At 63.8% G+C, this 54,936-nt stretch carries 62 protein-coding genes, 1 tRNA gene and 1 other RNA gene (2 of these 64 only partly in view); 26 read left to right on the top strand and 38 right to left on the bottom strand.

The genetic code is table 11. The features are described from left to right. The 7 genes from ROH8110_RS02755 to ROH8110_RS02725 all read left to right on the top strand — a co-directional run. A protein-coding gene (locus ROH8110_RS02755; RefSeq protein WP_085816236.1) for a branched-chain amino acid ABC transporter permease crosses the window boundary here: on the top strand, positions 1–54 show its 3' portion. 1,152 nt of this gene lie to the left of the window's left edge; the window shows 54 of its 1,206 coding nt (coding positions 1,153–1,206); the start codon falls outside the window, past its left edge; the stop codon is at positions 52–54. Positions 55–66: 12 nt separating this feature from the next. Next, positions 67–822 (top strand): ABC transporter ATP-binding protein, encoded by a 756-nt coding sequence (locus ROH8110_RS02750; protein ID WP_085816235.1) that lies wholly within the window; start codon positions 67–69, stop codon positions 820–822. 15 nt (positions 823–837) lie between these two features. Continuing rightward, positions 838–1,593 carry an ABC transporter ATP-binding protein gene (locus ROH8110_RS02745; protein ID WP_085816234.1) on the top strand — a complete coding sequence of 252 codons (756 nt, stop codon included), beginning with the start codon at positions 838–840 and terminating at the stop codon, positions 1,591–1,593. An 86-nt stretch (positions 1,594–1,679) separates the two neighbouring features. After that, positions 1,680–3,626 carry an acetate--CoA ligase gene (gene acs, locus ROH8110_RS02740; RefSeq protein ID WP_085816233.1) on the top strand — a complete coding sequence of 649 codons (1,947 nt, stop codon included), beginning with the start codon at positions 1,680–1,682 and terminating at the stop codon, positions 3,624–3,626. Between the two features lie 163 nt (positions 3,627–3,789). Then, positions 3,790–4,818: a DMT family transporter gene (locus ROH8110_RS02735; RefSeq protein ID WP_085816232.1), complete on the top strand. Its 1,029-nt coding sequence runs from the start codon at positions 3,790–3,792 to the stop codon at positions 4,816–4,818. Positions 4,819–4,865: 47 nt separating this feature from the next. Further along, positions 4,866–5,723 (top strand): DMT family transporter, encoded by an 858-nt coding sequence (locus ROH8110_RS02730; protein ID WP_085816960.1) that lies wholly within the window; start codon positions 4,866–4,868, stop codon positions 5,721–5,723. Positions 5,724–5,806: 83 nt separating this feature from the next. Beyond that, positions 5,807–6,079 (top strand): YMGG-like glycine zipper-containing protein, encoded by a 273-nt coding sequence (locus ROH8110_RS02725; RefSeq protein ID WP_085816231.1) that lies wholly within the window; start codon positions 5,807–5,809, stop codon positions 6,077–6,079. Positions 6,080–6,134: 55 nt separating this feature from the next. On the opposite strand, the gene queF is transcribed toward ROH8110_RS02725, so the two are convergent. From queF to queC, 4 genes are read right to left on the bottom strand one after another with little or no spacing between them, the layout of a single operon-like run. Then, on the bottom strand, positions 6,135–6,599 hold the full coding sequence (gene queF, locus ROH8110_RS02720) for a preQ(1) synthase (RefSeq protein WP_085816230.1): 465 nt from the start codon (positions 6,597–6,599) through the stop codon (positions 6,135–6,137). 13 nt (positions 6,600–6,612) lie between these two features. After that, positions 6,613–7,359 (bottom strand): 7-carboxy-7-deazaguanine synthase QueE, encoded by a 747-nt coding sequence (gene queE, locus ROH8110_RS02715; protein WP_085816229.1) that lies wholly within the window; start codon positions 7,357–7,359, stop codon positions 6,613–6,615. Next, positions 7,338–7,694 (bottom strand): 6-carboxytetrahydropterin synthase QueD, encoded by a 357-nt coding sequence (gene queD, locus ROH8110_RS02710; protein ID WP_085816228.1) that lies wholly within the window; start codon positions 7,692–7,694, stop codon positions 7,338–7,340. Before queD ends, queE begins: the two co-directional genes overlap by 22 nt. After that, positions 7,694–8,386, bottom strand: a complete 693-nt coding sequence (gene queC / locus ROH8110_RS02705; protein ID WP_085816959.1) for a 7-cyano-7-deazaguanine synthase QueC — start codon at positions 8,384–8,386, stop codon at positions 7,694–7,696. Before queC ends, queD begins: the two co-directional genes overlap by 1 nt. A 155-nt stretch (positions 8,387–8,541) precedes the next feature. On the opposite strand from queC, the gene ROH8110_RS02700 reads away from it, so the two are divergent. The 4 genes from ROH8110_RS02700 (at position 8,542) to aat (ending at position 12,084) form a co-directional block, all read left to right on the top strand. Further along, positions 8,542–9,084, top strand: coding sequence for a helix-turn-helix domain-containing protein (locus tag ROH8110_RS02700; RefSeq protein ID WP_085816958.1), 543 nt, complete (start codon positions 8,542–8,544; stop codon positions 9,082–9,084). Between the two features lie 169 nt (positions 9,085–9,253). Further along, on the top strand, positions 9,254–9,766 hold the full coding sequence (gene accB, locus ROH8110_RS02695) for an acetyl-CoA carboxylase biotin carboxyl carrier protein (RefSeq protein WP_085816227.1): 513 nt from the start codon (positions 9,254–9,256) through the stop codon (positions 9,764–9,766). Positions 9,767–9,778: 12 nt separating this feature from the next. After that, the gene (gene accC, locus ROH8110_RS02690; RefSeq protein WP_085816226.1) at positions 9,779–11,128 is read left to right on the top strand and encodes an acetyl-CoA carboxylase biotin carboxylase subunit; all 1,350 of its coding nucleotides are present in this window, start codon (positions 9,779–9,781) and stop codon (positions 11,126–11,128) included. Positions 11,129–11,433: 305 nt separating this feature from the next. Further along, the gene (aat, locus tag ROH8110_RS02685) at positions 11,434–12,084 is read left to right on the top strand and encodes a leucyl/phenylalanyl-tRNA--protein transferase (RefSeq protein WP_085816225.1); all 651 of its coding nucleotides are present in this window, start codon (positions 11,434–11,436) and stop codon (positions 12,082–12,084) included. Here the strand turns inward: aat and ROH8110_RS02680 are convergent. The 18 genes from ROH8110_RS02680 to ROH8110_RS02595 form a co-directional block, all read right to left on the bottom strand. Continuing rightward, positions 12,048–12,416: a DUF2155 domain-containing protein gene (locus tag ROH8110_RS02680; RefSeq protein ID WP_085816224.1), complete on the bottom strand. Its 369-nt coding sequence runs from the start codon at positions 12,414–12,416 to the stop codon at positions 12,048–12,050. The two genes, aat and ROH8110_RS02680, sit on opposite strands and share 37 nt — an antisense overlap. Beyond that, positions 12,413–12,877 (bottom strand): outer membrane lipid asymmetry maintenance protein MlaD, encoded by a 465-nt coding sequence (gene mlaD, locus ROH8110_RS02675; protein ID WP_085816223.1) that lies wholly within the window; start codon positions 12,875–12,877, stop codon positions 12,413–12,415. Before mlaD ends, ROH8110_RS02680 begins: the two co-directional genes overlap by 4 nt. A gap of 13 nt (positions 12,878–12,890) precedes the next feature. Beyond that, positions 12,891–13,274: an NADH:ubiquinone oxidoreductase subunit NDUFA12 gene (locus tag ROH8110_RS02670; protein ID WP_085816222.1), complete on the bottom strand. Its 384-nt coding sequence runs from the start codon at positions 13,272–13,274 to the stop codon at positions 12,891–12,893. 104 nt (positions 13,275–13,378) lie between these two features. After that, a complete protein-coding gene (locus tag ROH8110_RS02665) occupies positions 13,379–13,918 on the bottom strand; it encodes a GNAT family N-acetyltransferase (RefSeq protein ID WP_085816221.1) in 540 nt (179 codons plus the stop codon). A gap of 127 nt (positions 13,919–14,045) precedes the next feature. Then, the gene (clpX, locus tag ROH8110_RS02660; protein ID WP_085816220.1) at positions 14,046–15,308 is read right to left on the bottom strand and encodes an ATP-dependent Clp protease ATP-binding subunit ClpX; all 1,263 of its coding nucleotides are present in this window, start codon (positions 15,306–15,308) and stop codon (positions 14,046–14,048) included. A 144-nt stretch (positions 15,309–15,452) separates the two neighbouring features. Next, positions 15,453–16,085 carry an ATP-dependent Clp protease proteolytic subunit gene (locus ROH8110_RS02655; protein ID WP_085816219.1) on the bottom strand — a complete coding sequence of 211 codons (633 nt, stop codon included), beginning with the start codon at positions 16,083–16,085 and terminating at the stop codon, positions 15,453–15,455. Positions 16,086–16,283: 198 nt separating this feature from the next. After that, positions 16,284–17,546 (bottom strand): NAD(P)/FAD-dependent oxidoreductase, encoded by a 1,263-nt coding sequence (locus tag ROH8110_RS02650; RefSeq protein WP_085816218.1) that lies wholly within the window; start codon positions 17,544–17,546, stop codon positions 16,284–16,286. Positions 17,547–17,583: 37 nt separating this feature from the next. After that, positions 17,584–18,294 (bottom strand): c-type cytochrome, encoded by a 711-nt coding sequence (locus ROH8110_RS02645; RefSeq protein WP_370738112.1) that lies wholly within the window; start codon positions 18,292–18,294, stop codon positions 17,584–17,586. Next, positions 18,278–18,871, bottom strand: coding sequence for a thioredoxin family protein (locus ROH8110_RS02640; RefSeq protein WP_170156449.1), 594 nt, complete (start codon positions 18,869–18,871; stop codon positions 18,278–18,280). The genes ROH8110_RS02645 and ROH8110_RS02640 overlap by 17 nt, the downstream gene beginning before the upstream one ends. A 101-nt stretch (positions 18,872–18,972) precedes the next feature. Next, positions 18,973–20,211 carry a c-type cytochrome gene (locus tag ROH8110_RS02635; protein WP_085816216.1) on the bottom strand — a complete coding sequence of 413 codons (1,239 nt, stop codon included), beginning with the start codon at positions 20,209–20,211 and terminating at the stop codon, positions 18,973–18,975. Next, complete coding sequence (soxC, locus tag ROH8110_RS02630; RefSeq protein ID WP_085816215.1) at positions 20,195–21,478, bottom strand: sulfite dehydrogenase; 1,284 nt, start codon at positions 21,476–21,478, stop codon at positions 20,195–20,197. The genes ROH8110_RS02635 and soxC overlap by 17 nt, the downstream gene beginning before the upstream one ends. Positions 21,479–21,574: 96 nt before the next feature. Next, on the bottom strand, positions 21,575–23,272 hold the full coding sequence (gene soxB, locus ROH8110_RS02625) for a thiosulfohydrolase SoxB (RefSeq protein ID WP_085816214.1): 1,698 nt from the start codon (positions 23,270–23,272) through the stop codon (positions 21,575–21,577). A gap of 140 nt (positions 23,273–23,412) precedes the next feature. Beyond that, positions 23,413–24,267 carry a sulfur oxidation c-type cytochrome SoxA gene (gene soxA / locus ROH8110_RS02620; protein WP_085816956.1) on the bottom strand — a complete coding sequence of 285 codons (855 nt, stop codon included), beginning with the start codon at positions 24,265–24,267 and terminating at the stop codon, positions 23,413–23,415. A 72-nt stretch (positions 24,268–24,339) separates the two neighbouring features. After that, positions 24,340–24,669, bottom strand: coding sequence for a thiosulfate oxidation carrier complex protein SoxZ (gene soxZ / locus ROH8110_RS02615; RefSeq protein WP_085816213.1), 330 nt, complete (start codon positions 24,667–24,669; stop codon positions 24,340–24,342). Between the two features lie 20 nt (positions 24,670–24,689). Further along, positions 24,690–25,109, bottom strand: a complete 420-nt coding sequence (soxY, locus tag ROH8110_RS02610) for a thiosulfate oxidation carrier protein SoxY (protein WP_085816955.1) — start codon at positions 25,107–25,109, stop codon at positions 24,690–24,692. Positions 25,110–25,137: 28 nt separating this feature from the next. Then, positions 25,138–25,617 (bottom strand): sulfur oxidation c-type cytochrome SoxX, encoded by a 480-nt coding sequence (gene soxX, locus ROH8110_RS02605; protein ID WP_085816212.1) that lies wholly within the window; start codon positions 25,615–25,617, stop codon positions 25,138–25,140. Positions 25,618–25,751: 134 nt separating this feature from the next. Beyond that, complete coding sequence (locus ROH8110_RS02600; RefSeq protein WP_085816211.1) at positions 25,752–26,333, bottom strand: thioredoxin family protein; 582 nt, start codon at positions 26,331–26,333, stop codon at positions 25,752–25,754. A gap of 27 nt (positions 26,334–26,360) precedes the next feature. After that, entirely contained in the window at positions 26,361–27,098 is a 738-nt protein-coding gene (locus ROH8110_RS02595) for a cytochrome c biogenesis CcdA family protein (protein ID WP_085816210.1), read from the bottom strand. A 72-nt stretch (positions 27,099–27,170) separates the two neighbouring features. On the opposite strand from ROH8110_RS02595, the gene ROH8110_RS02590 reads away from it, so the two are divergent. The 4 genes from ROH8110_RS02590 (at position 27,171) to ROH8110_RS02575 (ending at position 30,537) form a co-directional block, all read left to right on the top strand. Continuing rightward, positions 27,171–27,551 carry a thioredoxin domain-containing protein gene (locus ROH8110_RS02590; RefSeq protein WP_085816209.1) on the top strand — a complete coding sequence of 127 codons (381 nt, stop codon included), beginning with the start codon at positions 27,171–27,173 and terminating at the stop codon, positions 27,549–27,551. 66 nt (positions 27,552–27,617) lie between these two features. Beyond that, complete coding sequence (locus ROH8110_RS02585; protein WP_085816208.1) at positions 27,618–27,971, top strand: ArsR/SmtB family transcription factor; 354 nt, start codon at positions 27,618–27,620, stop codon at positions 27,969–27,971. Positions 27,972–28,004: 33 nt separating this feature from the next. Further along, the gene (locus tag ROH8110_RS02580) at positions 28,005–29,063 is read left to right on the top strand and encodes a YeeE/YedE family protein (RefSeq protein WP_085816207.1); all 1,059 of its coding nucleotides are present in this window, start codon (positions 28,005–28,007) and stop codon (positions 29,061–29,063) included. 64 nt (positions 29,064–29,127) lie between these two features. Further along, positions 29,128–30,537, top strand: coding sequence for a pyridoxal phosphate-dependent decarboxylase family protein (locus ROH8110_RS02575; RefSeq protein ID WP_085816206.1), 1,410 nt, complete (start codon positions 29,128–29,130; stop codon positions 30,535–30,537). 540 nt (positions 30,538–31,077) lie between these two features. Here ROH8110_RS02575 and ROH8110_RS02570 read toward each other — a convergent pair. Together ROH8110_RS02570 and ROH8110_RS02565 are read right to left on the bottom strand one after the other, a co-directional pair. Further along, positions 31,078–31,164: transfer RNA gene (locus ROH8110_RS02570), tRNA-Leu, on the bottom strand. A 167-nt stretch (positions 31,165–31,331) separates the two neighbouring features. Then, positions 31,332–32,933 carry a peptidoglycan-binding domain-containing protein gene (locus ROH8110_RS02565; RefSeq protein ID WP_085816205.1) on the bottom strand — a complete coding sequence of 534 codons (1,602 nt, stop codon included), beginning with the start codon at positions 32,931–32,933 and terminating at the stop codon, positions 31,332–31,334. A gap of 83 nt (positions 32,934–33,016) precedes the next feature. Here ROH8110_RS02565 and lipB point away from each other — a divergent pair, with 83 nt between their 5' ends. From lipB to folP, 5 genes are all read left to right on the top strand, one after another. Further along, positions 33,017–33,730 (top strand): lipoyl(octanoyl) transferase LipB, encoded by a 714-nt coding sequence (lipB, locus tag ROH8110_RS02560; protein WP_085816954.1) that lies wholly within the window; start codon positions 33,017–33,019, stop codon positions 33,728–33,730. Between the two features lie 216 nt (positions 33,731–33,946). Beyond that, a complete protein-coding gene (locus tag ROH8110_RS02550; protein WP_085816203.1) occupies positions 33,947–34,363 on the top strand; it encodes a c-type cytochrome in 417 nt (138 codons plus the stop codon). A gap of 228 nt (positions 34,364–34,591) precedes the next feature. Continuing rightward, positions 34,592–36,265, top strand: a complete 1,674-nt coding sequence (ctaD, locus tag ROH8110_RS02545) for a cytochrome c oxidase subunit I (RefSeq protein WP_085816202.1) — start codon at positions 34,592–34,594, stop codon at positions 36,263–36,265. A 151-nt stretch (positions 36,266–36,416) separates the two neighbouring features. Then, a complete protein-coding gene (locus ROH8110_RS02540; protein WP_085816201.1) occupies positions 36,417–37,346 on the top strand; it encodes a dihydroneopterin aldolase in 930 nt (309 codons plus the stop codon). Between the two features lie 58 nt (positions 37,347–37,404). Next, positions 37,405–38,421 (top strand): dihydropteroate synthase, encoded by a 1,017-nt coding sequence (gene folP / locus ROH8110_RS02535; protein WP_085816200.1) that lies wholly within the window; start codon positions 37,405–37,407, stop codon positions 38,419–38,421. 115 nt (positions 38,422–38,536) lie between these two features. Here folP and ROH8110_RS02530 read toward each other — a convergent pair whose 3' ends face one another. After that, positions 38,537–39,448, bottom strand: a complete 912-nt coding sequence (locus ROH8110_RS02530) for a DMT family transporter (RefSeq protein ID WP_245962764.1) — start codon at positions 39,446–39,448, stop codon at positions 38,537–38,539. An 82-nt stretch (positions 39,449–39,530) separates the two neighbouring features. Further along, complete coding sequence (gene ilvC, locus ROH8110_RS02525) at positions 39,531–40,553, bottom strand: ketol-acid reductoisomerase (protein WP_085816199.1); 1,023 nt, start codon at positions 40,551–40,553, stop codon at positions 39,531–39,533. Positions 40,554–40,687: 134 nt separating this feature from the next. On the opposite strand from ilvC, the gene ROH8110_RS02520 reads away from it, so the two are divergent. From ROH8110_RS02520 to ROH8110_RS02510, 3 genes are all read left to right on the top strand, one after another. Continuing rightward, on the top strand, positions 40,688–41,143 hold the full coding sequence (locus ROH8110_RS02520) for an Lrp/AsnC family transcriptional regulator (RefSeq protein ID WP_085816198.1): 456 nt from the start codon (positions 40,688–40,690) through the stop codon (positions 41,141–41,143). Next, the gene (locus ROH8110_RS02515) at positions 41,140–41,598 is read left to right on the top strand and encodes an Lrp/AsnC family transcriptional regulator (protein WP_085816197.1); all 459 of its coding nucleotides are present in this window, start codon (positions 41,140–41,142) and stop codon (positions 41,596–41,598) included. The genes ROH8110_RS02520 and ROH8110_RS02515 overlap by 4 nt, the downstream gene beginning before the upstream one ends. 89 nt (positions 41,599–41,687) lie before the next feature. Then, on the top strand, positions 41,688–42,815 hold the full coding sequence (locus ROH8110_RS02510) for an aminotransferase class V-fold PLP-dependent enzyme (protein ID WP_085816196.1): 1,128 nt from the start codon (positions 41,688–41,690) through the stop codon (positions 42,813–42,815). A gap of 6 nt (positions 42,816–42,821) precedes the next feature. Here ROH8110_RS02510 and ROH8110_RS02505 read toward each other — a convergent pair whose 3' ends face one another. From ROH8110_RS02505 to ROH8110_RS02495, 3 genes are all read right to left on the bottom strand, one after another. Beyond that, a complete protein-coding gene (locus tag ROH8110_RS02505; protein WP_085816195.1) occupies positions 42,822–44,024 on the bottom strand; it encodes a UbiH/UbiF family hydroxylase in 1,203 nt (400 codons plus the stop codon). Positions 44,025–44,073: 49 nt separating this feature from the next. Then, positions 44,074–44,349: a hypothetical protein gene (locus ROH8110_RS02500; protein WP_121143633.1), complete on the bottom strand. Its 276-nt coding sequence runs from the start codon at positions 44,347–44,349 to the stop codon at positions 44,074–44,076. Between the two features lie 68 nt (positions 44,350–44,417). Beyond that, positions 44,418–45,062 carry a pyrimidine 5'-nucleotidase gene (locus ROH8110_RS02495; protein ID WP_085816194.1) on the bottom strand — a complete coding sequence of 215 codons (645 nt, stop codon included), beginning with the start codon at positions 45,060–45,062 and terminating at the stop codon, positions 44,418–44,420. Between the two features lie 113 nt (positions 45,063–45,175). Here ROH8110_RS02495 and ROH8110_RS02490 point away from each other — a divergent pair, with 113 nt between their 5' ends. Next, on the top strand, positions 45,176–45,820 hold the full coding sequence (locus tag ROH8110_RS02490) for a GntR family transcriptional regulator (RefSeq protein WP_085816193.1): 645 nt from the start codon (positions 45,176–45,178) through the stop codon (positions 45,818–45,820). Here the strand turns inward: ROH8110_RS02490 and ROH8110_RS02485 are convergent. Then, positions 45,794–47,674, bottom strand: coding sequence for a glycosyltransferase (locus ROH8110_RS02485; protein WP_085816192.1), 1,881 nt, complete (start codon positions 47,672–47,674; stop codon positions 45,794–45,796). The genes ROH8110_RS02490 and ROH8110_RS02485 overlap by 27 nt on opposite strands. Before the next feature lie 95 nt (positions 47,675–47,769). Next, entirely contained in the window at positions 47,770–48,918 is a 1,149-nt protein-coding gene (gene carA / locus ROH8110_RS02480) for a glutamine-hydrolyzing carbamoyl-phosphate synthase small subunit (protein WP_085816191.1), read from the bottom strand. Between the two features lie 187 nt (positions 48,919–49,105). Between carA and ROH8110_RS02475 the strand changes: the two genes are divergently transcribed. After that, a complete protein-coding gene (locus tag ROH8110_RS02475) occupies positions 49,106–49,564 on the top strand; it encodes a GatB/YqeY domain-containing protein (protein ID WP_085816190.1) in 459 nt (152 codons plus the stop codon). 10 nt (positions 49,565–49,574) lie between these two features. Here ROH8110_RS02475 and ROH8110_RS02470 read toward each other — a convergent pair whose 3' ends face one another. The 7 genes from ROH8110_RS02470 to ROH8110_RS02440 form a co-directional block, all read right to left on the bottom strand. Beyond that, on the bottom strand, positions 49,575–50,087 hold the full coding sequence (locus ROH8110_RS02470) for a DUF2244 domain-containing protein (RefSeq protein WP_085816189.1): 513 nt from the start codon (positions 50,085–50,087) through the stop codon (positions 49,575–49,577). A gap of 76 nt (positions 50,088–50,163) precedes the next feature. Then, positions 50,164–50,557: RNase P RNA component class A (gene rnpB, locus ROH8110_RS02465), an RNA gene on the bottom strand. 11 nt (positions 50,558–50,568) lie between these two features. Next, positions 50,569–51,270: an N-acetylmuramoyl-L-alanine amidase gene (locus ROH8110_RS02460; RefSeq protein WP_245962765.1), complete on the bottom strand. Its 702-nt coding sequence runs from the start codon at positions 51,268–51,270 to the stop codon at positions 50,569–50,571. After that, entirely contained in the window at positions 51,263–51,988 is a 726-nt protein-coding gene (locus ROH8110_RS02455; RefSeq protein WP_085816951.1) for a hypothetical protein, read from the bottom strand. The genes ROH8110_RS02460 and ROH8110_RS02455 overlap by 8 nt, the downstream gene beginning before the upstream one ends. Before the next feature lie 37 nt (positions 51,989–52,025). Beyond that, the gene (gatA, locus tag ROH8110_RS02450) at positions 52,026–53,507 is read right to left on the bottom strand and encodes an Asp-tRNA(Asn)/Glu-tRNA(Gln) amidotransferase subunit GatA (protein ID WP_085816187.1); all 1,482 of its coding nucleotides are present in this window, start codon (positions 53,505–53,507) and stop codon (positions 52,026–52,028) included. Continuing rightward, complete coding sequence (gatC, locus tag ROH8110_RS02445) at positions 53,507–53,794, bottom strand: Asp-tRNA(Asn)/Glu-tRNA(Gln) amidotransferase subunit GatC (RefSeq protein ID WP_085816186.1); 288 nt, start codon at positions 53,792–53,794, stop codon at positions 53,507–53,509. Before gatC ends, gatA begins: the two co-directional genes overlap by 1 nt. 33 nt (positions 53,795–53,827) lie before the next feature. After that, positions 53,828–54,490, bottom strand: coding sequence for a ceramidase domain-containing protein (locus ROH8110_RS02440; protein WP_085816185.1), 663 nt, complete (start codon positions 54,488–54,490; stop codon positions 53,828–53,830). Positions 54,491–54,548: 58 nt separating this feature from the next. Between ROH8110_RS02440 and ROH8110_RS02435 the strand changes: the two genes are divergently transcribed. Then, positions 54,549–54,936, top strand: the 5' portion of a protein-coding gene (locus ROH8110_RS02435; protein WP_085816184.1) for a metal-dependent hydrolase. Its footprint extends 305 nt past the window's final position; the window shows 388 of its 693 coding nt (coding positions 1–388); it begins with the start codon at positions 54,549–54,551; its stop codon lies off the right edge, out of view.

The raw sequence follows: 54,936 nt of genomic DNA, 5'->3' as shown, positions 1-54,936 counted from the left end.
AAGAAAAGCGGCCAGGAGACCGACAAGTCCACCCAGTCCACGCCTGCGGAATAAGGAGAGGGATCAATGGGTATCCTCGAAGTCAAGAACGTCAACAAGCGTTTCGGCGGCCTTCAGGCCCTGGGCGATGTCAATCTCAGCGTGGCCGAGAACTCCTGCCACGCCATCATCGGCCCCAACGGCGCAGGCAAGTCCACCCTGCTCAACGTGCTGGTGGGCAAGCTGATCCCGGACACCGGCAGCGTCATGTTCGACGGCCAGTCGGTGCTGGGGCGCAAACCGTTCGAAATCAACCAGATGGGCATCTCGCGCGTGTTCCAGACCCCCGAGATCTTCGGCGATCTCAGCGTGCTGGAAAACATGATGATCCCGATCTTCGCCAAGCGCGACGGATCGTTCCGGATGCATGCGATCGAAAGCAGCGCCCAGGAGAAGGAGATCATCGAAAAGGCCGAGGCCATGCTTGAAGACCTCAACATGGCCGACAAGCGCCATTTCCATTCCGCCTCGATGAGCCGCGGCGACAAGCGCCGCCTCGAGATCGGCATGTGCCTGGCGCAGAACCCGCGACTCTTGTTGCTCGACGAGCCCACCGCTGGCATGGCGCGGGCCGACACCAACAACACCATCGACCTGCTCAAGCAGATCAAGGACGAGCGCGACATCACCATCGCCATCATCGAACATGACATGCATGTGGTGTTCTCGCTCGCCGAGCGGATCACCGTGCTGGCGCAGGGAACACCGCTGGTCGAAGACACGCCCGAAAAGATCAAGGGCCACCCGAAGGTGCGCGAAGCCTATCTCGGCGAAGCGGCCTAAGAAGGAGATCACGAGATGAACGTCAAACCGGACTTCTCCAAGGGCAAGAACTACGCCGAAACCGCCCCGGCCTTTCTCTCGGTCTGGGAAATGCAGGCCTATTACGGCGAAAGCTATATCGTCCAGGGGATCAGCTTCAACGTCCACGAGGGCGAGATCCTCGCGCTTCTGGGCCGCAACGGTGCGGGCAAGACAACCACCCTGCGCGCCATCGCGCGGATGGACAGCCCACAGATGAACCACGGCGAAGTCTGGCTGGATCACCAGGCGCTTCACAACATGAAGAGCCACGAGGCCGCGGCCGCCGGTATCGCGCTGGTGCCCGAGGATCGTTGCATCATCCCCGGCCTCACCGTCGAGGAAAACCTCGAGCTGGCTCAGATCGCACCGCCCGTCGGCTGGTCGATCGATCGCCTCTACGAACTGTTTCCCCGACTCGCCGAACGCCGCCGCCAGGAGGGTGTGACCCTGTCGGGCGGCGAACAGCAGATGCTGGCCGTGGCCCGCGCCCTGGCGCGCGACATCAAGGTGCTGCTGCTTGACGAACCCTATGAAGGGCTTGCCCCGGTGATCGTCGACGAGATCGAAAAGACCCTTCGCCTGATCAAGGAGCAGGGCATCACCACGATCCTCGTCGAACAGAACGCCGTGCGCGCGCTGGAACTCGCCGACCGTGCCGTGATCCTCGACACCGGCTCGATCGTTTTCGACGGTTCCGCCTCCGAAGTCCTCGAGAACGAGGAGCTGCGCGCCGAATACCTGGCGATCTGAACGCGCCTCATGGTCCTGGCGGCGCTTGCATAAGCGCTGGCAGGCCCCTACCCTTTCTGCGAAATTCAAGAACGTAAAGGTCCGACATGTCCGACAAGATTTATCCCCCCTCAAAAGAATTCGTCGCCGGGGCCCATGTGGACGCCGACCGTTATGAAGACCTCTACGCCGCCTCGATCAACGATCCCGAGGCCTTCTGGGCCGAGCACGGCAAGCGCGTCGACTGGATGAAACCCTTCACCAAGGTGAAGAACGTCGATTTCACATTCGGCAATGTCTCGATCAAATGGTTCGAGGACGGCACGCTCAACGTCGCGGCCAATTGCATCGACCGCCACCTCGAAACCCGTGGCGATCAGACCGCGATCATCTGGGAACCCGACGAACCCGGCGACGCGGCCCGCCACATCACCTATCGCGAATTGCACGAAAACGTCTGCAAGATGTCGAACGTGCTCAAGAATCTCGGCGTCAAGAAGGGCGACCGGGTGGTGATCTACCTTCCGATGATCCCCGAGGCCGCCTATGCGATGCTGGCCTGCGCGCGGATCGGCGCGATCCATTCCATCGTCTTTGCGGGCTTTTCTCCCGACGCTCTGGGTGCGCGGATCAACGGCTGCGATGCGCGGCTCGTGATCACGGCCGACTCAGCCCCGCGCGGCGGTCGCATGACCAAACTCAAGGATAACGTGAACCAGGCACTCCTGCATGACGTCAATGACGTGAAATGCCTTGTGGTGCAGCGCAGCGGCGACCAGATCGCGTGGCGCTCCGAAGGCGATTACTGGCTGCATGAGGAGCTCGAGAAGGTCGATTCCGACTGCCCGCCCGAGGAAATGAACGCCGAAGACCCGCTGTTCATCCTCTATACCAGCGGCTCCACCGGCCAGCCCAAGGGCGTCGTCCATACCCAGGGCGGTTACCTCGTCTGGGCGGCGATGACCCACGAGCTGACCTTCGACTATCACCGGGGCGACGTGTTCTGGTGTACCGCCGATGTCGGCTGGGTCACCGGCCACAGCTACATCGTCTATGGCCCGCTGGCCAATGGCGCGACCACACTGATGTTCGAGGGCGTGCCCACCTACCCCGATGCCGGGCGGTTCTGGGCGGTCTGCGAAAAGCACAAGGTCAACCAGTTCTACACCGCCCCCACCGCGATCCGCGCGCTGATGGGCCAGGGCAACGACTTCGTCGAGAAGTACGATCTCTCGGATATCAAGGTGCTGGGCACCGTCGGCGAACCGATCAACCCCGAAGCCTGGAACTGGTATAACGAGGTGGTCGGCAAGGGAAACTGCCCCATCGTCGACACCTTCTGGCAGACCGAGACCGGCGGCCACCTGATCACCCCGCTGCCCGGCGCCATCGCCACCAAACCCGGCTCGGCAACCAAGCCCTTCATCGGCGTGCAGCCGGTGGTGCTGGAAACCGAATCCGGCAAGGAGATCACCACGACCGAAGCCTCGGGCGTGCTAGCCCTCAAGGATAGCTGGCCGGGGCAGATGCGCACCGTTTGGGGCGATCACGATCGCTTCCAGGCCACGTATTTCCAGCAATACAAGGGCTATTACTTTACCGGCGATGGCTGCCGGCGCGATGCTGACGGCTATTACTGGATCACCGGGCGCGTCGATGACGTGATCAACGTCTCCGGGCACCGCATGGGCACCGCCGAGGTCGAATCTGCTCTCGTCGCGCATTCCAAGGTCGCCGAGGCCGCGGTCGTGGGCTATCCCCACGACATCAAGGGCCAGGGCATCTATGCCTATGTCACCCTGATGACCGGCGAAGAACCCAGCGACGAGCTGCGCAAGGAGCTCGAGGCATGGGTGCGCGCGGAAATCGGTCCGATCGCCAAGCCCGACCTGATCCAGTGGGCGCCCGGCCTGCCCAAGACCCGTTCGGGCAAGATCATGCGCCGCATCCTGCGCAAGATTGCCGAGAACGATTACGGCAGCCTCGGCGACACCTCGACCCTTGCCGATCCCAGCGTGGTCGACGATCTGATCGAGAACCGCCGCAACCGCTGATCCGCCCGCACATGGCGCGCATATCGCCCCCCGCACGGCCCCGGCCCTGCGGGGGTTTCTTTTTGTCGCTAACAAGCGAGACCAGCGTCGCTATCGTCCTATTGTAGGCGGCAGGGTGCCGACAGATCCGGCGCCACCACCTTTAACATCCGGACGAGACCCCATGTCGTTGCTGGCACCCGACAGCCCGAGACTGCCCTCCCGTGCGCTGCACGGCATTCTCTGCGTCGAAATCGGGATGCTGCTCTTCGTCGCCCAGGACGCGATGATGAAGACCATGCTTGAATCCTATCCGGTCTGGCAGTTGATCTTCGTGCGGGCGGTCGTGTCGGTGCTGTTGCTGCTGCCGCTGGTGGCGCTTCTGGGGGCGCCGCACCGGCTGCGCACGCCCCTCTGGCCGCTGCATCTTGCGCGGGCCATGCTGTTCTCGCTGGGGTTTTCGATGTTCTACGCGGCCTTCCCCTATATGGGGCTGGCCGAAGTGACCACGATCTTCTTCTCGGCGCCGCTGATCACCGCCCTGATGGCGACGGTGTTTCTCAAGGAAACCATCGGTATCCACCGGGCCTGGGCGCTGGCTGTGGGGTTTGTCGGCGTGATCATCGCGATGAACCCCGCAGGCGAGGCGTTTTCCTGGGTCGCCGCTCTGCCGCTGACCTGCGCCGTGACCTATGCCGCGTCGCAGATCATCGCCCGGCGCATCGGCGACCGCGAAAGCACGCTGACCGTGGGGCTATACACGCTTGGTTTCTCGGGGCTGATGATCCTGCCGATGGGCTGGGCCTTCAACCAGATCCTACCGCAGGGGGCGGGCTTCGCGCATCTTGCCTGGCCGCCCGTTTCGGTCTCTTTCGCGGACCTGCCCGGCCTCGCGCTTCTCGGCCTCCTGGGGATGGCGGGTTACATGCTGTTGTCGCGCGCCTATCAGGTCGCCAATGCCAGCCTCGTGGCGCCGTTCGATTATACCTATCTTCCGTTCGCGGCGCTGATGGCCTATGCCCTCTGGGATGAAATTCCACCAGCCAACACGCTGATCGGCATGGCGCTGATCGTGGGCAGCGGGCTCTACCTTGGCTATCGCGAATTGCGCGCCGGGCGCGACACGCCCGAGCCCGCCATCGTCGCCGAAGGGGTCTTCGTGCCCGGCAGCCCACTGCCCCAGCAGATCCCCGAGGAGGAAGACGCCCTTTGACTCATACCGCCTTGAACCTGCCACAGCGTGATCTGCGTGGCATCGTCATGGTGTTCTGCGCCGGGGTGCTGTGGTCTACCGTGGGGCTGGGCATTCGCCTGATGGAGGATGCGCTGGTCTGGCAGATCCTGTTCTATCGCTCGGTCAGCCTCTCGCTGCTGCTTTACGTGGTGATCCGCCTGCGCAGCGGGCGCAGCCCCTTCGCGCTGGCCCGCGCCACCGGGCTGCCCGGTGTGATCGCGGGGCTGTCGCTGGTTGGTGCCTATACCGGCGGGATCTACGCCGTTCAGACCACGTCGGTGGCCAACGCGATGCTGCTTTTCGCCAGCGCGCCCCTGCTGGCGGCGGTGCTTGGCCGGGTGATCCTGAGCGAATCCGTCCGCCCCCAGACCTGGGTGGCGATTGCCGTGGCCTGCGCAGGGATCGTGGTGATGGTCTGGGACAAGACAGGTGATTCGGCGCTCAGGGGAAATCTGGCCGCGCTCGGCTCGGCAACGGGCTTCGCGGTCTTCACCGTGGCCCTCCGATGGGGGCGCGCCGGCGAAATGATGCCGGCGGTTTTCCTCTCGGGTCTGTTCGCCGTTCCGATCATGGGCGCGATCTGCCTCGGGTCCGGCCTCTCGCTGGTGGTCTCGCCGCATGATACCGCGCTCTCGCTTGGCATGGGCGTGTTCCAGGTCGGCGCCGGACTCATCCTGTATACCATCGGCTCAAAGACCGTTCCGGCAGTGGAACTGACGCTGCTTTCGCTTGCCGAAGTGGTGCTTGGCCCGCTCTGGGTCTGGCTGGCTCTGGGCGAAACCGCCACCGCCAACACGCTCCTGGGCGGCGCGGTCCTGCTTGGCGCAATCGCCGGAAACGCGCTTTCCGGCGCCCGGCGCAAGCCGCCTCCGCCGATCGTGTGACCTCACGGGGCTGCATGAGCCGCGTCAGCATGTTAGTCTGATCCGGCCTTCGACCAACAGCATTTCAAAGAGAGGTCAAGACAATGCAGAAGACACTTATTGCCACCGCCTTCGCAGCAAGCCTGGCATTGACCGGCTGCATGACAGCAGAGCAGGAACGCCAGGCCGCAGGCGCGGCAATCGGCGGCAGCCTGGGGCTGATCACAGCCAAGGCGCTCGGCGCCAATGACAACTGGACGGTGGTCTCGACGCTGGCAGGGGCCGGCGCGGGCGTGCTCGTCGCGCGTAACCGCAACAACAATACCTGCGCCTATTCGCGCGGCGATGGCACCTATTACCGTGCCGCCTGCCCCTGACAAGGCATGATGACATCAGGGCGTCGCGCAGCAAAGCGCGGCGCCCTTTTTCATGTCAGCCCCGCCCGCGATAGGGCGCAACCCCCTGATCGGGAATCCAGACATCACTGGGCATTTCTCCGGTCTGGTAGAACACGTCGATCGGGATACCGCCGCGCGGATACCAATAGCCCCCGATCCGCAACCACCTGGGCTCAAGGAAATCGGCCAGGCGGCGCGCGATCGTCACGGTGCAATCCTCGTGAAAGGCGCCGTGATTGCGAAAGCTCCCCAGGAACAGCTTGAGCGACTTGCTTTCCACCAGCCATTCGCCCGGCACGTAATCGATCACCAGGTGCGCGAAATCCGGCTGCCCCGTCATCGGGCAGAGCGACGTGAACTCGGGTGCGGTGAAACGCACGTTATAGGCCACATCCGCCTGCGGGTTCCTGACCCGCTCCAGCTCGGCCTCATCGGGGCTCTGGGGCATCGCCGCCATGCCGCCCAATTGCTTGAGATCCTTGTAGATATCGTCGCTCATATCGTCTTTCCCGTCATACGCCGCGCTTGTTGCCCCACAGCATCACATGCAATTGCGGCAAGACCCGCGCCTGAAACCATCCATCCTGCGTGACCTTGTCCACAAGCCAGCGCATCCGCTCATCGACGCCCGCCTGATCGACCAGCGCATGATCGTCGTCGGGCGGCGGCGGCGTGTGGTTGCCCGGCTGCAAGAACAGCGGCAAATGCGGATAGCGCGCCGCCACGCCCTGCGCCCATTGGTAATCTGTCTCGTCGAAGATGACGATCTTCATCACCATATCCGCGCCCTGCCCCGCATCGACGCAGGCCTGGAACGCGGTCCAATCCACCTCCATCCCGCTCGAGGGCGGCTTGGGGCTGAGCACCAGCATGTCGAGATCGCGAAACCAGTCGCGCGCCACCGACCCCTGCGTCTCCAGCGCAAAGCAATAGCCCTTGTCGTGGCCCAGCCCGATCAGCCCCGCCAGGGGCTGGATCGCCGGGTTGCCACCTGACAGCGACACCAGCAAGGGCCGCCCGCCCGACAGGCGCGCAACCTCATCCATGACCGCCTCGGCGCTCATCGGGATCCAGCTCTCGCGATAGGCGCTTTCCACGGCATGCAGACTGTCGCACCACGAACAGCGGTAATCGCACCCGCCAAGGCGCACGAACACCGTCGGCACGCCGATCAGCGCGCCCTCGCCCTGGATCGTCGGGCCGAAGATCTCGGACACGCGAAGCGGGGTTTCGTCGCTCACGGCCGATACTCCGCCCATGTCTTCGGGGTCTCGCTCACGCGCACGGCCGTTACCTCGGGCCATTGCGCATGGCACCACTGAAAGAAATGCTTCGCCATGCGCTCGGCGGTGACGCAATCGTCGCCCAGCACATCGTTGAGGTGCCGGTGATCCAGTTCCTCGTCGATATAGCGCTTCAAACCCGCCAGATCGTGGTAATCGCGCACGAAACCGTGCTGGTTCAGCGTCTCGGAGCGCAGTTCCACGACGACAATGTAATTATGCCCGTGCAGGCGCGCGCATTGATGATCCTCGGGCAGGCCGAACAGCTGATGCGAGGCCGAGAAATGGAATTCCTTGGTGATCGTGTACATCACGCGACTCCCACGGTTTCGCGCCAGAAATCGGGATCGCCGTATTCGGTCGGGTCCGCGACCCCCGCAAGGTGAAACGCCTCTCGCCGCTCGACGCAGGTGCCACAGCGCCCGCAATGCACCTCGCCGCCCTTGTAGCAGGACCATGTCTGCGCAAACGGCGTGCCGTGGCGCGCGCCCTCGGTCACGATATCGGCCTTCGAGCCATTCACGAAAGGCGCATAGAGCGTGACATCCGCCACCCCCTCCAGCGCCCTCGCTTCCATCGCCTGAAAGGCGTCGATGAAACCGGGGCGGCAATCGGGATAGATGAAATGATCGCCGCCATGCACCGCCACGGCCACCGCATCCGCGCCCTCCGCCGCGGCCATGCCGAATCCCACAGCCAGCATGATCGCGTTGCGGTTGGGCACGACCGTCACCTTCATGGTTTCCTCTGCGTAATGCCCGTCCGGCACATCCACATCATCCGTCAGCGCCGACCCCGACAGCGCCGCACCGACGCCGCGCAGATCAACCACCCGATGCATCACACCCAGGCGCTCGGCGCAAAGCCGGGCGAAATCCAGCTCCTTGGCGTGGCGCTGTCCGTAGTCGAACGACAAAAGCCCCGCCAAATCCTGTTCGGCGGCGACCTTGTGGGCAAGCGAGACGGAATCCAGCCCGCCTGAGCAGATGACAATCGTCTTCATGATCTCGAGTCCTTGTTTTGAGCGGGTAGGCTGCGACCGCATGAAGCGCATCTAAGCGTTTCGGGTCTCGATGACAAGCATCGGCCTTGGCCCGTTGCGGTGCGGATTTCAACGCCGGTCTTGGATCGGTGCGTAGCAGCGGGCATACTCGCATGATGGAGATCGACGCCCTCGCCTTTGAACATGCCCCGGTCGGGCTGACGCTGCTGGAAAACCGCATCATTCGCCGCTGCAACCTCCAGTTCGCGGCGACCTTCGGCGGCGAAACGGCGGATTTCATCGATGTGCCGCTGGCGCGCTACTACCCTTCGATCGAGGATTACAGCCGCATCGGCGAACGCGCGCTGGCGATCATGCGCGACACCGGGCGCTATAGCGACGAGCGGGTGATGAAGCGCCGCGACGGCACGCTGTTCTGGTGCCGCGCGCGCGGGCAATCTGTCACGCCCGAAGACCCGTTTCGTCGCGGCGTCTGGTCCTTTACCGACCTCTCCGATGAACGCCCCGTTGTCGAACTGACCCGGCGCGAGCGCGAAGTCGCCATCCTCACCTGCCGGGGCATGACGTCCAAGGAAATCGGGCTGGAACTCGGGCTCAGCTACCGCACCATCGAAGTCTATCGCGCGCGTCTTCTCGACAAGTTCCAGGCGCGCAAACTCGCCGAACTCGTGGCCAAACTCTCGGGGATGCCGCTCTGAATTCGGCAAGAGGTCGCGTCTCACGGCTTTTCCCCTCGCAATCGCGGACAAACTGCCCCAGTTTGCGGGGAATTGACCGCTTTTCTAAGCCTCCCGCATGGCCTATAAGCGGCGAAAATCAAAAACACGATGGCGCGACGGCGTCCATCGCCAGCGTTCGAGGACCCCAATGTCGAACAAGACCCATGATTCAGACGTGACCTTCATCAAGGCCCTGGCCGAACTCCTGAACGAGAACGACCTCACCGAATTGCAGGTCAAGCGCGAATATGGCGATCATGACGCGCTCAGCGTGCGTGTCAGCCGCAAGCAGGAGGTCATCAACCACGTCACCGCCCCGGCACCCGGCCCCGCCGCACTGCCGTCGCCGACCGCACCCGCCTCCGGCCCGGTGGCAACGGGCGGCGCTTCGGGCGATGCGAGCGCGACCGACGACCCCGCCAGCCATCCCGGCGCCGTGACCTCGCCGATGGTCGGCACGATCTACATGCAGGCCGAACCCGGCGCGCCTTCCTTCGTCAGCGTCGGCGACAAGGTGGCCGAGGGCGACACCCTGCTGATCGTCGAGGCAATGAAAACCATGAACCACATCCCCGCCCCGCGCGGCGGCACCGTCAAGCGCATCCTCGTCGAGGACGGCGCAGCCGTGGAATACGGCGCACCCCTGATGATCATCGAATAAGGGCTCCTGCGCATGTTCGACAAGATCCTGGTAGCTAACCGCGGCGAGATCGCGCTGCGCGTCATCCGCGCCGCACGCGAGATGGGCATCCACACCGTCGCGGTGCATTCCACCGCCGACGCCGATGCGATGCATGTGCGCATGGCCGACGAATCCGTTTGTATTGGCCCGCCGTCCAGCTCCGAAAGCTACCTGTCGATCCCCGCGATCATTGCCGCCTGCGAGGTCACCGGCGCGCAGGCGATCCATCCGGGCTACGGCTTTCTGTCCGAGAACGCGAATTTCGTGCAGATCGTCGAGGATCACGGCCTTACCTTCATCGGCCCGACCGCCGAACATATCCGTGTCATGGGCGACAAGATCACCGCCAAGGACACCATGAAGGCGCTCGGCGTGCCGTGCGTGCCGGGCTCGGACGGCGGCGTCCCCACGCTCGACGAGGCCCGCCGCCTTGGCGGCGAAATCGGCTACCCGGTGATCATCAAGGCCACCGCAGGTGGTGGCGGGCGCGGCATGAAAGTCGCCGAAACCGCCGCCGACATGGAAAAGGCCTTCATGACCGCGCGTTCCGAATCCAAGGCGGCATTCGGCAATGACGAGGTCTATATAGAGAAATACCTCCAGAAGCCGCGTCATATCGAGATCCAGGTCTTCGGCGATGGCAAGGGCCGCGCCGTGCATCTGGGCGAACGCGACTGCTCGCTCCAGCGCCGCCACCAGAAGGTGCTCGAAGAGGCCCCCGGCCCCTGCATCACCGAAGAGGAGCGCGCACGCATCGGCAAGATCTGCGCCGAAGCCGTGGCCGCGATCAACTATACCGGGGCGGGTACCATCGAATTCCTCTACGAGGACGGCGAGTTCTATTTCATCGAAATGAACACCCGCCTGCAGGTGGAACATCCCGTGACCGAGGCGATCTTCGGCGTCGATCTTGTGCAGGAACAGATCCGCGTCGCCGAAGGCCACCCGATGTCCTTCACGCAAGAAGACCTGGTCATCAACGGCCACGCCATCGAAGTGCGCATCAATGCCGAGAAGCTGCCCGATTTCGCGCCCCGTCCGGGCCGGATCACGCAGTTCCACGCCCCCGGCGGGCTGGGCGTGCGGATAGATTCGGCGCTTTATGACGGCTACACGATCCCGCCCTATTACGACTCGCTGATCGGCAAGCTGATCGTGCATGGACGCGACCGCAACGCCGCCCTCACGCGCCTCAGCCGCGCACTGGGCGAACTGATCGTCGATGGGGTCGATACAACCGTGCCGCTGTTCCACGCCCTGTTGCAGGAACCCGATATCCAGTCGGGCAACTACAACATCCACTGGCTGGAAAAATGGCTCGCCACCAACCTTCAGGGCTGAGGCGCGCGCCTCAGCCACTTGGGATCAAGGTGAAGCCGCGGCATTGCGACCCAGCGGCCGCAAGGCTCTGGAACCAATGCCCATCCCCGGCCCCGGCACAAACATCGCCGAATCCGCGATCACATGGCGACATCCACCCGCCAGCACCGCATGGCGCGCCTGCGCCTGGTTGCCCCCACCGGTTCATGATCTTGAACAAGCATCATGTGGCGCCTTTGCCCTGACTCTCTTGCCGGTCCAACACCGCAAAGGGTAGTGAAGGATCAACTCCACCCCGCCGCCACCGGAAAAGCCTGCGAATTCTCATGAGTGATGCCACCGCCCCGCTGACCCCCGAGCTCCTGATTCAGGCCTATGGCGCCGGGCTGTTCCCGATGTCCGAGCATCGCGACGACCCCGAGATTTTCTGGGTCGACCCGCACTTTCGCGGCATCCTGCCGCTCGACGGGATTCACGTCTCGCGGTCGCTGGCGCGCCGGATCCGGCGGGGCGGCTACACGGTGACGCTCGATTCGGATTTCTCGGGCGTGCTCGATGCCTGCGCCGACCGCGCCGAAACCTGGATCAACGCCGAAATCCGCCGCCTCTACGTGGCACTGCACAGAATGGGGCGCGCGCATTCCCTCGAGATATGGCAGGACGGCGAACTGGCGGGCGGGGTTTACGGCGTGGTCCTGGGCAGCGCCTTCTTTGGCGAAAGCATGTTCTCGCGCCGGCGGGATGGCTCGAAACTTGCGCTGGTCCATCTTTGCGATCACCTGCGCAGCTGCGGGTTCACCCTGTTTGACACACAGTTCATCACGCCGCATCTGGCCAGCATGGGCGCGATCGAAATCACCCGCGCGGCGTATCGCGCGCATCTGCGCAATGCCCTTGCATTGCCTGCCTCGATCCTCGCGCAGCCCCTATGCAGCGACCGCTACTCGGTCCTGCAACGCAGCACCCAGACGTCGTAGCGCGCATGCTGCATCGCGTTGAGCGCCGGTGACGAGGCGATCATCCAGCCCTTGAATACAGGTGTCTCGACCTTGGGCTCCGTCACGGTGAGAAAGGCAAAGGCATCCGCCGCCGCGTCCCCGGCCGGATAGCGGCATTCCTGCAAGGTGACGGTCAGCTTGCCAAGCGCGCCGCTCTCGCCGGCCGCCAGCGTCAGGTCCACCGAGGTGCCGTTGATCTTGTCCAGCCCGCGCAACACCGCCCCGGTGCCGATCGACACCTCCTGCGCCTGCGTCGCCACCCCCGCCGCCAGCGCCAGCGCCAGGCTCAGGATCGCCGCCCGCAGTTTCATTCCGGGGTGCTTTCCTGATCGTCGCCCGCCACGAATTTCATCAGCAGCGACACCAGGCTCACCGAACTCTGGGTGAACTCGATCTCGTCGCCCGGCGCGAAATAGAACGGCGACCCACCGGGCAGGATCTCGACGTAATTGCCGCCCAACAGCCCCTCCGAGCTGACCGAAACCGCACTGTCATCGGGCACCTCGATGCCTTCGGTTACGGTGAATTCGGTAATCGCGCGATAGGTGGTCGGGTCCAGCGCTATGGTCGTGACGCGGCCCACCTTGACCCCCGCCATGCGCACATCGGTGCCCACATCGACCCCGTCGGCGCTGCGGAAACTTGCGCTCAGGCGGTATTCGCCCTGGCCACCGGCCGAAAAGCCTGTGACCTGCCCCGCATAGATCAGGAACCCGACGGCAGCCGCCAGAACGGCCCCGCCCACAATCACTTCCGTGGTGCTTTCCGACATATCAAACGCGCCCTTATTCCGGCGTCCACGCCTCGTAATCGCGCCGCTCTACCGGCTGGGCGCGGCGGATCGAACCCGCCGGGGCATAGGCCAGCGCCGTGCCCGTCAGGTTTTCCTCATGCGGCTTTTCCCACGGCTTGTGCACCAGCGGCGTTTCCGAGGGCGGCTCGTCATAGGTCCGGTGCAGCCAGCCATGCCAATCGGCGCTGATCCGGCTGGCCTCGGCCTCGCCGTTGAAGATGACCCAGCGCCGGTCGCCTTCGCGCGAGCGGTAAAAGATGTTTCCCTGCTCGTCCTCGCCTACCTTCACGCCCTTGCGCCACGTATAGAACTGGGTGTTGAGCGTCTGCCCGTTCCACCAGGTGACCGCACGCAGAAGGGTGTTGAGAATGCCCATGGGAACCTCCGATAAGTTGCCCCCTGATATGGCGCAATTGGCGGCAAAGGTCCAGTGCGCGATGCATGCATGCGCGACGCTCCTGCCACGCCCTCGTGCACCGCCTACCAGTAGTCGGGATTGTCGAAGGCGGCGACGCATCGCGCCCGCCCCCTGATCGGCTCGAGCGGCGCATCGTTCAGCGTTTGCGCCTGCCAGCCCTCGGGCTGGCTGAGCGGCAATGGGGCCGGCACCACCTCCTCAGTGACCGGCACGAATCCGGTCCGGGAATAATAGGCCGGATCGCCATAGGTCACCGCCACGTCCACGCCGCGACCGCGCAGCGCGTCGAGCCCGTGCGATATCAGCGCCTGCCCGATCCCCTCGCCCTGGCACCCGGTCGCGACGGCAACGGGTGCCATAAGGAATACATCGCGCGGATCGTCCTCGAATGTCAGGCGCGTGAACAGGATGCAGCCGGCGATCGCTTCATCGCGCCACGCCGAAAACACGATGATGTCCGCGGCTGGGGTCCGATCCAACAGCGCTGCGGTCAACAGGCCGATGGCTCGCCCCTCCTCGGGGCCTTCCGCGTCCGAGAACGCATCAGTGAACAGCCCGATGATGGCCTCGCGATCATCCCTGAAACCCGTGCGTATGCGCATTCCCCTTACCCTTCCCGTACAATTCGCGCGAACCAACCGCCGCGTAATGAAAAACCTGCCGCGGGAGCCGCGACAGGTTCAGGTTGTCTTTCTCCGGCAGACACGTCGTGACAGCGCCGTGGCCGGCTCAGCCCGCCGAGGCGCCTTCCTTTTTCTGATCGGCATAGATGATCAGCGGGGCAGCATCCGAATTCACCGCCTCTTCGTTGACCACGACCTCTTCGACGCCTTCCATGCCAGGCAGCTCGAACATCGTGTTGAGCAGGATATCCTCGAGGATCGAGCGCAGCCCGCGCGCGCCGGTCTTGCGCGCGATGGCGCGCTTGGCGATCGCCTTCAGCGCATCGTCGGTAAAGGTCAGCTGCGCGTTTTCCAGCTCGAACAGGCGCTGGTATTGCTTGATCAGCGCGTTCTTCGGCTGGGTCAGGATCGTGACCAGCGCATCCTCGTCCAGATCTTCCAGCGTCGCGATGACCGGCAGGCGGCCGACGAATTCCGGGATCAGGCCGAATTTCAGCAGATCCTCCGGTTCGAGATCCTTGAACACCTCGCCGGTGTTGCGGGCATCCACGTCGCGCACATCGGCACCAAAGCCCATGGCGCTGCCCTTGCCGCGCTGCGAAATGATCCGCTCGAGCCCCGCAAAGGCGCCGCCACAGATGAACAGGATATTGGTCGTGTCCACCTGCAGGAATTCCTGCTGGGGGTGCTTGCGCCCGCCTTGCGGCGGCACCGCGGCGACGGTGCCCTCCATCAGCTTCAGCAGCGCCTGCTGCACGCCCTCGCCCGACACGTCGCGGGTGATAGAGGGGTTCTCGGATTTGCGGGTGATCTTGTCGACCTCGTCGATATAGACGATGCCACGCTGCGCGCGCTCGACATTGTATTCGCTCGACTGCAACAGCTTGAGGATGATGTTCTCGACATCCTCGCCCACATAGCCCGCCTCGGTCAGCGTGGTGGCATCGGCCATCGTGAAGGGCACATCCAGAATCCGCGCCAGCGTCTGCGCCAGCAGGGTCTTGCCGCAGCCGGTCGGACCGATCAGCAGGATGTTGGATTTCTGCAGCTCGATATCGTTCTTGCCCGAATGATTGAGCCGTTTGTAATGGTTGTGAACCGCCACCGACAGCACCCGCTTGGCCATCGCCTGACCGATCACGTAATCGTCCAGAACCTCGCAGATTTCCTGAGGCGTCGGCACGCCCTCGCTGGATTTCAGCCCCGCACTCTTGGTTTCCTCGCGGATGATGTCCATGCACAGTTCGACACATTCGTCGCAGATGAACACCGTGGGGCCCGCGATCAGCTTGCGCACCTCGTGCTGGCTTTTGCCGCAGAAGCTGCAATAGAGGGTGTTTTTGCTGTCGCCGCCAGAGTTATTCGACATTGCGTACCTTTCGGGCCGTGCCCAGCAGTTTCCCGCCCCCTCGGGGACGGTCTCTTGATCCCTTCCCAGCCAGCTTAAGACAGGTGGTTGAGCACCACAATGTCAAAATGGCTGGCATTCGCCCAACCCCGGAGGGCCGGGCGCTCAGCTGCCCTCGCCCTCGGTCTTGACCCGGTTCTCGACGATCTCGTCGATCAGACCCCAGGATTTCGCTTCCTCGGGCGACATGAAGTTGTCACGCTCCAGCGCATCCTCGACCTTCTTGAGCGTCTGCCCTGTATGACGCACATAGATCTGGTTCAACCGTTTCTTGAGCTTCAGCGTCTCTTCGGCGTGGATCATGATATCCGTCGCCTGGCCCTGGTAGCCGCCCGAGGGCTGGTGGACCATGATTCGGCTGTTGGGCAACGAGAAGCGCATGCCCTTTTCGCCCGCCGTCAGCAGCAGCGACCCCATCGAGGCCGCCTGCCCGATGACCAGCGTGCTGACCTTGGGCTTGATGTACTGCATCGTGTCATAGATCGACAGACCGCTCGTCACCACGCCGCCGGGGCTGTTGATATACATGCTGATCTCTTTGGACGGATTCTCGGCCTCGAGATGCAAGAGCTGTGCCACGATCAGGCTGGACATGCCGTCATGCACCGGCCCGTTGACGAAGATGATCCGCTCCTTGAGCAGGCGCGAGAAGATGTCATAGGCCCGTTCACCCCGGCTGGTCTGTTCGACCACCATGGGCACCAGTGTATTCATGAAGGTATCGTAAGGGTCTGTCATATCTGCCCGCCTGTTAGAATGTTTCGATCTTTACCGCTCAGGTGCTAACGGAGTCTTAGTCTCGCGCCCCAGACGCTGCAAGGGGAAGCGCCATTGTTTTACTTGCCGCGCCGGGCGGCGCGGATCATGCCGTTTCATGCGAAAACCCCCGGCATCGCTGCCGGGGGCTTCGTCTTGCTTGGTATGGCCGCGCGGTGTTCAGCCGAACATGTCCTCGGTGATTCCCGCATACCAGCCGATGCTTTCCTCATAGGTCGCCTTGCGCAGGGCCGCATCCTCGCCGGTGTCGCTGATGAACCCGTCCACCTTCGAGATCTTCTCCTCGGTCGCCTCGTAGGAAGCGCCCACCTTCACGCCGTCATCGGTGTCGATGAGGCTCCAGCAGGTGTTCGAGAACTTGGCCGGGAACACCTTGGACCCGGTCAGCGCGCCGCGCACCGCCATGGCCGCGACCTTGGCCTGGCTGTTGGCCGAGAAACCCGACTTGGGCATGTCGCCCTGGCTGGTGGCGTCGCCTAGAACGTGGATGTTCTCGTCCATGCGCGACTGCATCGTCGCGGGCACCACCGGCGCCCAGTTGCCCTCGGTGATCCCCGCCATGTCGCAGATGCGCCCGGCCTTCTGCGCAGGGATCACGTTGCAGACATCGACCTTCTCGACCGTGCCGTCGATATTCAGCGTCATCGCATCGGGATCGACGCTGACATTGCCGCCGCCGAAATCCGGGCCGATCCGCTCGATCATGCCGCTATAATGCTTCTGCCAGCCCTCCTCGAACAGCGCCTGCTTAGAGAACTTCTCCTTGGGGTCGGCAATCAGGATCTTGGCGGTCGGATTGATCTCCTTCAGGAGGTGCGCGACCATGCTGATCCGCTCATACGGCCCCGGCGGGCAACGGAACGGGTTGGGCGGGGCGACCATCGCAAACCGTCCCCCCTCCGGCATCGCCTCGATCTGCGCCTTCAGCAGCTCGCTCTGGCTGCCGGCCTTGTAGGCATGGGGCATCTTGTTCTGCGCCGCGACGCTCCAGCCGGGCACGGCATCGTCGACAAAGTCGATACCGGGGCTCAGGATCAGCCGGTCATAGGGCAGCACCGCACCCCCTGCCAGCGTCACGGTCTTTGCGTCGCGGTCGATGCCCACGGCCCAGTCATGCACGACATTGATACCGTATTCGCTCGCGAGCGTGCCATAGCTGTGCCCGATCGAGCTCAGCTCGCGGAAACCGCCGATATAGAGGTTCGAGAAGAAGCAGGTGTAGTAGGCCCGGGTGGGCTCCACCAGCGTCACGTCGATCGCGCCGTCGCTGTCCTTCGCAAGATAGCGCGCCGCCGTCGCGCCACCCGCTCCGCCGCCCACGACCACGACGCGCGGTTTGCCCTGCGCCCTCAGCATCGGGGCCGACAACATCGCCGCCGCGGCAGCGCCGCTGCCGATAAAGGCTCGTCTGTTCAAGGTCATTTCAGTCTCCTCCCAAAAATCGGCCGGTCAGTCCGACCTACTCAATACTCTGGAAATACGCCGCCAGCGCGGCGATTTCCTCATCCGACAGCCGCCCGGCCATCATCTGCATCACCGGATGCGGGCGGAGCTTGCGCTTGTAGGCATGCATGGCGACCACGAAATCATCTTCGGGCCAGTTGGTGATCGACGGGATACCCTCGTCATTGCCATCGGCCTGGTGACAGATCTTGCACTCGCTCGACAGGTATTCACCGTATTCCTCGTCTCCCACCAGCGCCAGCACTTCGGGGGCCAGTTCCACCTCGCGCGGGCGGGCCGTCGGGTCGGCCTCGGGGATGTTCTGCGGGTTGGCCGAATAGCGGCGCAGATAGGCCAGGATATCGGCGCGCTCCTGCGGATCTTCCAGCCCGTCAAAGCTCATCCGCGTGGCACTGACCAGCGCCTTCGGGTTCTCGAGATAGGCATCGAGCTTGTCCAGGTGCCAGACCAACCCATCCGCCCCGGCCCGGCGCAAGCCGTCCGAATAGCGGAAACCCTCGGCAACCGACGCCGCCTTGCGTCCGAAAATCCCGTTGAGATGCGGTCCGATACCGTTCTCGGCGCCCTTTCCGACTTCGTGACAGCCCGAACACATCCCGAACAGTTCCTCGCCTCGCTCGGGATCGCCGATCGCCTCGGCCCCGGCCGACGCGGCACTCAGTATCAGAGCGGCCAGACCGGCCGCAAACCTACCATACGTCCGGATCAATACCCTTCTCCTCCAACTCGGCGAACTTGTCCTGAAGATAGCGCTGGAACGGCTGCTTGCGATATTCGCCCAGCTCGACATATTCCAGCGACGAGAGATAGTGGAACGGCTTGAGATACCCCGGCAGGCGCAGGGTTTCCGCATCCCGCATGTTCCCGGCACCGGCATTCTCGGCGGCGAACAGGATCGTCGTGGGGGTGTAGTTCACGCCCCATTTCTGAGCCAGCGCACGCTCCTCCAGCGCTTCGCCGTCGAAATCGACCACCTCTCTCGCGCCCCACAGGTCCAGCTGCACGACATCGAAATGATTCTGGATATAGCCGGTGACCTCGTCGCGGGCGAAATTGACCTCGTGCAGCTCGCGGCAATAGGGACAGCCCTTCTGCTCGAAAAGCACCATCAGGTGGCGGCCTCGTCCGGCGGCATCGGCCAGATCGTCGGGCAGTTCCAGAAAGCTGTCCATGAACCAGGGTTGCTTGTGCAGCCCGTCATCGCCCAGTTCGGCGGCAAAGGCTGATCGCGCTGTGACGGCGCTTGCCGCAAGCGTGCTCAGCAATGTTCGGCGTGTTATCATGGTGCCCTCCTCCCAAAGGTTCATCACCAGTTTACGCCAGTTCGCCCTCTCGGGGCAAAAACAACAGGGCCGGCGCGTGGCCGGCCCTGTTCACCATTCCGCTATTGCGAAAAGGACTTCAGATATTCGATCACCGCGGCGATGTCCTCGTCCTTGCGCAGCCCCTTGAAGGACATCTTGGTGCCTTTGACGTAACCGCGCGGATCGGCAAGGAAGGCCGCGAGGTTCTCCTCGCTCCAGACCTCGCCCGCTTCGCCCATGCTTTCCAGCGTCTTGGAGTAGCGGAAACCGTCGACGGCCGCTTTCGGATGCCCGACGATGCCGTTCAGCTGCGGCCCGACGCGGTTCGTGGCGCCCTCGCCGACCTGGTGGCATGCCTTGCACTGCCGAAAGACGCTTTCGCCTTCTTCCACCAGCGCCATATCCAGCGCGTCACCTTCGGCGGCGGGCTCGGACTCTGCCGGGGCCTCGCTTGCTGCTGCGCTTTCAGCGGCGGGTTCAGCGGCCTCGGCCACGGCCTCGATCTTCTCGTCGGCGGCGGTGTCGGCATTGGCCTCTTCCATTGCCGCGCCCGCTTCGGCTTCCGCCCCTTCATCCGGGGTCACGTCCAGCACGGTGGCATGCATGGTGATCTCGACACTGTCCTTGCAGTTCTCCATGCACGCTTCTTCGCTGAAGCGCCCATATTCCGTCTCGGGGCGGTCATCCACGATGAACCCGTCGGCATTGGGCATCTCGACCTCAAGGAAATTATCCTTGGACAGAACGAAATCCTCATCCACCAGGTAGTTGGAATACAGGATATAGGCCACGATCGCATAGGTCTCGTCGGCGCTCAGCGTTTGCGCCCCGCCGAACGGCATCGAGCGATGCACGTAATCCCACACGGTCGACAGATACGGCCAATAGGAGCCGACCGTCTTGACCGGATCGCGGTCCGCCAGCGTGCCGTCACCCCCGGCCAGCTTGGGCCAGTTGTCGACACCTTCGGCGAAATCGCCGTGGCAGACGGCGCAGTAATCGACGAACAGTTCCTCGCCATCCATCACCGAGCCCGACCCTTCCGGCAGGCCCGAACCGTCAGGGCGCACATCCACGTTCCAGGCGGCGATCTCCTCGGGCAGCGCCTCGCGTCCCAGACCCAGCCGCTTGGCGTCGGCCGCTTCCTGCGCGCGGGCGGCAGCGATGAACATCATGTCGGGCGAAGCCGAGTCCGCCGCCATGCGCGGTGCATCCTGCGGCATCGGCGCGACAAAGCGGTCGGCGAAATTATAGGCCCCGACCATCAGCGCCGCCGAAGCGACCCCGAGCACCGAGTATAGCTTAAGAGACTTCGACATTCTCTGCCTCCCCGTTCTCCTTGACCCACCAGGTCTGGATGCAGTTGTTGTGGTAGATCGAGTTCTCGCCCCGGACCTCGCGCAGCGCGTCCTTGGTGGGCTGGACATAACCCGTCTCGTCATGCGCGCGCGATTGCAGCAGCATCTCGCTGCCGTCCCAGTCGATCTCGAGATAGAACCGGGTCAGCGCCTTGTTCTGGCCTTCCGTGGCCAGTCGCGCCTGCTGCCAGTTCATGCCGCCATCGGTCGACACGTCGACGCGGGTGATCTTGCCGTGGCCCGACCATGCAAGCCCGGTGATGACCAGCGGACCGGCGCCATGCGTGATCGGTGATTGCGGGCTGGGGCTGGTAACGACCGATTTGGCGTCCATGACCCAGGTCCATTTGCGGCTGGTGCCATCGGCCAGCGTGTCGGTGTATTTGCTGGTCTCCTCGCGGCTTTCCACGGGGCCGTCCATCACCTCGATGCGGCGCAGCCATTTGACCCACATGTTGCCTTCCCAGCCAGGCACGACCAGACGCACAGGGTAACCATGCTCCTTGCGCAGCGCCTCGCCATTGGCCTTGAAGGCGACCAGAACGTCGTCCAGCGCCTTGTCCATCGGGATCGAACGCCCGTTCGAGGACGCATCCGCGCCTTCGACGTAAACCCACTTGTCCGACAGATCGCCGGTGGTCTCCATGCCCGCTTCGGTCAGAAGCGTGCGCAGCGAGACGCCGGAATATTCCATGTTGTGGATCATGCCGTGGGTGAACTGCGCGCCATTCAACTGCGCGCCCGCCCATTCCATGCCGGTATTGGCAGCGCATTCGCAGAAATAGACGTGGTTCTCGCGCGGGAAGCGTTCAAGATCGGCGTAGGTAAAGATCATCGGCTTGTCGACAAGCCCGTTGATCATCAGCCGGTAGTCTTCCTTCTTCAGCTCGATGGCACCCGAATGGTGACGCTCAAAGGCGCAGCCCTGCGGGGTGATCGTGCCGTCAAGCGCGTGGATCGGGGTGAAGTTGATCGAGCTGATCGTATCCGCCGTCAGCCACTCCACGTTGCGCCGGATCACGTCATCCTCGAAACGGATCGGCATCCCGTAGGGGGTGGCGTCCACGCCCTCGCCCAGGCCGCTGGCCCATTCCTGAACTTCGGTGATCAGCGGATCGGGTTCGGCGGCGCGCGCCATCCCGGCGCCCGCCACGGCCCCACCCGCCGCCACCGCGCCCTTCAGGAACGCGCGGCGCGAAGCACCCTTCTTTTCGGTCTCGGCTGTCATCTGTCCAAAGCCTCCTCTTACAACATCATATTCATCTATATGCATTTGTCGGATAGATGAAGATGAAATCTCCTCTGTCAGTCGGCCGCGGCCGCCTTAAAGGCCGCTGACCTTCACGCTCGTGTTCGGTTCAAGGGAAACCGTGCCCAGCTTGCGGATGTGGTTTTCCACAACGTCCCAGATCTGCGGTCCCTCGGTGCCCTCGTTGACGCTGGCCCAACCGGCCACGACATAGTTGCGCGACGGGTCGATGGCCTCGCCGGTGCTCAGCAATGTCATGTCGCTGATGCGCTCGCCCTGGGGCTTCGAGATGTCGATCGCATAGGCCATGCCGCCGATCCGCACCATGTCGCCGCCCTGCTGGTAGTAGGGGTCGGGGTTGAAGATATTGTCGGCCACGTCCTCGAGGATCACCTTGATGAACTCGCCCGTCATCTCGCTGCGATAGGCCTTGCCATAGGTCATCGAGGTGACGTTCCAGATATCCTCGCGGGTGATGTCGTCGCCGGGAACGAGGCTCGGCCCCCAGCGCACGCCGGGGCTCATGGCGATCTCGGCATCGCGCTCGCTCAGCAGCGCGTCGCAGATCAGGTCATCCCAGGACCCGTTGAAATTGCCGCGCCGGTACAGCAGGCTGTCGGTCTGGCCGATCACCTCGCTCAGATCGCTGGCATAGGGCGCGCGCTGCTCGTCGATCAGGGCCTGCATCTCGCCATCGGGCTCGATCACGTCGCTGAAGATCGGGATCAGCTTGTGGCGGAAGCCCATCATCTGCCCGTCGCGCACATCCAGGTCGACGCGGCTCACGAATTTGCCGTTCGAGCCGCTGGCGATGATGATCGTGTCGCCCACCAGCACCGGCTCGGGCAGCGCGTCATGGGTGTGCCCCGACAGGATCACGTCGATCCCGCTGACCATGCCGGCCATCTTCTTGTCCACGTCAAAGCCGTTATGGCTGAGGCAGACCACCAGTTCCGCACCCTGGTCGCGCACCTCGTTGACCATCTGCTGCATGTTGTCGTCGCGAATGCCGAAGCTGTAATCGGGGAACATCCAGCCGGGATTGGCGATCGGCATATAGGGGAAGGCCTGGCCGATCACGGCGATCTTCACGCCGCCGCGCTCGTAGAACTCGTAGGGTTTGAAATCGGCCGCGGGTTCGTCCCACTCGGCGTCGAAAATGTTCTGCCCCAGTGCGTCGTAGGGCAGCCCCTCGACCAGCTCGCGCACGCGGTCCTGACCCAGGGTGAATTCCCAGTGAAAGGTCATCGCGTCGGGCTTCAGCGCATTCATCACGTTGACCATGTCCTGGCCTTCGGTGTGATAGCAGGTATAGGAGCCATGCCAGGTGTCGCCGCCATCCAGCAACAATGCGTCGGGGCGCGCGGCACGGATCGCCTTGACCACGGTGGCCACGCGGTCCAGCCCGCCGACCCGGCCATATTCCTTCGCCAGCGCCGAGAAATCATTGTAGGTCAGCGCGTAATGGCTGGGGCTGCCATCGTCGATGCCATAAAGCTTGCGGAAATCCGCGCCGGTGACATGCGGCACCTCGCCCTTGTTGGGGCCGACGCCGATATTGATCTCCGGCTCGCGGAAATAGATCGGCTTCATCTGCGCGTGAATGTCGGTGACATGAATCAGGCTGACATTGCCGAACGTGTCGAATTCCAGCAATTGATCCTGCGTCAGCGCCTGCTGCGCAGCCAGTTTCGCCCAGTTGCCGAAACCCGATGCACCATAGAGCGCCGAGGCCGCCATGCTGACCTGAAGAAAATCGCGACGAGAAATCATGTCTGACTCCGAGTGGTTAGAGGTCTGCCGGTCCGCACATCTGGCGCGGGAGCCGATCGAGGCATCGCGGCCTCCGGTTTGAATGTCATGCAGGCAACGGCGCGGCCGGGGCAGCTGTCGCCGCCCCGGCCAGTGTCATCTCAGTTGCGCACCGAGGGGCCTTCGACCGACAGGCCGTTGCCGCGGCTTGCGACGTAAAGCTCCAGCGCCACGAACTCGTCGCTGCCCGGGCTAAAGGTATGCGCGCGGGTATCGCGGATGCAGCCCTTGAAGCGGCCATGTGCTGTGTTCAGCTTGGCGTTCTTCAGACGGTAGGTCGGGAAACCGTTGATCTGCCCCTGGCTCAGGTGGTCGGCGCGGATCATGTTGCCGTAATTGTCCTCGTGACAATTGGCGCAGCTCAGTTCCAGCTGGCCGAAACGGGTATAGTAGATTTCCTTGCCCTTTTCCCAGGTTTCCTGGGCCGGACCGTCGATCTTCACGTTCACCGGCATGCCGCGCGACTGCAGCGCGATCAGGGCTTCCATGTTCGCCATCGGGCCGCTGTCGTATTTGTAGGGCTCGGCGCCCATGTTGTTCACGCGGCAATCGTTGATCTGCATGGCGACGGTCTGCACCTCGCCGGCCTTTTCATCCCATTTGGGATAGACCGCGCGCACACCTGTCATGCTGCTTTCATCCTCGTGGCAGGACGCGCAGGACTTGCCCTCGGAGCCTTCGACGGCGTTCCACTGATCCCGGCCCGCATCGACAAAGATCATGCCGGGGTTGTCGAAATCGTCCATCTCCAGCGCTTGTGTCTCGTCCGAGCGGAAATGCCAACCGGACATGATCTGGTCCATGTTGACGTCTTCCATATGCGCGGGCAGAGGCGCTTTCGTGGTCATCTCCAGCTCGCCGTTGATGATGAGCGTGTCATCATCCGGGTCCGCCGCAGCGATGCCCGGCACGGCCAGCATCAGGGCTGCCACGGCTGTCATTGCATTGAATTTCATGCGTTCCTCCCTTTGGTGGCCCCGCCTTTCCCCCTCGAAGGTCCGGCAGGGCACCATTATAATTATATTCGATCAGCCAACCGTGACCGATTGCGTGTCTTCGTAGACCGACCCGTCGTCGTCATACCAGGTGAACTTGAAATCACCGGATTCAGGCACTTTGGCCTCGAATTCGAAATACGGATTGGTCGAGATCGCGGGCTCCATCTTGACGTCCACGACGCTCTCGCCGTTGAACTCGCAGGTGAAGCGATTGATGATCGAGCGCGGGATCACGTTGCCGCTGCTGTCCTTGCGCTGACCGGATTCCATCGGGTGGCTGATCAGCGTCTTGAGGACGACAACCTCGCCGGCCGAGGCCGACTTCGGCGCTTTCACGCGGGGGCGTACATTCTCTGCCATAGTTCTCTACTCCTTCTCGCTCAGCCGCCGCAGCCGCCGATGGTGACCTTGACGTTCTTCTGCGCCTTGGCAAAGCTGCCGTCGGCCAGCTTCGCAATGGCGATCACGTCCTGCGTGCCGGCCAGGCGGATACGGGTCTTTGCGCGCTGCGCTCCGGCCAGCGGGCCGAAGTTGAACGTCGCCACGCCCGGTGTCGGGTTGCCGGCGGCCAGCACCATGATCGCGCTTGCGCCTTCGGCGCTCACTTCGATCGGCACGGTGTTGCCGTTCTCGGCGATCTCCGGCGCATCCAGCTCGACGCCGGAATCGCCCATGTCGGCACCGCCGGTGAACGCTGCGATCGCGTCATCCACGGCCGAGGCCATCGCGGGCATCGGCAGCGTCACCACCGCGGCAGCGGCGGCCCCGATGACCAGGGTTTCGCGTCTTGTGAAATCCATCTTCATCTCCTTGATAAACGTGACCCGGTCACTGTTCCTTCTGTGTCACCAGGAAGGCGACCACATCTTCGATTTGCTCCGCCGTCAGCAGCGGCTCGAGCGGACCCTCGGCTGCCTTGCCGGTATAGCCGTTGCCGGGACGGATAAAGCCATCCACCCGGTAGTAGGACGGCATCATCGTGCCCGGATAGACATTGTTCGCATCGGACAGGATGCCGCGCAGCTCGGCTTCGTTCCAACGGTCGCCGACACCGTCCAGCGTCGGGCCGATATTGCCCTGGAAGGGCACGTCGGCCAGCGACGAGATCTGGTGGCAGGCCACGCAATTGCCCAGCGACCGCTTGCTCAGAACCTCGGCGCCCTTCTCGGGATCGCCCGGTTTCCCGGTCAGCGATTCGGCGACTGCGCCGTAATCGTCGAACTGAACGTCGCCCGGCGCCACCGGTTCGGCGAATGCAGAGCCGGCCGCAAGCGCGCTCGCCGCCAGAATTGTCGTTGAAAGCTTCATGTTTCCTCCCTTGGCTACCATGTTCTGAGTTTCGATAGCTCGGTATACAGTAGGCCACCAGATACGGACGACGCAACAACAAATTCACGATTGTGAATTTCTCGCCTGCCCGCCTCCGGCCGCGCGGTTTCTATTCAGTCCTGCTTGCTCTGCCGCTCCTGAATGCGACGGGCGTGGTATCTCTGGAAATCCTCCCCGTTTTCCATGTCATATCGTTTCTCGTTGACCCAGGTATACATGTCCAGAGTCGTCCCCTTCTGGAAGGCGCCGGGCATCATGGCCACCGCCGCATCCTTGGCGGACATCCCCTCGTCCACCTCCTCGGGCAGGAAGATCACTGTCGGCGTGAACAGAATCCCCCATTTGCGCAGCATGTCCTTCTCGGGCAGCGATTCCCCGTCCAGATCGGTGACCTCCCGGTCGCCATGCAGGTTGATCTGCACCACGAAGAAGTTGTCGGAAATATACTGCGCGATTTCGGGCTGCGGATAAACCTCTTCGTGCATCATCTTGCAATAGATGCAGCCGCGCTGCTCGATCATCAGCGCCAGGCGTTTGCCCTCGGCATTGGCCTCGGCAAGGTCCTCGCGCAGATCGAGGAACGTCTCGCGCATCCAGGGCGACTTGTGCAGCCCGTCATCGCCCACATTCGCGGCCAGCCCCGGCAGGCTCATCGCTGCAAGCGCCAGCAGAACCGCCGCCATAAACTTTCTCATGTCTTTCCTCCCTCGACGTGAACGGCCCTAGCCCAGCGACTGGAAACTCGGGAACCATTCGATCATGAAATTGGCGATGACATTCACCGCGTTGGTGGCGATCAGCACCGCAAAGACGATCAGCATCGCGCCCATCACCTTTTCTACATAGGCCATGTATTTGCGCTTGCTCTGCATCCAGCTCAGGAACGGGCGCGCAAACAGCGCCGCCACCACGAAGGGCGCGGTCATCGCCAGCCCGTAAACCAGCAGCAGCAAGGCCCCCTCGCCCACGCTGCCCATGCCGCTCGCGACCATCAGGATCGCCGCCAGCGCCGGGCCGACGCAGGGCGTCCAGCCAAATCCGAAGGCCAGCCCCATCACGTAGGCGCCCAGCACCGTGGTCGGCTCGGCCGTGCTTTCGATCCGCGCCTCGCGATAGAGAAGCGGGATGCGCACGACCCCCAGGAAATGCAGCCCGAACACGAACAGGATCGCCGCCGCCACATAGCTCAGCGGCTGGCGCCACTGCGCAAAGGCCTGCCCCAGCGCCGTCGCCCCCATACCCAGCAGCACGAAGATCGTGGTGACGCCCAGCGCAAAGAACACCGCCGAGATCACCAGCCGCTTCTGCGCCCCCTGCGCGATCGCGCCATCGCTGCGCAGCTCGCTCATCGACAGGCCCGCCATGTAGCACAGGTAGAAGGGAACCATCGGCAGGATGCATGGCGTGAAAAACGACAGCAATCCCGCAAGAGCCGCGCCCGCATAGGAAATATCGAGCATTCGCGAAGCTCCTTGTGAAAATGACATATTCAAATTAGGTTGTATGAGCACCCAACGTCAATTGGTTATCTCATGGTCTTTCGTCTATTCGCCGGTTTGCTGATCCCGCTCTGGATCGCCCTTGCACCGGCCGCGCATGCGGTGGAACTCATCATGGTGGAGCGCGCGGGCTGTCACTACTGCATCCAGTGGAAGGACGAGATCGGCCCGATCTATCCCAGGACCGAGGCAGGCGCCTATGCGCCGCTGCGCATGATCTCCATCTCCGAGGCCCCGCCTGATGGCGTCGATTTCGTCCGCCCGGTCCTGTTCACTCCGACCTTCGTGCTGGTGGATGACGGGCGCGAACTCTCCAGGATCGAGGGCTATCCCGGCGAGGATTTCTTCTGGGGGCTGCTCGAGATGATGTTGACCGAACACACGGATTTTGCACAACCCGCGAAAACGAACTAAAAACTGCGCCAACAAGAACCCGATGCAAACCGGGAGCAATGGCCGATGGGGACGGAAACCTGAACGATGGTACTTCCTGTTTTTGATACTTCGCTCAGCGAAGCCGAAATGGACCAGATGGTCGAGAACGCAACCAACGCCTCGAATTTCCTCAAGGCGATCAGCCACGAGGGGCGGTTGATGATCCTCTGTCACCTCGTTTCGGGCGAGAAATCCGTGACCGAACTCGAAGAACTGCTTTCGGCGCGCCAGGCGGCGGTTTCCCAGCAATTGTCGCGCCTCAGGCTCGAAGGGCTGGTGGTGCCGCGCCGCGAAGGCAAGACGATCTATTACCGCCTCGCCGACAATCGCCCGCGCCGTGTACTTGAACTGGTCTATGAACTATTCTGCGTCGAAGAGACCGAGGCAGCCCGCGCCTGACGCGCGGGCCACCCAGGCGGGAGGAGCGTGGGCATGTCTGAACTTCTGGGGGACAATACCCTCGTGGCCCTTGTAGGGCTGGCATCGGGTATTTTTCTGGGCCTGGCCGCACGGCTCGGGCGGTTCTGCACGATGGGCGCCATCGAAGATATGCTCTATGGCGGCTCGTCTCTCAGGATGCGGATGTGGATTCTCGCGATCGGAATCGCGGTGATGAGCACCTTCGCCCTCAGCGCCACCGGCATGATGGCGCTCGAACGCACCTATTACCTGTCGATCCGCTGGATGCCGATGGCCTCTATCCTGGGCGGGCTGATGTTCGGCTACGGCATGGCACTGGCGGGGAATTGCGGCTATGGCTGCATCGCCCGGCTGGGGGGGGGCGACATCCGCGCTTTCGTGATCGTGCTGGTGATGGGCGTCTCGGCCTATGTGGTGCTTTACGGGCCGCTGGCCTACCTGCGCAACTGGGCGTTCCTGCAAGAGGACGTGACCACCGACATGCCCCCCGGCATCGTGCATTTCATATCCCTGCATACCGGTCTCGCCGTCGCCCCGCTCGGCATCGCCATCGGTGCGCTGATCACGCTCGGCGCGCTGGCCTCGCGCGAGTTGATCACGGCGCCCAAATCCATCTTCTGGGCCTCGGTCGTGGGGCTTGCGATCACCGCGGGCTGGGCGGGCAGCTACTGGGTCGCGACCACCGGCTTCACCGCCATGCCGGTCGTATCGCACAGCTTCTCGGCCCCGGTCGGGGAAACCCTGCTCTATTTCATGACCGCCTCGGCGCGCGCGCCCTCCTTCGCGGTGGGCTCGGTCGCGGGCGTCGCTGCGGGCGCCTTCATCGGTTCGCTGATCAAGGGACATTTCCGCTGGGAAGCCTGCGAAGACCCGCGCGAGCTGCGCCGCCAGATGACCGGCGCGGCGATCATGGGCGCGGGCGCGGTGCTGGCGCTTGGCTGCACCGTCGGGCAGGGGCTTTCGGCCTTTTCCGTGCTCAGCTTCTCGGCCCCTGTCACGTTCCTCGCGATCATCGCCGGGGCCGCGCTCGGGCTGCGCCAGCTGATCACCGGCTTCCAGCCCGCCGAATAGCGCCCCCTTGCAATTCGCGCCATTCCGGGCAAACCCTTGGCCAAACCCCGAGGGACCCCCGATCATGCCGCCGAAAACACCGCCCGTTGACGACCCGTTCGCCATTCCCGCCGACACATTGGGCATGGACCCGGCCGAAATGCGCCGGCTGGGCCACAAGGTGGTCGACATGGTCATCGACCGGCTGGAACGGCGCAACAGCGAGCCGGTGCTCGTCACCGGCAGCGCCCCCGCGCTGGCCGAACAGCTTGGCGGCCCGCTTCCCGAATCGCCGCAGGACCCAGACGCCTCGCTTGAACTCATGGCCGAGATCGCCTTTGGCCACATGCAGCATGGCGACCACCCGCGCTATTTCGCCCGCGTACCCGGCCCCGCCGCTTTCGCCTCCACCCTGGGCGAATGGATGGGCACCGGCTTCAACGCGATCAACGCCAGCTGGGGCGGCGCATCAGGCCCCGCCACGGTGGAAACCACCGTCTGTTCCTGGGTCGCCGAAATGCTGGGCCTGCCCGCCCACAGCGAAGGCGTGCTGCTCTCGGGCGGCTCGATGGCGAATTTCACCGGTTTCTGCGTCGCCCGCACCGAGATCGGCGCCGGTGTCGCCTACCTGACCGACCAGACCCACGCCTCGCTGCCGCGCAACCTGCGCCAGATGGGGCTCGATGCCGACGAGATCCGCATCCTCCCCTCGGATGACGGGCTGCGCATGTGCCCCGACAGCCTTGTCGCCGCAATCGAACAGGATATCGCCGCCGGACGTCGCCCTATGATGGTCGTCGCCACCGCCGGCAGCACCAATACCGGCGCCACCGACCCGCTCGACGCGATCGCCGATATCTGCGCCGCGCGTGGGCTCTGGCTGCATGTTGACGGGGCCTACGGCGCGCCCGCCGCCATCACCTCGCAGGGCCGCGCCACGCTCGCTGGGCTGGCGCGCGCCGACTCGGTCGTGCTCGATCCGCATAAATGGTTCTTCCAGCCCTATGACATGGGGCTTTGCCTTGTGACCCGACCCGGCGCTCTCGAGCGCTGCTTTGCCATGAACCCCGAATACCTGCGCGACGTGCAGGCCACCTCCGGCGAGGTGAATTACGGCAACCGCTCGCTGGAACTGACCCGCCGCGCGCGCGCCATGAAGCTCTGGATGTCGCTGCGCACCTATGGCGCGCCCGCCTTCCGCGATGCGGTGCAACGCGGCATCGAACTGGCGGAATTCACCGAATCCCACCTGCGCAGCCAGCCCGACACCTGGGACATCATCACGCCCGCGCAGCTCGGCATCGTCTGCTTCGCCCTCAAGGGCGCTGACGCCGCCGACCACGCGGCCCGCGCCGCGCGCGTGACGCAATCGGGCTTTGCGACCCTATCCTCGACCATGCTCAAGGACCGCTCCGCGCTCAGGCTCTGCACCATCAACCCGCTCACCACCGAAGGCGACGTCACCCGCACGCTCGAAATGCTGGCGCAGGGCTGACGGCACGCCACTTCCCCTGCCCCATGCCCGCCCCGACACGCCTCGGGCGCATGAGCGCTCTTCATGGCTGGACCTTGCAATTTACACGCCCTAGTATAGCATTTTCTAAAGTTACGCGTGTTCTAGGTGTGTTATGGTAATCTCCTTCCGTTCCGCAGCGGGTATCGTCCTTGGCTTTTCCCTTGGTGTTTTCCTCAACTGGCCCACAGCCGCAGCCGCCTGCGATGACAGCAAAGGTGACACCTGGCATCTCGAATGCGTGCAAGTCACGTGGGAAAAACGCGGTGGATGGCGCCTGCGCAATATCTGCAACCGCAAACTAGAACTCATGTGGTGCGTGCGGGGCGCCGATCATGCGCCATGCAAACCCCGCCCCCGCTGGTGGGGTGCCCAATGGGGTGCTGCGCCGGGCAAGACATGGTATGTCCCGGCCCTTGGCGCTCATGAGATCGAATATAATGCGTGCCATTACCGGCACTGGAAATAGGCCGGTCCAACGTCCGGCCCGACGCTGCCATCGGGCGATGTTCCGTTGGTAAATGGTGCGGTCGAGAAGACTCGAACTTCCACGGGTGTTACCCCACAGCGACCTCAACGCTGCGCGTCTACCAATTCCGCCACGACCGCACATGATCTGTGATCTGGTAGGTGGGCGGCGATATACGCAATCGCGCCGCCCATGTGAAGGGGCAAACCGGGGCCGCGTGAAAATAATTCGCGCGCGCCCTTTCGCGGCCCAAAGGACGACGGGCCAGCCGCGTGCGCGGCTGGCCCGTCCCTGATGCTGAAAGGCCCTATTCGGCGACCGTGAAGACCGGCACCGCACCGCCCTGCTGGGCGCCGCCGTTCATCCGGTTCACTGCCGCACGCAGCAGCGCCGGGCGCTCGGGCTGATCGGCGGCTGCAACCACCGGGGTCGCCCCCTGCTCCAGCGCGCTGACCGCCATGTCATACCATTCGCCCGCGCGCTTGGGACGCTTCACCGTGCCATAGCCCGTCACCAGGTGATGACCCACCAGCTCGGCATAGGGCACCTGCCCCAGCGCCACCATCAACAGCGCGCCACTCAGCGTGGTGCGCATGTTCTCGGTCTGATAACCGCTCGACATGCAGATCCGCGCCGTCGTTTCCAGCTGATCGGGCGACATGCCCGACCCCGAGATGAACCCGTTCACCTTGGCCAGCACCTCGGGCGCAGATGACAGCGCCACCGCGTCCACCTCGGCCTTCATCGCCTCGCCCAGCCCGTCGCATTGCTGCGCGATCTGCTCGGGCGTCGCGCCCGAAACCGACGCGATCAGCTCCTCGCCACCGGCGATCGCATAGGTGCGCACAAGGCAGAGCTGCTCGCCCAGCGTCGCTTCGGGGTCCTGCATGTCGGACACCGTGGTATAGCCGCCATTGGCGTTGATCACGACGTTCATCTTGCTGCAGAACGTGCCAAGGCTGCTGCGCCGCGTAACGGTGTTGAACACCGGCACCGCCGGGGCGGATGCGGCCTCGCCCGCGCTGGCCGACACCATCTGCGTGTCGCTCTCGGGTGCCTCTGCGGCCGGCTGCGGCGCGGGCGCCTGCGACGCGACCCGGCAGATGCCGCCGCTGCATTCAAAGGATGCGGGCTGCGGGTTCTGCAACAGCAGGTCGTTGCGCCGATAGCCATCCGCCGTCGAGGCGAAGACCAGCGTCTTGCACTGGTTGGCGTTGCACCAGAAGCTCGAGCCGCTATAGGCGGTGTCGAGAATGTAATCGGTGTTGCCGTCGCCATTGAGATCCGCCAGCTGCACGAAGCCCGAGCGCTGCAACAGTTGCTCGGCCGACGGGTCGCTGCTCTCGGCGATCTCGTCCACCGCATCCGACACCACCATGGGCATCCCGGCATAACCGGTGCCGCCCGACATCCGCCCGACTTCGCCGTCGCGCTGCGCGATCAGCACGCCCTTCACCCCGTCACGATGTTTCGAGATGATCCTGGCCACATCCGGCCCGCCCGCGACGCTGCGGTGATAGGATCCCAGCAGGATGTTCTTTTCGTATTCGGTGATCTGCCCGGTTGTCGGCGTGCCCAGATATCCCTGGTAGCGCGACACCGCGGCGCGGCTCTGGCCGCCCATGATGCCGTCCTCGACCCCGGCATTGAAGCCGAAATAGTTCAGCGAGGCCTGGATCTGGCGCCGCTCGGCACGGGCCGCCGAATAGGCGGCGCTGCTGCTCCTCTGGCGCACGACCACCGTGCGCTTGGGCTGGCGGTTCTTGTTGGCATGGTTGACGATGGCCCCGCCCACGATCCCCCCCACGATCCCGCCGACCAGCCCGTCGGCATCAGCCGCGACGCGCGTCGCCGGCGTGATCGCCAGCGCGGCGCCAAAGGCGGCCATGATGAAAGACTTTGAAAACATGTTGAACCTCCGGTAATGTTGCGCGTCAAATCCCGCACCATTCTAGCACGCCCTCCCTTTCTGTCGCAGAGAATTCCCCCGTGTTGACCGAAGAAACCCTCCAGAACACGGTTGAAGGCGTCGAATGGCACCGCTCGTCGGGGCTGGTGCCCTATCCGGCCGCCGTCGCCGCGATGGAGGACCGCGTTGCGCGAATCACCCAGGGCACCGCCCCCGAGGCGATCTGGCTGCTCGAGCACCCGCCGCTCTACACCGCCGGAACATCGGCCGATCCCGCCGATCTGACCGCGCCCGACCGCTTCCCGGTGCACCCCACACGGCGCGGCGGGCAATATACCTATCACGGCCCCGGCCAGCGGGTGATCTACGTGATGCTCGACCTCAACCGGCGCGGCCGCGACGTGCGCGCCTTCGTGCAGCGGCTCGAGGGCTGGGTGATCGACACGCTCGACAGCTTCAATGTGCGCGGCGAGCTGCGCGACGGCCGCGTCGGCGTCTGGGTCAGGCGCGACGACAAGCCCCTGACCGCCGCCGGCCTGCCCGCCGAGGACAAGATCGCGGCCATCGGCATCCGGCTGCGCAAATGGGTCAGCTTTCACGGCATTTCCATCAATGTGGAACCCGATCTCGAGCATTTTTCGGGCATCGTGCCCTGCGGCATCTCTGATCATGGCGTCACCAGCCTCGTGGATCTGGGCCTGCCGGTCGGCATGGACGATCTCGACGTGGCGCTGCATCAGAGTTTCGCGCGCGCCTTCCCCGCGCCCCGGCCCGCCATGTGCCTGCCGGACGCCTGAACACCCGTGCAGCGACTCACCCGCGCCCCGGCTCACCTGTCCTGAAATCGTGCAACTGCCTGCGTCACGGGCGCGCAGGCCTTGTTCTGCTGGCCTTGCATGGGCTTGAAATCGCCGATCCGGGGCCTTGCCCCTGTTGCCCTGCCCGCTGGATTGGCTAAGTAATGGAATGACAAGCGCGCGACAGCCAAATAGCCAATCAGCAAAGAGGCCGACATGAAATCAATGTTCACCGCATCCGCAGTCCTTCTGGCGCTTGCAGCCCCCGCACTCGCGGCCGGCGACGCCGACAAGGGCGAAAAGGAATTCCGCAAGTGCAAGGCCTGCCACATGATCCAGGCCGATGACGGCGAGATGATCGTCAAGGGCGGACGCACCGGCCCCAACCTCTACGGCGTGATCGGCCGCACCGCCGGCAGCGTCGAGGATTTCAAATACGGCGACAGCATCGTCGCGGCAGGCGAGGCCGGGCTGGTCTGGAGCGAGGAAAACATCGTTCCCTACGTCGAAGACCCCAAGGCCTTCCTCGCAGAGCAGACCGGCGATTCCGGCGCCCGTTCCAAGATGACCTTCAAGCTGCCCAAGGGCGGCGAAGACGTGGCCGCCTACCTCGCCACCTTCTCGGCCCAGTAATAACAGCCCGTTTCAAGGGCTTGACCCATCGCCGCCGCGCCCCCGCCGGGCGCGGCGGTCTGCATGTCGCCACGATCCCGCATTGCGAGGGGGTGCGACAAAAATAATTGATCTGTGTCAAACTCTCGCATTGCCCCCCCTGTCTCGGCATTCTAAAACCTGAATGGATACGAGGGGCCCGCTCATCCAGAATCGTGCCCCAGGGAATTGACCAGCAGGAGGCAGCCAATGGCAGACGCAGCCATTCACGGCCACGAACACGAGGATCAGCGCGGGTTCTTCACCCGGTGGTTCATGTCCACGAACCACAAGGATATCGGTATCCTTTACCTGATCACCTCGGCTGTCGTGGGCCTGATTTCGGTTCTGTTCACCGTCTACATGCGGATGGAACTGATGGAGCCGGGCGTGCAATACATGTGCCTCGAGGGGGCCCGCTTCACCGCGGCCGCCGCGGGCGAATGCACACCCAACGGACATCTCTGGAACGTCATGATCACCTATCACGGCGTGCTGATGATGTTCTTCGTCGTCATTCCGGCGCTGTTCGGGGGCTTTGGCAACTACTTCATGCCGCTCCAGATCGGTGCGCCCGACATGGCCTTCCCCCGGATGAACAACCTCAGCTTCTGGCTCTATGTCGCGGGCACATCGCTCGGCGTCGCCTCGCTGCTGTCTCCGGGCGGTAACGGGCAGCTCGGTGCGGGCGTGGGCTGGGTGCTTTACCCGCCGCTCTCCGCGAACGAGACCGGCATCTCGATGGACCTTGCGATCTTCGCCGTCCACGTCTCGGGCGCCAGCTCGATCCTCGGCGCGATCAACATGATCACCACCTTCCTCAACATGCGCGCTCCGGGCATGACGCTGTTCAAGGTGCCGCTCTTCGCATGGTCGATCTTCGTCACCTCCTGGCTCATCCTGCTGTCGCTGCCCGTTCTGGCCGGCGCCATCACGATGCTGCTGACCGACCGCAACTTCGGGACCACCTTCTTCGATCCCGCAGGCGGCGGCGACCCTGTGCTTTACCAGCACATCCTGTGGTTCTTCGGCCACCCCGAGGTGTATATCATCATCCTTCCGGGCTTCGGCATCATCAGCCACGTCATCGCGACCTTCTCGCGCAAGCCGATCTTCGGCTACCTGCCGATGGTCTGGGCGCTGATCGCGATCGGCTTCCTCGGCTTCGTCGTCTGGGCGCACCACATGTATACTGTGGGGCTGAGCGTCTCTCAGCAATCCTACTTCATGATGGCCACGATGGTGATCGCGGTGCCCACCGGCGTGAAGGTGTTCAGTTGGATCGCCACCATGTGGGGCGGCTCGATCGAGTTCAGGACGCCGATGCTCTGGGCCTTCGGCTTTCTGTTCCTGTTCACCGTGGGCGGCGTCACCGGCATCGTCCTCAGCCAGGCAGGCGTGGACCGCGCCTATCACGACACCTACTATGTCGTGGCGCACTTCCACTACGTCATGAGCCTCGGGGCCGTGTTCGCGATCTTCGCGGGGATCTACTTCTACTTCCCCAAGATGACCGGGCGCATGTATCCCGAATGGGCCGGCAAGCTGCATTTCTGGGCCATGTTCATCGGTGCCAACCTGACATTCTTCCCCCAGCACTTCCTGGGCCGTCAGGGCATGCCGCGCCGCTATATCGACTACCCCGAGGCCTTCGCCGTCTGGAACTACTGGTCGTCGATCGGCGCCTTCATCAGCTTCGCATCCTTCGTGTTCTTCTTCGGCGTGATGTTCTACTCGCTGCTGCGCGGCGCCAAGGCCACCGAGGCGAACCCCTGGAACGAATATGCCGACACGCTGGAATGGACCCTGCCCAGCCCGCCGCCCGAACACACGTTCGAGCAGCTGCCCAAGCAGGAAGACTGGGACAAACAGCCCGCTCACTGATCCAGACCGGCACAAAGCTGCGACAGGCCCCGGACATTCTCCGGGGCCTGTTTTCTTTTCCCCCTGCGCCTTCCCTGCCCTGCCGCCCGCGCGCCCGGCGCTGTCGTTTTCGCGCATTCCCCCGCGCCGCGCTCCATGCTAAGCCCTCGCCATGAGCAACGAGATCCGCCTCGCCTTTGAACATCCCGCCGCGCGGGCCAACGCCACCGAACCCGACGGGCCGCTGGACCGCATCTCGCTGCGCGACCATATCGTCGAGGTCGAGATCGGCGCTTTCCAGGCAGAACGCGGCGTGACACAGCGGGTCTGCTTCAATGTCGTGGTCGAGGTCCGCCCGGTCTCGGACCCGCTCGACGACGACGTCGACCGCATCCTCAGCTATGACCGCGTGACCGAAGCCATCGCCGCCGAACTGGCCGCGGAACGGCTCAACCTTCTGGAAACCCTCGCCGAACGCATCGCCGAACGCATCCTGCGCGAACCCCGCGCCGTTCGCAGCTTCGTGCGCATCGAGAAACTCGATCGCGGCCCCGGCGCGCTTGGCGTCGAAATCGTCCGCTCGGTCGATGACCTTGCGACCAAACCCATCGGCCAGCACGCCGACACCACGCCCCACCCGCATGTGGTGTTCCTGACCAATGCCGCAATCCGCTCGCCGAACCTCGCCCGCTGGCTCGATCAGCTCGAAGCCCGCGCCGAGCCGGTGATCCTCTGCGTCGGCCACCCCGAGGCAGAAGGCCCGCGCACCGGCCACAAGATGACCCAGCGGCGCGTCGACCTGCTGTCAATCGAACAGAACGCCTGGGTTCTTGCGGGGCGCGACGACCGCTGCGTCGTCGTCAATACCCGCACCGAACTGGACTGGGCGATGAAGAACGGCCAGATCAGCGTCTGGGCGCCCTCCAAGATCGTGCTCGATGCGGTTGACGGCCCCTCCACCGGCCCCGACGATCCCGTCGCTCTGGCCGCATGGTTCGCCGGTCACATGGAAGGCTCCGACCTGCTCCTGATCGGTGAAACGCCCCCGCGCGGCGCGCCGGTGCCGGTTCTGGCGCAGGACATCGCGCAATCGGGGCTTTGACTCTGCATCATGCCGGTGTATCCGCCTTTGCGTGCGCGCCCCAGCAGGACAACAGATCATGACCAGCTATTACCGCCCCGTTCCCCGCTATGACCATTGCCGCCCCGATACGGCTCTGCCGCTGGCCGGTGGCTGGCTCTGGTTCGACACGGTCGAGGAAATCCGCCGCGACGCCCCCTCGCGCCTCCTGCCCGCCGCGCAGGTGCCGCCCGAGGCGCTTGACCGCCTGACCGCGCCGCGCGCGCCCATCGCCGGGATCGATCTCTCGCGCCCGCAGCTCATGGGCATCCTCAACGTGACGCCCGACAGCTTTTCGGACGGGGGCGAGCATTTTGAAGCCTCCGCCGCGCTCACCCATACCCGCGACATGATCGGCGCGGGCGCGGCCCTGATCGACGTGGGCGGCGAATCGACCCGCCCCGGCGCGCGCGAAATCCCGATAGACGAGGAAATCCGTCGCACCGCGCCGGTCATCTCCGCGATCCGGGGCGAGGCCGGCATCCCGATCTCCATCGACACCCGCAAGGCCCCCGTCGCGCGCGCCGCCCAGGCGGCCGGGGCGAACCTCATCAATGATGTGGCCGGTTTCACCTTCGACCCGGATCTGGCGCCTTTCGCCGCCGCCGCCGGTCTGCCGGTCTGCGTGATGCATGCGCAGGGCACGCCCGACCTCATGCAGGCCGATCCGCAATACGACAATGTCGCGCTCGACATTTACGACTACCTCCAGGAACGCGTCGACACGCTCACCGCACTCGGCATTCCCGCCGACCGGATCGTGGTCGATCCCGGCATCGGCTTTGGCAAGACGCTGGAACACAACCTGTCGCTCCTGCAAAATCTCTCGCTGTTTCACGGGCTGGGATGTCCGGTGTTGCTCGGCGTATCGCGCAAGCGATTCATCGGCACCATCGGCGGCACCGAGGATGCCCGCCACCGCGCTCCCGGCTCGATCGCCGTGGCCCTCGCCGGGGTGGCACAGGGAATGCAGCTCCTGCGCGTCCATGACGTGCGTGAAACCGCCGAGGCGCTGCGCCTCTGGCAGGCCGCCACCCTCGGTCAGGACGCGGGCTGATTTTCCGGCGCCACCTGTGGATAAAATGCCTGAAAATCGGTTTTGTACAAAATATCCGGGCGACCCGGTGAATTCCGTACAAAAGCAGCGTACAAAACGGACATTTTGTACGGTCTCAGCCGCGCCCGAACAGGCGCTTCAAGGCCCCGTATTGGCTCAATCCGACACCGCACAGGATCAGTGACAAGGCGGTCAAAAGGCTTGGTGGCAAGGGCTCCGACAGGATCAGCGCCCCCAGCAGCACCGACCAGACCGGCACCTGGTAATTCACCAGACTCATGAACACAGGCCCCGCCGACCGTATCACCAACACCCTCAACAAGGACGCTCCGGCAGTCGGAACGAGGCCAAGAAAAAGCAATACATACAATGTGTTACGATCTGTTTCTGGCGGCGCCCCCTCGACTGCCCAGGCCGCCGAAATGACGATCACCGCGCCGATCATCAGTGTCACCGCGTTCAGCCCGATTGAATCGACCGTCGGCAAAAGACGCATTTGAACCGAGCTCAGCGCGTAACAACTCGCCGCGCCCAGACATGCTGCCCGCCCGTAGAATTCAAGGGATTCACCCGTTGATTCAAAGGCTTGCCCACCGATCAACACGACCACCCCGACAAACCCGATAACGAATCCCGCCACCTTTCGCGGCGAAAGCCGCTCGCCCGGCACCATGAAATGCGCCAGCGGCAGCACACCCAACGCCACCGCCGCCATCGACACCCCGGCAAAGCCCGACGTCACATATTGCTGCCCCCAGCTCAGCAACATGAACGGTACTGCGGATGATAGCGCACCAATGGCGATCAGACGCGTTACATCCTTCTTTTCAATAGGTTGCGCAAATAACTTGAAGCCCCTGAAACCCCAGAATGCCATCATCAGCAGCGTCGCGAACCCGATCCGCGCCGAGGCCAGCCAGAACGGCGTGATGCCTTCCAGCGCGATCTCCATCACCATGAAGGTGGCGCCCCAGACCAGCCCCAGCGTCGCCACCATCAGCCAGCTTTTTCCCGTTATTTCAGGCATTTGCGTTCCTCACCGCCGAGAAATGAAAGACCCCGGCCCAAGGGCCGGGGTCGATCCGCTGTCGCTCAGGCCACGGCCCGGATCAGTTCTTGTCCTGATCCACCAGCTTGCCGGCGCTGATCCACGGCATCATCCCGCGCAGTTTCTTACCGACCTCTTCGATCTGATGCGCGTCATTCATCCGCCGCGTCCCCTTGAAGAACGGCTGCCCCACGGCATTTTCTTGCATGAAATCACGAACAAACGCGCCAGACTGAATGTCGTGCAGGATCGCTTTCATCTCTTTCTTGGTGCGCTCATAAGGCAGCACCCGCGGCCCGCTGACATACTCGCCATACTCGGCCGTGTTCGAGATCGAGTAGTTCATGTTGGCAATGCCGCCCTCATAGATCAGGTCGACAATCAGCTTCACCTCGTGAAGACACTCAAAGTAAGCCATTTCAGGGGCATAGCCCGCTTCGACCAGCGTTTCAAAGCCCATCCGGATCAGTTCGACCAGACCGCCGCACAGCACCGCCTGCTCACCGAACAGGTCGGTTTCGCATTCCTCGCGGAAGCTCGTCTCGATGACACCCGAACGACCGCCACCGATGGCCGAGCAATAGCTGAGTCCCAGTTCCAGCGCCTTGCCCGACGCATCCGTATCGACCGCCACAAGGCAAGGCACGCCGCCGCCCTTGACGTATTCACCGCGCACCGTGTGGCCCGGCCCCTTGGGCGCCATCATGATGACGTCGATACCTTCTTTCGGCTCGATCAGACCAAAATGCACGTTCAACCCGTGGGCAAAGGCGATCGCCGCGCCGGGCTTGATGTTGTCGTGGACGTATTTCTTGTAGGTTTCGGCCTGCAATTCATCGGGCATGGTGAACATCATCAGGTCACACCATGCGGCGGCCTCGGCGATGCCTTTCACCTCCAGCCCCTCGGCCTCGGCCTTGCGGGCGCTCTTCGAGCCCTCGCGCAGCGCCACGCACAGGTTCTTGGCGCCCGAGTCCCGCAGGTTCAGTGCATGAGCGTGGCCCTGGCTGCCATAGCCCAGGATGGCGACCTTTTTGTCCTTGATCAGGTTAATGTCGCAATCGCGATCATAATAGACGCGCATGATGATCTCCTTTTTGATGCGGTGTCTTTGGTCCAGAGATTACGCGCCCCGCAGGAAAATAGCGCGCAAAAGCCGTTTCATTCCTTCGTTATGTGCGATATCAATTCTCAAAAATCCAGATTTGCGATAATTTCATGCTCGACGACACAGACCGGCGCATACTGCGCCATTACCAGCACGACCCCGGCCTCAGCCCTGCGGATCTTGCCGATCTTGCGGGCGTGACACCCGCGACCTGCGCCCGGCGGCTGGAGCGGCTGATGGCAACAGGGATCATCCGGGGCAACCATGCGGTGATCGACTGGCGCGCGCTTGGCTACGAGGTCGAGGTTTCCTTGCGCATCACGCTCGACAAGACACAAGCGCGCGCATTCGACGAGTTCATGGACGCCGCGCGCGATGTCAGCCATGTAGTTGAAATTCAGACATTTCTTGGCCGCGTCGACGTGCGCCTGTCGGTGATCGCGCGGGACATGGCGCATTATCAGCAGATCTATCGCGCCGATATCCTGACCCTGCCCCATATCGCCGATATCGAAGCGTTGATGCATGTCGCGCGGATCAAGTCCGACGAGGTGCTGCCGCTATGATCGACCTCGACACGATCGACCGCAGCCTGCTGCGCGAACTTTGCCGCGACGCCACCCAAAGCGCCAGCGCCCTTGGCCGCAAGCTGGACCTCTCTCAGCCCGCAACCTGGCGGCGCATCAAGCGCCTGCGCGAAAGCGGTGTCATCAAGGGGCAACGCCTGGATCTCGACCGAGAGAAGCTCGGGTTCGGCGTGACGGTGTTTCTGGGGATCAAGCTGGTCACCAAGGGGCGCGTCAGCCTCGAGGATTTCGAGCGCGCCGTCTCTGCCATCCCCGAGGTGCAGACGGTCGAGCATATCCTCGGCCTTTACGACTACCGCCTGCGCGTCGTGGCCCGCGACATCGCCGATTTCGAACGCGTCCTGCGCCGCCGCCTCATGACCTTACCCGGCGTCGGCGATGTGGAGGCCAATGTCATCCTGAGCGAGGAGCGGCGCACCGGCCCCATCGGCTAGGCTCGCCCATGACGAGAACGGTATCTAGACTTTGCCTTTGACGCCGCGGCGCGCTAGCAATTGGCCAACGCCAACAAGGAGATATCGCCATGACCGCCCTGCTCGACACCGTGGATCCCGACGGCCTTCTGGAATACTCGGTCGTGTTCACCGACCGTTCCCTCAATCACATGAGCCGGGAATTTCAGCAGGTGATGCGCGACATTTCCGAGATGCTGAAGGATGTTTACAAGGCCGATGCGGTGGCGCTGGTACCCGGTGGCGGAACCTGCGCGATGGAGGCCGTCGCGCGGCAGTTCGGGACGGATGCGCATGCGCTGATCGTTCGCAACGGCTGGTTCTCCTATCGTTGGAGCCAGATTTTCGACGCGGGTGCATTCACCTCCGAAACCACTGTCTGCATGGCCCGCCAGACGGGCAACGGCGCGCAGGCCCCGTTTGCTCCGGCGCCAATCGACGAGGTCACGGCCAGTATCCGCGATGCCAAGCCCGACGTGGTCTTAGCTCCGCATGTCGAGACCTCGGCAGGGATGATCTTGCCGGATGACTATATCACCGCACTGGCAGATGCCGCGCATGATGTAGGGGCGCTGATGGTGCTGGATTGCATCGCCTCGGGCTGTGCCTGGGTCGATATGAAGGCCACCGGCGTGGACGTGCTGATCTCGGCGCCGCAAAAAGGCTGGTCCGCCTCGCCCTCCGCCGGTCTCGTGATGCTGTCCGAGCGGGCCATTTCGCGGCTCGCCAACACCAGCTCCAACAGCTTTGCGCTGGATCTGAAGAAGTGGCGCGACATCATGCAGGCCTATGAGAATGGCGGGCATGCCTATCACGCCACCTTGCCCACCGATGCGCTGCGCGCCTTTCGCGATACGATGATCGAGACGCGCGATTACGGCTTTGAACGCCTGCGCGAGGCGCAATGGGCGCTTGGCGACGGGGTGCGTTCGATGCTGGCAAAGAAGGGTGCGGTTTCGGTCGCCGCCGAAGGCTTCGGTGCGCCCGGCGTGGTGGTCAGCTATACCGACGATCCCGACATCCAGAACGGCAGCAGGTTCGCGGCCGAAGGCATGCAGATTGCCGCCGGTGTGCCGCTGGCCTGCGACGAACCCGAGGGCTTTCGCACGTTCCGGCTGGGGCTGTTCGGGCTCGACAAGCTCTATGATGTGCCCGGCGCGCTGGCGCGTCTGAAGGCTGTTCTGGACAAGGTGTTGTAAGCGGGTTCAGCCGCGCGCGCCAAGGCCTAGTTGCATCAGCGTCTTGCGCACGGGGGCCAGCGAATAGATCGCATCCAGCGTCATCGCGCGCGCATCCCTTAGCGGCTGCGCATGCATCATCGATGCCCGGTTGAGCATATCGATCCCCTTGACCCTTGCGACCACCTCGAAGTGGCGGCGGCGGTGATAGCTGGCAAGCATTTGCGCATCGCCCAGCCTTTCGGGGGCGGCCTCGGCCAGTTCGAGCAGCACGCGCATGTCGCCAAGGCTCATGTTGAGCCCTTGCGCACCGATCGGTGGCACCACGTGCGCGGCCTCCGCGACCAGCGCGACGCGCTCGGAATTCATGCGTTCGGCCAGCTGGCTGATAATCGGCCAGACCGTGCGGCGCGAGGCAAGCGTCAGCGGACCGAACAGCATGCAGGAGCGTTCATTCATCGCCGCCTCGAACTCGGCGACGGGGAGCGCCTGGAGCCGCTTGACCTCGGGGCCTTCCTCCATCCAGACGATCGCCGAAGATGGGCGGCCATCGTAGTCTGGCAGCGGCACAAGGGTGAAGGGGCCGCCCGAACGGTGGATCTCGGTCGAGACATTTTCGTGCGGGATCGGATGGGTCACAGCGAAGGCCAATGCCTTTTGCCCATAGCGCGTGGTCTTGACCTCGACGCCCGTGGCCGCGCGAACCGGTGAATTGCGCCCGTCGGCGGCGATCACCAGCCGGCAGCGAACGCGGGTGCCGTCGCTCAGCCCGACGCGGGCCTCGGCCTCGCGCGTGAAGAGCGAGACAAATCCTGTACCGGGAAGAAAGGTGACATTGGCCATCTCTTGCAGATGCGCCACCAGTTCGCGGCGAAGAAGCCAGTTGGGCAGGTTCCACCCGAAGGGCCCGGTCGAAATGTCGGCGGCGTCGAATTCCTTGGTGATGCGCGGCGCGGCGGTGGCCCCGCCCGCGTCGACGATCCGCATGATCTGCAGAGCAGCGGCGTATGGGGCAAACCGCGCCCAGAGACCGGCACGGTCAAGCAAAGCCTGCGCTGGTTGCAGGAAGGCGGTTGTGCGCAGGTCCGAGCCTTCGGCATCACGCGCCGTCACGGGTGGTGCGGGGTCGACGCAAAGCACTGAAAACCCTGCATTGCCGAACAGGGCCGCCGCCGTTAGCCCGGCCACGCCTCCGCCCGAAACAACAATGTCGTAATCCGTTTTGCTCATCGAACCGCCTCCTTGGAAGCGCCTGTGTGGCGCTTCCGCGCGGCCGCGTTCAGGGTCGCGCGACCATCAGAATAGCCACCCAGATCACCGGTACGGCCGCGACTGCGGGGATATAAAGCCCCGGAATACCCCAGAGTACAATACTGGCGCCCCAGGCCGCCAGCACGACAAGCACGCTCAGCAGGATCGGGCCGAACAGGGCGTCATCCGGGTCGCGTTCATCATGGGTGCTGGTGGAATGCGATGCGTCATAATCGGTCGTCGCGGTGTCGGTCGTATCGGTCAGTGTCATGTGGCTGAAGTCCTTTTCGCGCGTTTTGTTCATGTGCGTCTACATAGGTGCGCCGGGCCTCGCGCCAAAGGAACATTTCGCCGCAGTCGGGCTGTTTTCGCTCAGATGAGCCGCGACAGGAAACGGCTCAGATCGTCGGTATGATGCTGGATATGTGCAACCTCGAGCGGTTCGGGCGCGACATGGACGGTGCGCATGCCCATTTCATGCGGCGCCACCAGGTTGCGCGGGTCGTCCTCGAACATCGCGGCGCGTGACGGCGAGATACCATCGCGCGCGAAGATCGCTTCGAAGGCGCGACGGTCGGGCTTGGGATGATAGGCGGCATGTTCGACGCCGTAGACCGCATCGAACACGCCCGACAAACCGCGCCGCGCAACGACCTGTTCGGCATAGGGTGCACTGCCATTGGTATAGACGACGCGCCGCCCCGGCAGTGCGGCAATACGGCTGCGCAGCTCGGGGTCGGGCGTCAGGTCATCGAACGAAATGTCGTGCACCTCGACCAGATACGCATCGGGGTCGATGTCATGCTCGCGCATGAGCCCAGCAAGGGTGGTTCCGTGCTCGCGCCAGTAGCGGGCGCGCAGGCGGTCGGCCGCGGCCCGGTCCAACCCGAGCGCCGTCATGACAAAGTCCGTCATGCGCTGCCTGATCTGGTCGAACAGCGGCACATGGGGCGGATAAAGCGTGTTGTCGAGATCGAAGACCCAACTCTCGACATGGGTGAAACTGGACTTAGGCATGAGATGCAATCTAGGATGCTGTGACAATGGGCGCAATCGCACGCGGCTTGATTGATTGCCTCCGGGGCGCTTACTGTCCCGCAATGATAAAACCGACAGGGACAGGACCGCAGATGAAAGCCCCCCAGAAAGATGCCTATACGCTGATCCTGGAAGCAATCGACATGGGGCTGTACAAGCCGGGCGACCGACTGGTCGAGAGCGACCTGGCCGAACGGTTCGGCGTGTCGCGCACCCCGATCCGCGAAGCCCTCCAACGGCTTGAGACGCAGTCTCTTCTGACGCGGGACGGGCGCAGCCTGATTGTGGCGTCGCTCGATCACAACCAGCTCGCCGAGTTGTATGTGGTGCGGGCTGAGCTGGAGGGGCTGGCGGCGGGACTGGCGGCGCGCCATGCGACCGATGAAGAAGTGCGCGTGCTGCGCGACATGGTCGAAGATGACCGCAGATTGCTGAATGATCCCCAGGCGATGGCGCGCGCCAACCGACGGTTTCACAAGCAGATTCACCTGGCCTCACACAACCGGTTCCTGGTGCAGCAGCTTGATCTTGTGCATCGCTCGATGGCGTTGATGGCCACTACCTCGCTGGCGGCAATGGGGCGCCCCGAGGATGCGCTCAAGGAGCATGATGCCATTGTGAAGGCGATCGAAGCCCGCGATTTCAATGCCGCAGGCGACGCGTTGAAACAGCATATTTCCAAGGCATTCGTGACCCGCCTGAAGCTCGACTCAGGAGAAGTCGACAGCATTGTCTGAGCGGCGGGCGGGGCCGGAGCGCAGCGACAATCCATGTGCGGTCTTGTCCCAGAAGAACGGCTTCAGAACCAGTTCGTAAAGCGCCTTGTAGGCCGCGATGGCACCGAGCGGCGCATAGAAATGCATGGTCGGAACCCAAGGCAGAAGGTGCCGGTGGTCGGGCCCCGTGACGGCGGCGGCATTTATCACCATGCCGAGGATCTCGACCGTCAGGAACAGGCTGCATAGCGTCACCAGCATGTCCCGTCCGAGCACCGGATCCAAGGGGTGCGGCAGCCCGAGAAGCACCAGCCAGAACGACCAGAGCACCGGGGCCAGCACGAATTGCGAAAGCGCCGTGACGAAATGCGCCTGAAAGCCCCAGAATTTCCACGCCCCCAATTGCCGGTACAGCAGGCGCGGATCGCGCATGTGCACGAGATAGGTGGTCATGTACCCCTTGAGCCAGCGTGAACGCTGCCTGATCCAGGGCCAGATGTGGCAATTGGCCTCTTCACCGGTGACGGTCGCGATCATTTCGGTGCGGTAGCCGTGGCGCGCCAGGCGGAACCCGAGATCGGCATCTTCGGTCACGTTATGCGCATCCCAACCACCCAGCTTTTCCAGGGCATCACGGCGGAAATAGAGCGTCGTGCCGCCGAGCGGAATCGCAAGGCCCAACAGGGCCATGCCCGGCATGATCATGCGGAACCATGTCGCGTATTCGATGGTGAAACATCGCGCTAGCCAGTTCTGGCGCGGGTTGTAGTAATCAAGGATTCCCTGCAGGCAAACCACATCCGGCGGCGCCTGTTGAAAACGGCGCGCGACCGCAGTGATCTGGTCGGGCGTCGGCGCATCCTCGGCGTCGAAAATGCCGATGATGTCGCCTTCGCAGAAGTCGAGCGCGTAGTTCATCGCCCGTGGCTTGGTGCGCGGCTGCCCGTCGGGCACAACGACCGCCCGCATCCAGGGCGGCAGGTCGATCTGCGCGAGTGTCTGACGGGTGAGGTCGTCTTCTTCCTCGAGCACAAGAATCACATCCAGAAGGCATTTGGGATAGGTCAGCCGCTGTAACCGCGCGATCAGGGCGTGGGCGATCTCGGTCTCGCGAAAGAGAGGCACCATGATCGAGACCCGTGGCAGCGGCGCGCCGGGAACCGGGCCGAGGCGCAATGGCGGCGTCTTGCCACCCCGGCTGAGGCGCGCGATGAAAGCCGCCAGTTTGAGGCAGAACGAAACCACCAGAGTCAGCGCCGCCCAAAAGGCCAGGAGACCAAAAACCGCAAGCGGGAAGGCGATGGTGAGGGCGCAGACGAGGCTCAGGAAACCAAGCGTGAGCCCCAATCGCAACCAGAAATGATTGCCCCAGCTGCGACAGCTTTCGACGTCGGGCACGCGGGCTTGTGCGGCCTCTGTCAGGGTCTCGTGCAGGCGCTGTGAGATCTCGGCCTGGATGTCCTTGCGCGGCGCCATCAGCATCCGCGCGTCTGGATCGCCCGTGGTGACCGGGGGCGTGTGCGTTACGATTGCGGGTGTCCCGTCGCGATCGGTGACCGGCAGGACGCCCGCGCGCAACATCTCGCCCGCGGAGACGCCCGAATCCCGTGTCGGCAGTCCGGCCATGTCGGAGCGCGAAACGCAGCGGGTGGTAAGCCGCGCGGCGTGCGCTTTGAGCAGCGTGTCCTCGTCGGTCAGGCCTTCGGATAGCAGGATGCGTTCGAGTGGTGCGTCGCAGTGCTTTTGGACAAGCTGCACCAGAGCCATGTCCGAGGCCGAGATCGCCCCGCTGCGCACCAGCTGCGCGGCGTAGCTTTCGGACGCGCCGGGTGTCGCCAGCGGCGCGCCGACCTGACGAAGTTCCGAGATGCCCAATGGTTCCTCCTAACCGGTCGCCCCCGGCTTGGAGAATGGGCAAGGAAGGTTAAGACTTCGTTCACAAGACCTTAACGAAGGATTAACGCGGCTGATCAGCCTGCCATCGAGGCCGCGAAACGCTCAAACAGGTAGAAGCTGTCCTGCGGTCCCGGACTGGCCTCGGGATGATGTTGTACAGAAAACACCGGCCGGTCGGTCATGCGCAATCCGCAATTCGATCCATCGAACAGCGACACATGCGTTTCCTTCACCCCGTCGGGAAGCGTCTGGCTGTCCACCGCGAATCCGTGGTTCATCGAGGTAATCTCGACCTTGCCGGTTTCCATATCCTTAACAGGGTGGTTCGCACCGTGATGACCGTGATTCATCTTGATGGTCCGGGCGCCAAGTGCGAGCGCCAGCATCTGGTGCCCAAGACAGATCCCGAAGATCGGCAGGCCCTTTTCCAGAACGCCCTTGATCATCGGCACGGCATACTCCCCGGTGGCCGCCGGATCGCCGGGGCCGTTCGAGAGGAACACGCCATCGGGCTCATGGGCCAGCACGTCTTGGGCGGTCGCGGTGGCGGGCAGGACCGTGACCTCGCAACCGGCGCTGGCAAGGCAGCGCAGGATGTTGCGCTTGGCACCATAGTCGATCGCCACCACTTTGTGGCGGGCATTCGTCTGGCGGGTATAGCCCTCCGGCCAGGCCCAACGCATTTCATCCCAGCGATAGGACTGCGCACATGTCACCCGGCGCGCCAGGTCAGCGCCTTCGAGACCGGCAAAGCCGCGCGCCTTGGCGACCAGCGCGTTGGCGTCGAAATTCCCTTCGGGGTCATGTGCAAGCGCCACATGCGGCGCGCCCTGCTGGCGGATCGCACGGGTCAGGCGGCGGGTATCAACGCCGCCGATGGCGATACGGCCCCGCTTGGCCAGCCATTCTGCCAGCGTTTCGGTGGCGCGCCAGTTGCTTGGCGTGGTCGGGTCCCATTTGACCACCATGCCTTCGGCCACGGGATCGGCGGTTTCGTCATCCTCGGGATTGACGCCGACATTGCCGATATGGGGAAAGGTGAAGGTCACCACCTGTCCCGCATAGGATGGGTCGGTCATGATTTCCTGATAGCCGGTCATCGACGTGTTGAAACACAGCTCTGCGGTGGTCTCGCCGACTGCGCCAAAGCCACGCCCGAAGAACAGTGTCCCATCGGCGAGGGCTAGGCAGGCTGTCGGGCGGTCTGGGGTCGCTTGGGCCATGACGTGAGTCTCCGGATGTGGGCAAATTGGCGTATATCTATGGGTCTGCCCTGCGAGGGTCAAGGGACAAGATGGCGGGTTGCGACGCCAGAAAAACAAGGGGCTATCGTGGCGTCACCTGCGCTTGTCTATGGTTGTGGAGTTCTGTATTGTCACAAACTTCTGACATAGCACGGGATGGACCGGCATGGACTTGCGAGACCGGATCACGACTGCCCTCAAAGAAGCGATGAAGGACAAGGACAAGGCGCGGCTTGCCACGCTGCGACTGATCAATGCCGCGATCAAGGATCTGGACATCGCGCGGCGCGGCGCGGATGGAGAGGCCGGTGTCACCGATGCCGACATCCTCGCGATCCTGGCCAAGATGACCAAGCAGCGTCAGGAAAGCGTGCGCGCCTACGAGGAAGGCGGGCGGCTGGACCTGGCCGAGCGTGAGGCTCAGGAGATCGCCGTGATCGAGGAGTTCCTGCCCCGTCAGCTGAGCGAGAAGGAGGTCGAGGCGGCCGTGGATTCAGCCATCACCGAGGTCGGCGCCAGTTCGATCCGCGACATGGGCAAGATCATGGGTCATCTCAAGGACCAATATGCCGGGCAGATGGATTTCGGCGCGGTCGGCCCGAAGGTAAAGGCACGGCTGGGCTGAGCCGCCCGTGTCACGCCGGGCCGGGATCGGGCATGTTGGCCCGGCGCAGTGCCTCCACAACCTCACCATACAGCAGTTTGCGCTCATCTTCCGACAGGAACGCGCCAAGCTCGACCTCGCGGCCCTTGCCGCGCAGGGTGATGTAATGCGCGACCGGCCCGCCGCTTACATGAATCTGCGGCTGAACCCAGTAGCTCGGGCATTCCCATTCCTGTCGCGCGCCGCCGGGATTGGTGCGCAGCAGGTGAACATTCGCTGAATCGATGTGCAGTTCCTCGCTCATCCTCGCATCGCGGTAAGACCGCTCGAGCCCCCACCAGAGACCCGCCACCGCCAGCAGCAGGAACGGCAGCAGCCCCCAGAGGACGACCGTCCCCAGAAGCGGATAGAGCGGGATGGTGATCATGGCGAATGTCGCCAGGATGAACGCCGCGAACCCCTTGCGCGGCAAGGAGCGATGCGGCCAGAGCCGAAGATGCGCAGCGGGCGCCGCGCCGGAGTCATGGGTCCACGCGTATGGCATGGCGGTATTCTAGCGCCCTGATCGAGGTTGAAAAGACGCCGCCGCCCGCGATCATGCGGACGGCGGCGGAAATCTCAGGCGCGGAAAGCCTGTAAGCCGGATTCTGTCCAGGGGTTTCCCCCTTGGATGACCATTCCTCTGGGTGCCATGTCACCACGGCACCTCAAGCTGCCAACCCGGATCGCCGGGGCAAGGCGTCCCTGCGGGCGGTATCGGTTGCCCGACCTGACCCCGCATGCGATCCCTATTCGGCATTGCTCCCGGTGGGGCTTGCCATGCCGGGGCTGTTGCCAGCCCCGCGGTGGGCTCTTACTCCACCGTTTCACCCTTACCGCGACGAGCGCGGCGGTCTGTTCTCTGTGGCGCTTTCCCTCGGGTTGCCCCGGCCGGGCGTTACCCGGCACCGTTGCCTTGTGGAGTCCGGACTTTCCTCGAGGGGCAAGACCCCCCGCGGCCATCCGGCCTTCCGCGCATGTGTCATCTAGGCGTCGCGGGGGGCGCGGTCAACGGGGAAGCGTGCGGCGAGGTCGGCCATCAGGGCGCGGTCGGTGTCGTCAAGCGCGCCCGAGGCCCAGGGGCGGAACCGCAGGCGAAACGCAGGCAGGATCGCGGCCACGGCATCCGTGTTGCTCTCTGCCACGGCGTAGCCAAAGCGGCGCGCCGCATCGAGAAAATCCTCGGCGGGCGCGACGGGGCGGGGCCATATGCTGAGCCCCTGGAGGGCCAGCCGCCGCCAGTCGAAGCGCGGCCCCGGATCGGACTTGCGGATCGGAGCCATGTCGGAATGGGCGATCACCCGTTCGGGCGGGATCCCAAGGCGCGCCATGAGTCCGCGCATCAGCGTCTCAAGCGCGCCCACCTGGGGCTCGGCAAACGGCTGTGTGCCGGTATTGACCAGTTCGATCCCGATCGAGCGGGAATTCACATCGGTGACATCGCCCCATTGCCCTGCCCCGGCATGCCAGGCGCGCATGTCCTCGGCGACCATCTGCAAGACGCGGCCGTCTTCGCAGATCAGGTAATGCGCAGACACCTCGGCCTCGGGGTCGCAGAGCCGGTCCAACGCGGACAGAGCGCAATCCATGCCGGTATAATGCAGCACTATGAGGTCAGGCTCTGCGCCATCGCGGCGCGGCCCGAAATTGGGCGAAGGGTGCCAGACGGGCTTCTCCGGATCAGCCACCGACAGCCTTGCGGAACGGGCGCGGATCCCAGCCACAGGCATAGCCATCGCCATCGGGATCGAGGCTCAGACGGTCACGCTCGGGACCGCCCTTTGAGAGGAAGTCGATCTGCGCCTGATCGGGCGAGGCGTAGGCCGCGCAGTTGCGGCGGAACTTGGCCTCCTGGTTGATGCCGCCACGCTTGTAAATGCGTGTCCCGACGGGATGCGATGTGCTGAGGGCATATTGCACCACGTTGGGGCCAGCATCGCCATTGCGCGACGGCAGGGCCTCGGGTGCGATCACCTGATACTGCGCGCGGTTTTGAGCGATCAGCGCGGCATCGGATTCGATCGAGCGTTCGGCGCTGACCGCGTCGAAATTGGTCTCGCCCGAAATGCCGCCTGCGGTGGTCACGGTCTGCGGCTGTGGATTGGAGGGGTCGGCATGGACCACCGGCTCGCCCGAATTGGCGGCCCGCTCGCGCAGGGCGGCCTGTGTCTCGGCGGCGATTTCTGCGGCGTCACCCTGCTGGGTTGTTCCATTGGGGCCAAGGGTCTCGGTCGAGACGGAATCGGGCGCCGGCAAGGCATTGCCCGCCAGTTGGGCATCACGCGCCTGGCGCTGTGCTTCGTATTCATTGTAGTCGCCAAAGCCCACGCCTGCGCCGCTGTCGGGAACCGCGGGCGCACATGCGGTCAGGGCCGCAAGGCCTGCTGCACAAATAAGGAAACGCATCTGTTCATGTCCTGCCATCAGAGGTTTTGACGAAGTTCTACCACCATTTTTCGGGCTTCGCCACAAAGCCCGCGGCCTGCTCCAGCGCATAGGCTGTATTCAGCAGATCACCCTCTTCCCAGGGACGGCCGATCAGTTGCAGCCCAAGCGGCAGCCCCTGCTTGTCGAGCCCGGCGGGAACCGAGATACTTGGCAGCCCGGCAAGGTTCACAGTGACCGTGAACACGTCGTTTAGATACATCTGCACGGGGTCGGCATTCGCCATCTCTCCGAGACCGAATGCGGATGAGGGCGTGGCAGGTGTCAGGATTGCATCGACACCGGCGTCGAAAACCTGCTCGAAGTCGCGTTTGATGAGGGTGCGGACCTTGCGGGCGCGGTTGTAATAGGCATCATAAAAGCCCGCCGACAACACGTAGGTGCCAACCATCACGCGGCGCTTCACCTCGTCACCGAAGCCTTCGGCGCGGGTCTTCTCATACATCTCGGTGATACCGTCGCCCTGTTCCAGATGCGAGCGGTGCCCATAGCGCACCCCGTCGTAGCGCGCCAGGTTCGAAGAGGCCTCGGCAGGCGCAATGACGTAATAGGCGGGCAACGCGTATTTGGTATGAGGCAGCGAAATGTCGCGGATCTCGGCGCCTGCATCCTTGAGCATCGCGGTGCCGTCGGCCCAGAGAGTCTCGATTTCCTGCGGCATGCCATCCATGCGGTATTCGCGCGGAATCCCGATCACCTTGCCCTTGATGTCGCCGCTCAGCATTGCCTCGAAATCCGGCACGGGAAGGTCGGCGCTGGTGGAATCCTTAGGGTCATGGCCGCACATGGCTTCGAGCATGATCGCGCAGTCGCGAACCGTACGGGCCATCGGCCCCGCCTGATCGAGCGAGCTGGCAAAGGCAACAATCCCCCAGCGCGAACAACGCCCGTAGGTGGGCTTGATCCCGGTGATCCCTGTGAAGGCCGCAGGCTGGCGGATCGAGCCGCCGGTATCGGTGCCGGTCGCCCCAAGGCAGAGATCGGCCGCAACGGCAGCCGCCGAACCACCCGAAGACCCGCCCGGCGTCAGCTCGCGCGCGTCCACCTTCCAGGGGTTCACGACATTGCCATAGACCGAGGTCTCGTTGCTGGACCCCATCGCGAATTCGTCCATGTTGAGCTTGCCCAGCATGACCGCGCCCGCATCGAACAGGTTCTGCGTGACGGTGGATTCATATTCCGGGCGGAACCCTTCGAGAATGCCGCTGGCCGCCTGGCTGGGCACGCCTTTGGTGCAGAACAGGTCCTTGATGCCAAGCGGAATGCCGCAAAGGTCCGGCGCATCGCCCGCCTTGACCCGCGCATCGGCGGCGGCGGCCTGTTCGCGCGCCAGATCCGAGGTATCGTGCACAAAGGCATTGAGCGCTCCGGCGCCTTCGATCTGCGTCAGGCAGGCCTCGGTCAGCTCAATGCTGGTCACGTCGCCTTTGCGCAGGGCGTTGCGGGCCTCGGCAATGGTCAGTTTGTTGAGATCGGCCATTATTCCACCACCTTCGGCACGGCAAAGAACCCCTCGCGCGCATCGGGCGCGTTCGACAGGACCCGGTCGGTCATGCCGCCTTCGGTCACGACGTCCTCTCGCCGCTTGAGGCGCATCGGCGTGACGCTTGTCATCGGTTCGATGCCTTCGACATCGACCTCGTTGAGCTGCTCGATAAAGCCGAGAATATCGTTGAATTCCTGCGCCAGCCCCGGCAGGGCATCATCCTCGATGCGAATGCGGGCCAGCTTGGCTACCTTGGCGGCGGTGTCCTTGTCGATCGACATGCATCAATCTCCGTGTTCCAGTCGCTACCGCGTTTAGCGCCGGGGCACGGGCGGTGCAAGCATATGGCGGCGGTAAAGCTCGATCATCCAGCCCAGCATCAGCGCATTGAGCAAATGCCAGCCGAAATGTGTTCCTATCGGGATCAGCGCGCAGGAGAGGCCGTCAATGCTGCGCATGGTCAGCGACGCCACCAACAGCCCGGCTCCCAGCAGAAGATCACGCGCTGTCCGTGGCGCGCGCACACGGAGCGCCAGCCCGTAGCCCGCGATCAGCAGCGGCAAAGGCAGATACGCCGCCGAGCCACCGGCCAACGGGATGAGCGCCAGCAGCGGCACCAGCGCCACGGACAGCGCCACCGCAACCCCGGTGCCGAACAGCGCAGCCAACCGCCCCATCCGCCAGAATCCGCGATTGGCCGCATAGATATAGATCAGCACGAAGCAGAGGATCGGCACCACATCCGCCAGCGCCGCCCAGGCCTGTGCATGGGTGTGAAACAGGAACGACCCCACCCCGATCAGCCCCAGCACAATCACCAGCAGGCGCGCCAGCGGCAACGGCGCATCCCCCAAGCGGCGCCACATGACAAAAGCCGCCACGATGAAAGCCGCATTGGTGACGGCATTCACCGGCTCGGCCCAATACGCGGCATCGAGACGCTCGCAATAGGCGTTTATCGGGCGCGTCCAGTCCACGGGGCTTTTCTCCTGCTATCGGGTTGATACTGTGCAGGGGAAACATAGGGAGACGACAATGAAAATCACCTGGCTTGGACATTCATCCTTCCGGATCGAGATTGGCGGACTGGTCCTGCTGATCGATCCCTGGCTGACCGGCAACCCCATGCTGGAGCCCGATCAGCACAAGCCCGCCACGCAGGGCGCGACGCATATCCTTCTGACCCATGCCCATTTCGATCACGCGGGCGACCTGCCGCGCCTGGCAAAGGATCTCGGCGTGCCGGTGGTCGGGCAGTTCGACCTGATGTCATACTGGGAGGAACATGAGGGCATCGAGACCGTCGGCTTCAACAAGGGCGGCACGGTGGATCTCGATGGCGCCATGGTGACGATGGTGCATGCGGTGCATTCCACCTCGATCGGAACCGATAGCGGGCCGCATGTGACCGGCACCGAATGCG

The organism is Roseovarius halotolerans, from assembly GCF_900172255.1.
GTDB lineage: Bacteria > Pseudomonadota > Alphaproteobacteria > Rhodobacterales > Rhodobacteraceae > Roseovarius > Roseovarius halotolerans.
This window is presented reverse-complemented; position numbering and strand designations above follow the sequence as displayed.

Coding starts and splice junctions, on each gene's coding strand:
- ROH8110_RS02750 (WP_085816235.1), top strand. CDS start 67: ATGGGTATCCTCGAAGTCAAGAACGTCAACAAGCGTTTCGGCGGCCTT.
- ROH8110_RS02745 (WP_085816234.1), top strand. CDS start 838: ATGAACGTCAAACCGGACTTCTCCAAGGGCAAGAACTACGCCGAAACC.
- acs (WP_085816233.1), top strand. CDS start 1,680: ATGTCCGACAAGATTTATCCCCCCTCAAAAGAATTCGTCGCCGGGGCC.
- ROH8110_RS02735 (WP_085816232.1), top strand. CDS start 3,790: ATGTCGTTGCTGGCACCCGACAGCCCGAGACTGCCCTCCCGTGCGCTG.
- ROH8110_RS02730 (WP_085816960.1), top strand. CDS start 4,866: ATGGTGTTCTGCGCCGGGGTGCTGTGGTCTACCGTGGGGCTGGGCATT.
- ROH8110_RS02725 (WP_085816231.1), top strand. CDS start 5,807: ATGCAGAAGACACTTATTGCCACCGCCTTCGCAGCAAGCCTGGCATTG.
- queF (WP_085816230.1), bottom strand. CDS start 6,599: ATGAGCGACGATATCTACAAGGATCTCAAGCAATTGGGCGGCATGGCG.
- queE (WP_085816229.1), bottom strand. CDS start 7,359: ATGGGCGGAGTATCGGCCGTGAGCGACGAAACCCCGCTTCGCGTGTCC.
- queD (WP_085816228.1), bottom strand. CDS start 7,694: ATGTACACGATCACCAAGGAATTCCATTTCTCGGCCTCGCATCAGCTG.
- queC (WP_085816959.1), bottom strand. CDS start 8,386: ATGAAGACGATTGTCATCTGCTCAGGCGGGCTGGATTCCGTCTCGCTT.
- ROH8110_RS02700 (WP_085816958.1), top strand. CDS start 8,542: ATGGAGATCGACGCCCTCGCCTTTGAACATGCCCCGGTCGGGCTGACG.
- accB (WP_085816227.1), top strand. CDS start 9,254: ATGTCGAACAAGACCCATGATTCAGACGTGACCTTCATCAAGGCCCTG.
- accC (WP_085816226.1), top strand. CDS start 9,779: ATGTTCGACAAGATCCTGGTAGCTAACCGCGGCGAGATCGCGCTGCGC.
- aat (WP_085816225.1), top strand. CDS start 11,434: ATGAGTGATGCCACCGCCCCGCTGACCCCCGAGCTCCTGATTCAGGCC.
- ROH8110_RS02680 (WP_085816224.1), bottom strand. CDS start 12,416: ATGAAACTGCGGGCGGCGATCCTGAGCCTGGCGCTGGCGCTGGCGGCG.
- mlaD (WP_085816223.1), bottom strand. CDS start 12,877: ATGTCGGAAAGCACCACGGAAGTGATTGTGGGCGGGGCCGTTCTGGCG.
- ROH8110_RS02670 (WP_085816222.1), bottom strand. CDS start 13,274: ATGGGCATTCTCAACACCCTTCTGCGTGCGGTCACCTGGTGGAACGGG.
- ROH8110_RS02665 (WP_085816221.1), bottom strand. CDS start 13,918: ATGCGCATACGCACGGGTTTCAGGGATGATCGCGAGGCCATCATCGGG.
- clpX (WP_085816220.1), bottom strand. CDS start 15,308: ATGTCGAATAACTCTGGCGGCGACAGCAAAAACACCCTCTATTGCAGC.
- ROH8110_RS02655 (WP_085816219.1), bottom strand. CDS start 16,085: ATGACAGACCCTTACGATACCTTCATGAATACACTGGTGCCCATGGTG.
- ROH8110_RS02650 (WP_085816218.1), bottom strand. CDS start 17,546: ATGACCTTGAACAGACGAGCCTTTATCGGCAGCGGCGCTGCCGCGGCG.
- ROH8110_RS02640 (WP_170156449.1), bottom strand. CDS start 18,871: ATGATAACACGCCGAACATTGCTGAGCACGCTTGCGGCAAGCGCCGTC.
- ROH8110_RS02635 (WP_085816216.1), bottom strand. CDS start 20,211: ATGTCGAAGTCTCTTAAGCTATACTCGGTGCTCGGGGTCGCTTCGGCG.
- soxC (WP_085816215.1), bottom strand. CDS start 21,478: ATGACAGCCGAGACCGAAAAGAAGGGTGCTTCGCGCCGCGCGTTCCTG.
- soxB (WP_085816214.1), bottom strand. CDS start 23,272: ATGATTTCTCGTCGCGATTTTCTTCAGGTCAGCATGGCGGCCTCGGCG.
- soxA (WP_085816956.1), bottom strand. CDS start 24,267: ATGAAATTCAATGCAATGACAGCCGTGGCAGCCCTGATGCTGGCCGTG.
- soxZ (WP_085816213.1), bottom strand. CDS start 24,669: ATGGCAGAGAATGTACGCCCCCGCGTGAAAGCGCCGAAGTCGGCCTCG.
- soxY (WP_085816955.1), bottom strand. CDS start 25,109: ATGGATTTCACAAGACGCGAAACCCTGGTCATCGGGGCCGCCGCTGCC.
- soxX (WP_085816212.1), bottom strand. CDS start 25,617: ATGAAGCTTTCAACGACAATTCTGGCGGCGAGCGCGCTTGCGGCCGGC.
- ROH8110_RS02600 (WP_085816211.1), bottom strand. CDS start 26,333: ATGAGAAAGTTTATGGCGGCGGTTCTGCTGGCGCTTGCAGCGATGAGC.
- ROH8110_RS02595 (WP_085816210.1), bottom strand. CDS start 27,098: ATGCTCGATATTTCCTATGCGGGCGCGGCTCTTGCGGGATTGCTGTCG.
- ROH8110_RS02590 (WP_085816209.1), top strand. CDS start 27,171: ATGGTCTTTCGTCTATTCGCCGGTTTGCTGATCCCGCTCTGGATCGCC.
- ROH8110_RS02585 (WP_085816208.1), top strand. CDS start 27,618: ATGGTACTTCCTGTTTTTGATACTTCGCTCAGCGAAGCCGAAATGGAC.
- ROH8110_RS02580 (WP_085816207.1), top strand. CDS start 28,005: ATGTCTGAACTTCTGGGGGACAATACCCTCGTGGCCCTTGTAGGGCTG.
- ROH8110_RS02575 (WP_085816206.1), top strand. CDS start 29,128: ATGCCGCCGAAAACACCGCCCGTTGACGACCCGTTCGCCATTCCCGCC.
- ROH8110_RS02565 (WP_085816205.1), bottom strand. CDS start 32,933: ATGTTTTCAAAGTCTTTCATCATGGCCGCCTTTGGCGCCGCGCTGGCG.
- ROH8110_RS02550 (WP_085816203.1), top strand. CDS start 33,947: ATGAAATCAATGTTCACCGCATCCGCAGTCCTTCTGGCGCTTGCAGCC.
- ctaD (WP_085816202.1), top strand. CDS start 34,592: ATGGCAGACGCAGCCATTCACGGCCACGAACACGAGGATCAGCGCGGG.
- ROH8110_RS02540 (WP_085816201.1), top strand. CDS start 36,417: ATGAGCAACGAGATCCGCCTCGCCTTTGAACATCCCGCCGCGCGGGCC.
- folP (WP_085816200.1), top strand. CDS start 37,405: ATGACCAGCTATTACCGCCCCGTTCCCCGCTATGACCATTGCCGCCCC.
- ROH8110_RS02530 (WP_245962764.1), bottom strand. CDS start 39,448: ATGCCTGAAATAACGGGAAAAAGCTGGCTGATGGTGGCGACGCTGGGG.
- ilvC (WP_085816199.1), bottom strand. CDS start 40,553: ATGCGCGTCTATTATGATCGCGATTGCGACATTAACCTGATCAAGGAC.
- ROH8110_RS02520 (WP_085816198.1), top strand. CDS start 40,688: ATGCTCGACGACACAGACCGGCGCATACTGCGCCATTACCAGCACGAC.
- ROH8110_RS02515 (WP_085816197.1), top strand. CDS start 41,140: ATGATCGACCTCGACACGATCGACCGCAGCCTGCTGCGCGAACTTTGC.
- ROH8110_RS02510 (WP_085816196.1), top strand. CDS start 41,688: ATGACCGCCCTGCTCGACACCGTGGATCCCGACGGCCTTCTGGAATAC.
- ROH8110_RS02505 (WP_085816195.1), bottom strand. CDS start 44,024: ATGAGCAAAACGGATTACGACATTGTTGTTTCGGGCGGAGGCGTGGCC.
- ROH8110_RS02500 (WP_121143633.1), bottom strand. CDS start 44,349: ATGAACAAAACGCGCGAAAAGGACTTCAGCCACATGACACTGACCGAT.
- ROH8110_RS02495 (WP_085816194.1), bottom strand. CDS start 45,062: ATGCCTAAGTCCAGTTTCACCCATGTCGAGAGTTGGGTCTTCGATCTC.
- ROH8110_RS02490 (WP_085816193.1), top strand. CDS start 45,176: ATGAAAGCCCCCCAGAAAGATGCCTATACGCTGATCCTGGAAGCAATC.
- carA (WP_085816191.1), bottom strand. CDS start 48,918: ATGGCCCAAGCGACCCCAGACCGCCCGACAGCCTGCCTAGCCCTCGCC.
- ROH8110_RS02475 (WP_085816190.1), top strand. CDS start 49,106: ATGGACTTGCGAGACCGGATCACGACTGCCCTCAAAGAAGCGATGAAG.
- ROH8110_RS02470 (WP_085816189.1), bottom strand. CDS start 50,087: ATGCCATACGCGTGGACCCATGACTCCGGCGCGGCGCCCGCTGCGCAT.
- ROH8110_RS02455 (WP_085816951.1), bottom strand. CDS start 51,988: ATGCGTTTCCTTATTTGTGCAGCAGGCCTTGCGGCCCTGACCGCATGT.
- gatA (WP_085816187.1), bottom strand. CDS start 53,507: ATGGCCGATCTCAACAAACTGACCATTGCCGAGGCCCGCAACGCCCTG.
- gatC (WP_085816186.1), bottom strand. CDS start 53,794: ATGTCGATCGACAAGGACACCGCCGCCAAGGTAGCCAAGCTGGCCCGC.